Source organism: Streptomyces africanus, from assembly GCF_030816955.1.
GTDB classification, from domain to species: Bacteria; Actinomycetota; Actinomycetes; order Streptomycetales; family Streptomycetaceae; genus Streptomyces; species Streptomyces africanus.
The window spans coordinates 3,181,457-3,238,714 of sequence record NZ_JAUSYP010000001.1 but is presented as its reverse complement, the minus strand read 5'-3'; the positions used below and the strand labels follow the sequence as shown (position 1 = coordinate 3,238,714).

Annotated in this window: 45 protein-coding genes, 3 tRNA genes and 3 pseudogenes (2 of these 51 only partly in view); 22 read left to right on the top strand and 29 right to left on the bottom strand. The window is 70.3% G+C overall.

What is annotated here, in order from left to right:
- Both QF034_RS14885 and QF034_RS14880 read left to right on the top strand, forming a co-directional pair.
- A protein-coding gene (locus QF034_RS14885; RefSeq protein WP_307175422.1) for a DEAD/DEAH box helicase crosses the window boundary here: on the top strand, positions 1-1,193 show its 3' portion. The gene continues 613 nt to the left of window position 1, outside the view; only the last 1,193 of its 1,806 coding nucleotides appear in the window; its start codon lies off the left edge, out of view; the stop codon is at positions 1,191-1,193.
- A 385-nt stretch (positions 1,194-1,578) separates the two neighbouring features.
- Entirely contained in the window at positions 1,579-2,934 is a 1,356-nt protein-coding gene (locus QF034_RS14880; RefSeq protein WP_307175421.1) for a DNA cytosine methyltransferase, read from the top strand.
- Here the strand turns inward: QF034_RS14880 and QF034_RS14875 are convergent.
- The 6 genes from QF034_RS14875 to QF034_RS14850 form a co-directional block, all read right to left on the bottom strand.
- Positions 2,860-3,327, bottom strand: coding sequence for a very short patch repair endonuclease (locus tag QF034_RS14875; protein WP_307175419.1), 468 nt, complete (start codon positions 3,325-3,327; stop codon positions 2,860-2,862). The two genes, QF034_RS14880 and QF034_RS14875, sit on opposite strands and share 75 nt — an antisense overlap.
- 102 nt (positions 3,328-3,429) lie before the next feature.
- The gene (locus QF034_RS14870; protein WP_307175418.1) at positions 3,430-6,426 is read right to left on the bottom strand and encodes a Z1 domain-containing protein; all 2,997 of its coding nucleotides are present in this window, start codon (positions 6,424-6,426) and stop codon (positions 3,430-3,432) included.
- Positions 6,423-8,033 carry an ATP-binding protein gene (locus QF034_RS14865; protein WP_307175417.1) on the bottom strand — a complete coding sequence of 537 codons (1,611 nt, stop codon included), beginning with the start codon at positions 8,031-8,033 and terminating at the stop codon, positions 6,423-6,425. The genes QF034_RS14870 and QF034_RS14865 overlap by 4 nt, the downstream gene beginning before the upstream one ends.
- A gap of 1,088 nt (positions 8,034-9,121) precedes the next feature.
- Positions 9,122-9,337, bottom strand: coding sequence for a DUF5988 family protein (locus tag QF034_RS14860; RefSeq protein ID WP_307175416.1), 216 nt, complete (start codon positions 9,335-9,337; stop codon positions 9,122-9,124).
- Between the two features lie 27 nt (positions 9,338-9,364).
- Entirely contained in the window at positions 9,365-10,381 is a 1,017-nt protein-coding gene (locus QF034_RS14855; protein ID WP_307175415.1) for an SEC-C domain-containing protein, read from the bottom strand.
- Between the two features lie 111 nt (positions 10,382-10,492).
- A complete protein-coding gene (locus QF034_RS14850) occupies positions 10,493-11,968 on the bottom strand; it encodes a glycoside hydrolase (protein ID WP_307175414.1) in 1,476 nt (491 codons plus the stop codon).
- 240 nt (positions 11,969-12,208) lie between these two features.
- On the opposite strand from QF034_RS14850, the gene QF034_RS14845 reads away from it, so the two are divergent.
- The 3 genes from QF034_RS14845 to QF034_RS14835 all read left to right on the top strand — a co-directional run bounded on the left by QF034_RS14845 (position 12,209) and on the right by QF034_RS14835 (position 14,327).
- Positions 12,209-12,520 carry a DUF6412 domain-containing protein gene (locus tag QF034_RS14845; protein WP_307175413.1) on the top strand — a complete coding sequence of 104 codons (312 nt, stop codon included), beginning with the start codon at positions 12,209-12,211 and terminating at the stop codon, positions 12,518-12,520.
- Positions 12,521-12,617: 97 nt separating this feature from the next.
- Complete coding sequence (locus tag QF034_RS14840; RefSeq protein ID WP_307175412.1) at positions 12,618-13,325, top strand: YidC/Oxa1 family membrane protein insertase; 708 nt, start codon at positions 12,618-12,620, stop codon at positions 13,323-13,325.
- A 144-nt stretch (positions 13,326-13,469) separates the two neighbouring features.
- Positions 13,470-14,327, top strand: a complete 858-nt coding sequence (locus tag QF034_RS14835) for a fumarylacetoacetate hydrolase family protein (RefSeq protein ID WP_307175411.1) — start codon at positions 13,470-13,472, stop codon at positions 14,325-14,327.
- A gap of 98 nt (positions 14,328-14,425) precedes the next feature.
- Here the strand turns inward: QF034_RS14835 and QF034_RS14830 are convergent, their stop codons facing one another.
- The 3 genes and pseudogenes from QF034_RS14830 to QF034_RS14820 form a co-directional block, all read right to left on the bottom strand.
- Positions 14,426-15,292, bottom strand: coding sequence for an LLM class F420-dependent oxidoreductase (locus QF034_RS14830; RefSeq protein WP_307175410.1), 867 nt, complete (start codon positions 15,290-15,292; stop codon positions 14,426-14,428).
- Between the two features lie 134 nt (positions 15,293-15,426).
- A pseudogene (locus QF034_RS14825) lies at positions 15,427-15,867 on the bottom strand (heme-degrading domain-containing protein); the annotation flags it as partial.
- A gap of 77 nt (positions 15,868-15,944) precedes the next feature.
- Positions 15,945-17,043: pseudogene (locus QF034_RS14820) on the bottom strand (Gfo/Idh/MocA family protein).
- A gap of 169 nt (positions 17,044-17,212) precedes the next feature.
- Here QF034_RS14820 and QF034_RS14815 point away from each other — a divergent pair.
- The 6 genes from QF034_RS14815 to QF034_RS14790 all read left to right on the top strand — a co-directional run bounded on the left by QF034_RS14815 (position 17,213) and on the right by QF034_RS14790 (position 23,498).
- Entirely contained in the window at positions 17,213-18,673 is a 1,461-nt protein-coding gene (locus QF034_RS14815; protein ID WP_370880945.1) for an ROK family protein, read from the top strand.
- Positions 18,674-18,818: 145 nt separating this feature from the next.
- The gene (locus tag QF034_RS14810) at positions 18,819-19,598 is read left to right on the top strand and encodes an LPXTG cell wall anchor domain-containing protein (RefSeq protein WP_307175407.1); all 780 of its coding nucleotides are present in this window, start codon (positions 18,819-18,821) and stop codon (positions 19,596-19,598) included.
- A 142-nt stretch (positions 19,599-19,740) separates the two neighbouring features.
- Complete coding sequence (locus QF034_RS14805; RefSeq protein WP_020274149.1) at positions 19,741-20,520, top strand: HAD-IIA family hydrolase; 780 nt, start codon at positions 19,741-19,743, stop codon at positions 20,518-20,520.
- Between the two features lie 121 nt (positions 20,521-20,641).
- On the top strand, positions 20,642-21,439 hold the full coding sequence (locus QF034_RS14800) for a hypothetical protein (protein WP_307175406.1): 798 nt from the start codon (positions 20,642-20,644) through the stop codon (positions 21,437-21,439).
- 2 nt (positions 21,440-21,441) lie between these two features.
- Positions 21,442-22,131 carry a class F sortase gene (locus tag QF034_RS14795; protein WP_307175405.1) on the top strand — a complete coding sequence of 230 codons (690 nt, stop codon included), beginning with the start codon at positions 21,442-21,444 and terminating at the stop codon, positions 22,129-22,131.
- A gap of 332 nt (positions 22,132-22,463) precedes the next feature.
- Positions 22,464-23,498, top strand: a complete 1,035-nt coding sequence (locus QF034_RS14790) for a glycoside hydrolase family 6 protein (protein ID WP_307175404.1) — start codon at positions 22,464-22,466, stop codon at positions 23,496-23,498.
- On the opposite strand, the gene QF034_RS14785 is transcribed toward QF034_RS14790, so the two are convergent.
- The 5 genes from QF034_RS14785 to QF034_RS14765 all read right to left on the bottom strand — a co-directional run bounded on the left by QF034_RS14785 (position 23,499) and on the right by QF034_RS14765 (position 33,184).
- Positions 23,499-27,704 (bottom strand): nSTAND1 domain-containing NTPase, encoded by a 4,206-nt coding sequence (locus tag QF034_RS14785; RefSeq protein WP_307175403.1) that lies wholly within the window; start codon positions 27,702-27,704, stop codon positions 23,499-23,501. It abuts the gene before it with no gap.
- A gap of 152 nt (positions 27,705-27,856) precedes the next feature.
- A complete protein-coding gene (gene glxA / locus QF034_RS14780; protein ID WP_307175402.1) occupies positions 27,857-29,797 on the bottom strand; it encodes a radical copper oxidase GlxA in 1,941 nt (646 codons plus the stop codon).
- Positions 29,794-31,800 (bottom strand): glycosyltransferase family 2 protein, encoded by a 2,007-nt coding sequence (locus QF034_RS14775; RefSeq protein ID WP_307175401.1) that lies wholly within the window; start codon positions 31,798-31,800, stop codon positions 29,794-29,796. Before QF034_RS14775 ends, glxA begins: the two co-directional genes overlap by 4 nt.
- 325 nt (positions 31,801-32,125) lie before the next feature.
- Positions 32,126-32,839, bottom strand: a complete 714-nt coding sequence (locus QF034_RS14770; protein ID WP_307175400.1) for a FadR/GntR family transcriptional regulator — start codon at positions 32,837-32,839, stop codon at positions 32,126-32,128.
- A 271-nt stretch (positions 32,840-33,110) separates the two neighbouring features.
- Positions 33,111-33,184, bottom strand: a tRNA-Lys gene (locus QF034_RS14765).
- Between the two features lie 199 nt (positions 33,185-33,383).
- Here QF034_RS14765 and QF034_RS14760 point away from each other — a divergent pair.
- The 5 genes and pseudogenes from QF034_RS14760 to QF034_RS14740 all read left to right on the top strand — a co-directional run bounded on the left by QF034_RS14760 (position 33,384) and on the right by QF034_RS14740 (position 38,751).
- Positions 33,384-34,559 (top strand): peptidoglycan-binding protein, encoded by a 1,176-nt coding sequence (locus tag QF034_RS14760; RefSeq protein ID WP_307175399.1) that lies wholly within the window; start codon positions 33,384-33,386, stop codon positions 34,557-34,559.
- A 61-nt stretch (positions 34,560-34,620) separates the two neighbouring features.
- Complete coding sequence (locus QF034_RS14755; protein WP_307175398.1) at positions 34,621-35,745, top strand: SPFH domain-containing protein; 1,125 nt, start codon at positions 34,621-34,623, stop codon at positions 35,743-35,745.
- A gap of 101 nt (positions 35,746-35,846) precedes the next feature.
- Entirely contained in the window at positions 35,847-36,452 is a 606-nt protein-coding gene (locus tag QF034_RS14750) for a lytic polysaccharide monooxygenase auxiliary activity family 9 protein (RefSeq protein WP_307175397.1), read from the top strand.
- 100 nt (positions 36,453-36,552) lie between these two features.
- Positions 36,553-37,047, top strand: coding sequence for a hypothetical protein (locus QF034_RS14745; RefSeq protein WP_307175396.1), 495 nt, complete (start codon positions 36,553-36,555; stop codon positions 37,045-37,047).
- Positions 37,048-37,087: 40 nt separating this feature from the next.
- Positions 37,088-38,751 (top strand): annotated as a pseudogene (locus tag QF034_RS14740) (AMP-binding protein).
- On the opposite strand, the gene QF034_RS14735 reads toward QF034_RS14740, so the two are convergent.
- The 6 genes from QF034_RS14735 to ehuB form a co-directional block, all read right to left on the bottom strand.
- A tRNA-Lys gene (locus tag QF034_RS14735) sits at positions 38,717-38,790 on the bottom strand. The pseudogene QF034_RS14740 and the gene QF034_RS14735 overlap by 35 nt on opposite strands.
- 110 nt (positions 38,791-38,900) lie before the next feature.
- A complete protein-coding gene (locus QF034_RS14730; protein ID WP_307175395.1) occupies positions 38,901-39,662 on the bottom strand; it encodes an IclR family transcriptional regulator in 762 nt (253 codons plus the stop codon).
- Between the two features lie 199 nt (positions 39,663-39,861).
- Positions 39,862-40,647, bottom strand: coding sequence for an ectoine/hydroxyectoine ABC transporter ATP-binding protein EhuA (gene ehuA, locus QF034_RS14725; protein ID WP_307175394.1), 786 nt, complete (start codon positions 40,645-40,647; stop codon positions 39,862-39,864).
- The gene (gene ehuD / locus QF034_RS14720; RefSeq protein WP_307175393.1) at positions 40,637-41,287 is read right to left on the bottom strand and encodes an ectoine/hydroxyectoine ABC transporter permease subunit EhuD; all 651 of its coding nucleotides are present in this window, start codon (positions 41,285-41,287) and stop codon (positions 40,637-40,639) included. Before ehuD ends, ehuA begins: the two co-directional genes overlap by 11 nt.
- Entirely contained in the window at positions 41,284-42,000 is a 717-nt protein-coding gene (gene ehuC / locus QF034_RS14715) for an ectoine/hydroxyectoine ABC transporter permease subunit EhuC (RefSeq protein WP_307175392.1), read from the bottom strand. The genes ehuD and ehuC overlap by 4 nt, the downstream gene beginning before the upstream one ends.
- A complete protein-coding gene (gene ehuB / locus QF034_RS14710; protein WP_307175391.1) occupies positions 41,997-42,926 on the bottom strand; it encodes an ectoine/hydroxyectoine ABC transporter substrate-binding protein EhuB in 930 nt (309 codons plus the stop codon). The genes ehuC and ehuB overlap by 4 nt, the downstream gene beginning before the upstream one ends.
- 107 nt (positions 42,927-43,033) lie before the next feature.
- On the opposite strand from ehuB, the gene QF034_RS14705 reads away from it, so the two are divergent.
- The gene (locus QF034_RS14705) at positions 43,034-43,528 is read left to right on the top strand and encodes a DUF3830 family protein (RefSeq protein WP_307175390.1); all 495 of its coding nucleotides are present in this window, start codon (positions 43,034-43,036) and stop codon (positions 43,526-43,528) included.
- Here the strand turns inward: QF034_RS14705 and QF034_RS14700 are convergent.
- Together QF034_RS14700 and QF034_RS14695 are read right to left on the bottom strand one after the other, a co-directional pair.
- A complete protein-coding gene (locus QF034_RS14700; protein ID WP_307175389.1) occupies positions 43,509-44,918 on the bottom strand; it encodes an amidase in 1,410 nt (469 codons plus the stop codon). The two genes, QF034_RS14705 and QF034_RS14700, sit on opposite strands and share 20 nt — an antisense overlap.
- Positions 44,919-44,935: 17 nt before the next feature.
- Complete coding sequence (locus tag QF034_RS14695; RefSeq protein ID WP_307175388.1) at positions 44,936-45,883, bottom strand: D-2-hydroxyacid dehydrogenase; 948 nt, start codon at positions 45,881-45,883, stop codon at positions 44,936-44,938.
- A gap of 197 nt (positions 45,884-46,080) precedes the next feature.
- On the opposite strand from QF034_RS14695, the gene QF034_RS14690 reads away from it, so the two are divergent.
- From QF034_RS14690 to QF034_RS14675, 4 genes are all read left to right on the top strand, one after another.
- The gene (locus tag QF034_RS14690) at positions 46,081-46,896 is read left to right on the top strand and encodes a maleate cis-trans isomerase family protein (RefSeq protein WP_307175387.1); all 816 of its coding nucleotides are present in this window, start codon (positions 46,081-46,083) and stop codon (positions 46,894-46,896) included.
- Positions 46,893-47,624, top strand: coding sequence for a maleate cis-trans isomerase family protein (locus QF034_RS14685; protein WP_307175386.1), 732 nt, complete (start codon positions 46,893-46,895; stop codon positions 47,622-47,624). Before QF034_RS14690 ends, QF034_RS14685 begins: the two co-directional genes overlap by 4 nt.
- Positions 47,625-47,845: 221 nt before the next feature.
- Positions 47,846-48,115 (top strand): hypothetical protein, encoded by a 270-nt coding sequence (locus tag QF034_RS14680; RefSeq protein ID WP_307175385.1) that lies wholly within the window; start codon positions 47,846-47,848, stop codon positions 48,113-48,115.
- A 90-nt stretch (positions 48,116-48,205) separates the two neighbouring features.
- Entirely contained in the window at positions 48,206-49,297 is a 1,092-nt protein-coding gene (locus QF034_RS14675) for an LLM class flavin-dependent oxidoreductase (RefSeq protein ID WP_307175384.1), read from the top strand.
- Here QF034_RS14675 and QF034_RS14670 read toward each other — a convergent pair.
- Positions 49,273-51,135: a putative bifunctional diguanylate cyclase/phosphodiesterase gene (locus QF034_RS14670; RefSeq protein WP_307175383.1), complete on the bottom strand. Its 1,863-nt coding sequence runs from the start codon at positions 51,133-51,135 to the stop codon at positions 49,273-49,275. The genes QF034_RS14675 and QF034_RS14670 overlap by 25 nt on opposite strands.
- Before the next feature lie 277 nt (positions 51,136-51,412).
- Between QF034_RS14670 and QF034_RS14665 the strand changes: the two genes are divergently transcribed.
- The gene (locus QF034_RS14665; protein WP_307175382.1) at positions 51,413-52,708 is read left to right on the top strand and encodes a M6 family metalloprotease domain-containing protein; all 1,296 of its coding nucleotides are present in this window, start codon (positions 51,413-51,415) and stop codon (positions 52,706-52,708) included.
- A gap of 68 nt (positions 52,709-52,776) precedes the next feature.
- Here the strand turns inward: QF034_RS14665 and QF034_RS14660 are convergent.
- From QF034_RS14660 to QF034_RS14635, 6 genes are all read right to left on the bottom strand, one after another.
- Positions 52,777-52,850: transfer RNA gene (locus QF034_RS14660), tRNA-Lys, on the bottom strand.
- The gene (locus QF034_RS14655; protein WP_307175381.1) at positions 52,841-53,440 is read right to left on the bottom strand and encodes a bifunctional DNA primase/polymerase; all 600 of its coding nucleotides are present in this window, start codon (positions 53,438-53,440) and stop codon (positions 52,841-52,843) included. The genes QF034_RS14660 and QF034_RS14655 overlap by 10 nt, the downstream gene beginning before the upstream one ends.
- Before the next feature lie 134 nt (positions 53,441-53,574).
- Positions 53,575-53,943, bottom strand: coding sequence for a DUF8844 domain-containing protein (locus QF034_RS14650; protein WP_307175380.1), 369 nt, complete (start codon positions 53,941-53,943; stop codon positions 53,575-53,577).
- Between the two features lie 122 nt (positions 53,944-54,065).
- Entirely contained in the window at positions 54,066-54,215 is a 150-nt protein-coding gene (locus QF034_RS14645) for a hypothetical protein (RefSeq protein WP_307175379.1), read from the bottom strand.
- A gap of 196 nt (positions 54,216-54,411) precedes the next feature.
- Positions 54,412-55,746, bottom strand: a complete 1,335-nt coding sequence (locus QF034_RS14640) for an AAA family ATPase (protein ID WP_307175378.1) — start codon at positions 55,744-55,746, stop codon at positions 54,412-54,414.
- A protein-coding gene (locus tag QF034_RS14635) for an amino acid adenylation domain-containing protein (RefSeq protein ID WP_307175377.1) crosses the window boundary here: on the bottom strand, positions 55,743-57,258 show its 3' portion. 77 nt of this gene lie beyond the right edge of the window; the window shows 1,516 of its 1,593 coding nt (coding positions 78-1,593); its start codon lies beyond the right edge, outside the window; the stop codon is at positions 55,743-55,745. The genes QF034_RS14640 and QF034_RS14635 overlap by 4 nt, the downstream gene beginning before the upstream one ends.

Genomic DNA, 57,258 nt, shown 5'->3' with positions numbered 1-57,258 from the left:
AAGTTCTGATCGTCAACTACGAGCGGCTCGACCGATCGCTCCCACTGCTCGCGAACTGGCTGAAATCCGCCCCCTCGATGATCATCCTGGACGAGGCGCACCGCATGAAGCTCGGTGCCCGAGGTACGTACGGCGCCGCGTGTATGGCGTTGGGCCCGCTCGCGGAACGCCGGCTGATCCTGACCGGAACACCGGCCCCGAACGGCTCAAAGGACCTGGAAAACCTTCTGGGCTTCGTCTGGCCGGGCCACGGCCAGCGGGCGGTCACCCGGGCGGTGGCCGGCGGAGATCTCGCATACGCGAGCACGGTCCTGCGGCCACTGTTCGCCCGTACGACTAAACAGGAACTCGGCCTCCCACCGATGACCCTGCGGATGCGCTACGTCGATATGCCTGACCTGCACGCCGAGATCTACAGCTCTGTGCAGGGAGGCATGGCTGCCGGTAACGCTCGTGATGATCTCAGCGCGCTCGGCAAGACAGCGCTACGCCTCTTGATGGCGGCGACCAGCCCGGCCCTGCTGCTGGAAGGCGCAACCAAGTACGAGCCGTTGGCTTACCAGCTGCCTCCGTTGGAGATCCCGGCAGGCAGCTCACTGTATTCGCTTATGCAGAACCTTCCCGACTACGAGCTTTCACCGAAGTACAAGGAAGCACTTGCCATCGTCGCTGAGAACGCCGCGCAGGGCCGCAAGACGTTGGTCTGGACGACCTTCGTACGCAGCCTGACGACCTTGGCGCAGATGCTGGAGAAGTACTGTCCGGCAGTCGTGTACGGCGGCACGCCCGACCGGGATGAGCAACTGCGCCGGTTCCGTGAAGACCCCAGTTGCATGGTGCTGATCTCTAACCCGGCAACCCTGGGCGAGGGGATCAGTCTCCACCACGTGTGCCACGATGCCGTCTACGTGGACCGGGACTTCATGGCCGGCCGTTACCTCCAGAGCCTTGACCGGATCCACCGGCTAGGCCTCGCTCCGGACACGGAAACGAGAGTCACCGTGATAGCGGCGCGCAAGACGATCGACGAAGTGGTCGAGATCCGCATGGACCAGAAGCTCGAATTCATGGGCAAGATCCTTGATGACCCCACGGTCCAGCAGCTGGCTGACCTGGAGGAAGAGCCTTCCGTGGCAGCTGGGCTCGCGCCGGGTGACATTGAGGCGCTGTTGCGGCACATTGGCGGTGCGTAGCTCGGCATCCGCTTCGGCTGAGGCCGAGCTGGACGGTTCACCGGCTACTCGTCGACCGCTTCTGAGTTCGGACAGTCAGATCCCGCAGGTGGCTGCTGCCATGGCCGACCGGCCTGGTTCTGCGACGAGTCGACCGGGGCGGGCAGAGGGAGGACCCTGGACAGCAACCGGCTTGAGCGACGGCGGCGGGGAAGTACTTGGCGAGAAGTTTGGTGAGTGAGATCACAAGGATGAGAAGTGTTCCTTGACCTCAGCCCTGGCCCCCTCGGTGGCCAGGGCTGAGGCAGTGGGAGACTCGTGGGTGTCGAGTGCTCAAGAGCCAGCAAGTGATCATGGTCTCTGGGACACTTGGGATCAGTTTTGAGTCACTCCTGGAAGGAACGCTATGAGCGCCAGCGGTCGTGAGCGTCCGCAGTTCACCCGGCCACTGACCTCGCTGGAGATCTGTGCCGGTGCGGGCGGACAGGCTGTTGGGCTGCATTACGCGGGGTTCGATCATCTGGCTCTCGTGGAATGGGATCCTCATGCTGTGAGCACTCTCCGGGCAAACGTCGGTGGCTGGCCGGGATGGGATAAGGAGCACACCGACGCCCTTGAGCCCATGGATGTCAAAGAATTTCTCACGTCCAAGGTGCGCATGAATCTTGGGCTCGGCGAGGAGAGACTGGACCTGCTGGCTGGCGGCGTGCCATGCCCGCCTTTCTCGCTGGCGGGAAAGCGGCTGGGAAAGGATGACGAGCGTGACCTTTTCCCGGCTGCCCTGCAAATCATCGACGACCTAATGCCGAAAGCGGTCATGATTGAGAACGTCCGGGGCATCTTGGAGCCCCCGGAGGTTTTCATCGACTATCGCAGAGATATCCTGGGTGAACTCCGCGACCTAGGGTATGTGGTTCCGGAAATCAAGAAGAGTTGGTCAGCTGAAGAGCAAGACCGCGCTATGCGGAAGGTTTGGCGCCGAATTGATGCGAGTAATTTTGGTGTCCCTCAGCTCCGCCCGCGGGCTATCTTGGTGGTGCTTCACGAAGACGCAGTAGATCGTTCTGGATCTGAATTTATCTGGCCGTCCAAGATCAAGGGCAAGCAGGCGACAGTAGTCGAGAAACTTTCCGCCAGCATGGAAGCGCGCTGCCGGAAATACTGGTCGAAAAATGTGCACGGAGAGCAGGCGAAGCCAGGCGAGCGCACTGGCAAGGATGTCTTCCAGGATTGGCTTCGCAAAGCTTCTAGGGCGGCTGAGCTAGGCAGAGGAGTCGCTCCGACTCTGGTCGGTGGGTCGAGGAAGCACGGTGGGGCGGATCTGGGGCCAACCAGAGCCAAGCGGGCCTGGGAAGCTCTAGGTGTAGACGGGATGGGGCTTGCGAACAACCCCGATAAGTGCGACCCGGAGAGGGACCTTTTCCGTCCCGCTGGCCCCATGTTGACTGTGGAACAGGCTGCCCTTATCCAGGGTTTTCCGCCGGACTGGAAATTCCAGGGGAGGAAGACCGCTCAGTACCGCCAGGTTGGGAATGCTTTTCCGCCTCCGGTTGCCGAGGCGATAGGGCGTGCTATTGCGGCAGCGCTCCGTCCGGAGTGTCGGGATGAACTTCTACGCGAGTATGAACTGGAGGCCAGGAACTCCGTTCCGGCTGTGCCACCGGCGGAACAGATGGCTTTGCCGGTATCAGGTCAACCCCATGTCAGTAGCATGCCGTCGTCGGTTAACCGTCGCAGCGATCTTGTCCGCACAGGCGTCTGACGGCTCGTGCTCCCAAAAACGGAGCACGAGCCACCCTGCCTCTTCAAGAAGCCGGTCAGTGTCGCGGTCGCGCGCGATGTTACGCAACACCTTGTCCGACCAGTAACCGGAGTTTGTCCTGGGTGGCACGTAATGTTCCGGGCATCCGTGCCAGTAGCATCCGTCAATGAATACGGCGACCTTCACGGGACGGAAGACCATGTCAGCTGTCCGGCGAAGATCTGGCAGTGGACGCGCGGCTACGCGGTATCGCAGACCTCGTGCATGCACTAGGCGGCGAATGAGCTGTTCAGGCTTTGTGTCGCGGCTCCGGATCGCTTGCATGTTGCGACGGCGAGCCGCGGACGAGGCCCAGGAACCTGGCGGCGCTTCCCATGGTGGGTCTTCGGACACGCATCAGAGGGTAGACCCCAGTGAGCCGCCGCGGGGCACCTGGGCTTGCTTCCGACGGCCGCCCTGAAAACGGGGCGGCCGTGGCGCTGAAGCCATCGGAACTCAGGACGAACCGGATGCGATCGTTGCTTCGGAGGCGTAGCGCGAGCTCTTAGCGCGGAAACGCACGAGGCGCCGGTCGGCGCTAACCGCTGAGGTCGGCGGGATCAGGGTGAAGGCCATCACGATCTTCGACGGGTCGGCCGAGCCGTTCCGTACGACGGCCTGCACGTCACTGTGGCTGTCTCCCTCCACGACGGGGTACAGGAGCGCCACCCCTGTTTTAGCCCCGATGCCGGTGCTGCCACCAGGGTGCGCCTCAGCCGACGAGCGTGCCGCATCGATCAGGCGCTGTGCAGCAGTGCGGTGTTCGACACTGGCGATGCGGCCGAAGGAGGTCTTGCCGGCCTGCCGAGTTCGGCGGACGAGGGACAACGGCAGCGAACCAAGCACGCGGGCTTCTATGCGCTTGCTCGCGGCCAGACGGGGGGATATGAGCAGCCAGTCGTCCACCCTGGCAAGCGTGCCGTCGAGCTGGCTGAGATAGGTCAGATGAGGGTCGAAGTGCCCTGGACGTTCCCATTCGAGCTGAGACAGCACACTGACAAGGTCCCTGTGGGAGATGGTCCCGGTAAGCGCCTCGAAGGTTCGCGTGAGCGAGGTGGAATCGTCTGGTGGATTGGTGAACGTAGCCGGGCCTGCGCTGAGCGAGTCCAGCAAGGGGCGCCAGCGCTCGGTGTTCCGTTTGAGCGCCGCGTTGTTCTCTGGGTACGACGCGGGCTCAATGGGACGGCCAGGTGACCGGATCTCCACCAGCTCCGCGTTGAACATCTTGTTGCGGGCCGAAGGTCTGATCCAGGGCAGGTGCTGTGCCACAAGAGGAGGCACTTGCATGGGTGTTATTTGGGGCTGACCATCGACCACTACGGCGTATTGGCCCAACTGCTCCCGGAATGTCTCCTCGTCACGGCAGATCGCTTCGTAGGCCTCGTACAGATCGGCGTACCTGTTGCGGCCGAAAGGCTCCTCCCGTCCGATATAGAGCCGGACCAAGTCCCGGTAACCGGGCCGGAAGCCGAACCAGCGTCCCATCTGCATCAGGGTGTCCGCCTGCTGGGTGGTGCGCCGGTAATAGGTGATGGTCAAGCCTTCCACGGTGAAACCGCGAGAGAGCTTCGTTCCGCCCACCAAGATCTTCCAGACGTGTGGTGTCCGGTCGAAGTCGAGGTTCAGCTGGTCGAAGTAGCGGTCGGAGTCACCGTTGACGACGATGACTGGCTGACCGCCTGAGCCGATGCGCTGACGTGCGACATTGACGTAGGGGCGTAGTTCCTCATAGGAGGCAGGAGCGGGGAGATCTGACGCGCGAGCGTCACTGACAGCAGCGAAGTCGGAAGCCCACAGCGCAGCAAGGCGCTCATGGCCGGCCGCCGAGCTGTAACCCGCCTGATGCCACATGGAATTAACACGCAACGCGAGATCCGCGTGATCGTCCTTTCGCACCGACTGATGAGCGAGCATCGTGTGGTGCCGGAACGGGCCGTCATCCACACCGTGGTCGGCTCGGTACAGCTTCAGCGCACCAGACAGGACGAATGCGTCGATGGCCTCTTGAAGGCGGTCGCCCGTGGACTCGCAGATGTCCCGGATGTGCGCCTTCTCCTGGGAGTTGGCGTAAGTGCGCTCATGCCGAGGTATCGCCGAGTCCAAATCGTGGAAGTCCTGGGCGCCCATGTACCCAGAGGGTCGAGGCAGCGAGATCAGGAAGTCGCTGGGGAAGATGTCCTCGTCGTCACCGGGGTCAACGAAGACGTTGGCGAAGGGGGTAGCCGTGTAGCCAACGTACTGCGCGCGCGGAAGCAGCTTCAGGAGCTGGGAGAGCAGCCCGTTGATGGCCGTGCGTTCAGTGCTGCCTTGCTCCCACTTCTTGGGGTCCAAGGTGTTCACGGACGCCTGGTCGGACTCGTCATCGATGATCAGGGCAGGCAGCTCACCGAGCAGTCCGTGAATCTGTTTGAGGTCTTTGACAAGCTTGCTCAGAACGGACTTGTTCTTCTTGACCACCAGGATGCGAGCCGCCGCGTGGTGGAGGTTCGCTGGATCATGCAGAGGGCGGGTCGGTTCGCGCTTCTCGAACTCAAGAGCCCGGATGCCTTGCGCCAGGCTCTTGTAGTCGTTGTCGCGAGTCGTCAGACGCTCGATGTCGAACGCACCGAGCACAGACGGGCGTGCACCGTGTCGGACGAACTCGTCCCAGTCCGCGTCGTCGTCGCCTACGTAGTCCACGCCCACGAGGGAGTCGAGGTCCGTGATGTCCGCGCCTCGCAGGATGTTCTCCTGCCCGATCAGCTCCATGTCGAGGCGGCGCTGGGTCTGAGCGCGCAGCAGGTTGAGCGTGCCGCCCAGCACGATGACGAGGCGGTAGCCGGCGTCGATCGCCTTGGCGGTGACGCCAGTGAAGTTGGCCGTCTTTCCTGACTGCACGTATCCGACGACCAAGCCCTTCGCCTGCCGAGCAGTCAGCTGCTCTGGATCGGTGAGGCGTTCAACAACTGCCCGGCTTGCCTCATCGAGGCTGGCGATCGCGGCATCGGACCAGCCCTTGGCACGGAGCTTCTGCTCGTACGACGTCCAATAGAAGGAACGGGCGGCTGCTCGCTCGGGGGTGTACCAAGGGGTGAAATCACGCGTGATCACTGTGGGACCCGGGATCTTCGCCACGGGTACGGCGTCATCCAGCGCTTTCCGCAGGTCACTTCCAAACCGCAGCCGGTCATACACGGCTGTACGCCGTTCATCGGTGCGGGCTGGTATTGCTAGCGCCCACTGAGGATCTTCGGCGAAGTCCCAGGCGGTGAGGTGACGGCTCCACAGGGCTCTGAGTGCCTCGTCGCCGTCGACGAGGCAGGTCCGGAACAGTTCCTCGCTCAGGTCAGCGTCGGGATAGTCCTCGTCGGCTGCAACGGCGGCCCAACGCGCGAAGTGCCGGGGGACGTTCAGCATGCCGGCCAGTGCGTGGGTGTGGATCTCGACGAGCACGTTGGCTGGGGTGTCGCTCATGTGAAGAAGTCCTCGGTCGCATCAAGGGGAAACAGGAATGACTGCGCGCTGGTGTCAGGAGAGTTGTTGCGCACTCGCGTACGCTGTGCGTCCACTGAAGCCAGGAGGATGGTGTTCCAGTAGTCCAGACGGTCTTGGCGACTACGCTCCCAGCGGCCCAGCCCGAAGCAGTCCTCAAGAAGCAGGAACAGCAAGGTCTTCGTGACCGGGGCGTCGTTCGCGCCGCCGCGCCTCCCGTCGTTGAAGTCTTCCCGGTAGGCCTTGTTGAGGATGACCGCATTGTGCTCGCGGTCAAGGTCGAAGAACTGGTTGGGGGGAAGCACACCCCAGGTGAAGGTGATCGGTTCCTCGCCCGGTTTCTCAGGCAGTTCTTCCTTGATGACTCGCTTGACCTTGGGATCCAGGCCCTTGCCCGGGGGAGTTACAGGCTTGCGGACGATCTCGCTTCGCCTCGAACCGTCCCTGTAGGCGGTCTCGGCATCCAACACGTAGCTCCGGAACGTGTGCCCCTTGGAGTCCACCGCCTTATCGAGGCCGTCCGTGAAGCCTGGAGTGACGGTGACGCTCTCCTTCTTGACATCGAGGCTCAGGACGTTGTTCTCGCGAGACGGAAGGTCGACAGCGACCCGGGCGAGAACATGGTGCCCTTCAGGGTCCCGCCAGCCGTTCCATCCTCCCGCCTGCACGAGGCGGTCGTTCCGATAAAAGTAGAAGCCTTGTCTTTCCGTGAGTGAACCGATCTGGCGGAAGCCTGCCTGCTTGGACTTGGCAGGCCAGATGTGGGCGGTGAGGCGCAGGTCCCCCAGGCCTTCCACTGGGGCCATGAACTCCCGGGGGTAGCCCGGCTTGCCCGGCACCTTGTACCCGAAGGGGTCCAGGGCTTCTACGGCGATGTGATCCACTTCTTCGCCGAGGCCGCGCTCCCCACTGCTCACGTCCCATACTGCGATGTCGAGTTTCAGGCCGCTCTGCAGATAGCGGTGTAGATAGAGGCCAAGGTGGCTCTCAAGGCGGGAGATCGCTTTGGACAGGAACTGGTCGCTCTGGCCGCGCGCGACTGTTTCAAAGGCCCGCACGCCATCCCAGCGCACAATGTTTCCCTGCCACTCGATGACCCCGTCGTAACGGTCTACGAGATCTTGCGCGTACTGCGGGTCGACGGTGTCGCAGCGGAAGCTGTCTTCGATGCCCTCTGCCGTAAGACGCCGCCCTGCAGCTCGGCTTCGCCTGGTGCGGCTGACAACGGTGAGTGATGAAGCATGGGAGAGCGAAGCGGCCTTCAGGCCTGTGCCGTACATGCCCAGGGCACCCTCGCCGTAGTCACGGCGGCGCCCCACGGTCATCGCGGCGTCCAGGCCTGCCTCGTCCATGCCCTTGCCGTTGTCGATGATCAACAGTGTGAGGATCCGGTCGGCATCACGCAGGAAGTGCACGACGACCTTGTCGGCGCCGGCGTCGATGGAGTTGTCGATGAGGTCGGCGACGGCGACCTCGAAACCGTAGCCCTGGTTGGTCAGAGCCCTGCCGTAGCCCGCATCTGGTGGCAAGTGCGTGCTGCCGGTCGTGGGGACGTCGTACTGCCAGTCGGTGCCGGACGTGTAGGACATGCTTCCTCAAATGCACAGGTCAGGACCTGCTTCACGAAGTAGCAGCCCCTTACATACAACGGAGAGTGTGACGGTACTGCAAAGGTTGGACATAGGGGGAGGTGGATGCTGAACAGGGGCGATAAGTCCGTTATTTTTCAATAGTTTTGGCCATGGATGTTCCGTCGATATCCCGCTTTGTCCGCATCCACGATCTGCGACTGGCTGTGTGGAGTCCGAAAGGCCCGAGCTGGTTGCGGGAAGTCAGCAGCGGTGCCGGGTCCAAGTGCAGGTTGGAGCCGCCCGCTTCCTGGCCAGTGTCGTGCCTCCACGCCCCGCCTCAAGGGCGCTTCACTCCGCTGCGCTGCGTTCCGCGTCGGCTCGCGCCGATGGCCCTGCGGGCCACCCTTGACCCGGGCCGCTCCAGCACGGGAGAGAAGCGAGCGGGCGGCCCGGAGAGGCGGGGGGCCGCAGGTGGGGAGCGCAACTGGTTGGCTCCAGGCAACCGGCGTGGGTGAATGCGTCAGCAGCTCGGCGTACGCCGGGTCGGTTCGGCGGCGGGTCGCCGGTGGAGTGAGGCGTCCGGGGCGTCACCAGAACGCGCCCGCTCCCATCCCTAACCCGAGCAGCACGCAAGAGACCCCCCAAGCCAGATGCGCCCCCGCCGAGTACGACACGTTCGCCGGCCTTCCGTCCTTCTGGTGTACGACCACCACCCGGCGTGGATCCCTCGGGTCGTAGCGGAGGACGACCGGGACTCCGGCGTGGAGAGGGTGCTGCTCGTGGTTGAGAGGGGTGCGGCGGTACGTCTGGTCGGCCGGGGCGTTGGGGCGGTCGACTGGTGGGGCTTTGTAGCGGACCTGGGGCGGGTGGACGGTGGGGCCCTCTCGGCGGGGGCCTCGGGCCACCTCGCCCCTGGTGCGGATGCCCCGGACGCCGAGGCGGGAGAGGGCTCGGTGCTGGCGTTGGGCTATGCGTAGGTTCCAGATTCCGAAGGCCGTCATGGCGGCGGCCATGATGAGTGTGATCGTGAGCCAGGGCTGGTCCACGTGACGTTCCCCCCGGGAGCCGACGTCAGTCGTCTGTCGTCCGGGAAGACGGGGGTCGTGTCATGGCAGTTCCGTGGGGCCGGCCCGGGTCGGCACTGCCCCGGCTACTCGGCGATTCTCCGTCCGTTCCCACCAGCGGTACACCGTTGCCAGGCCCTCCGGTGTCTCCTCGTGGCGGGTCGTGACGTTGTAGTGCTCGTAGCCGCCGTGGTGGGGGATCTTCAGTTCCTGGCCGGGTGGGACGACCGGCGCGATCTTGCCTGCCAGGTCGTCCATGGTGGGCCGGAGGACCCGGTGCCCGTGTCAGGCCGTGCGTCCGTGGCAGGCGCCGTACGGTTGTCCGGAGCCGCACCAGCAGGCCGCGGTGCTCTGTGGGGGCCAGGCCACCGCCCGCCCCCTCGCCGCCAGGGTCGTGGCGTACTGGGGGAGCAGGGTCGCGTCGGTCGGGGAGGAGAGTTCCGAGGCTGCGAAGGCCTCGTAGGACGGGACCGTGCCGGTGACGATGCCCAGGTTCGGGGTGCCGGAGGAGGCGAGTTCTCGTAGGGCGGACTCTATGGTCGCGAGGTGGGTCTCGTGGGAGGGGTATTCCGCGGCCAGGGTCGGGTACGCCTCCAGGAGTTCTGCGAGTTCCCTCGCCGGCCAGTGGAGGATCGCTACCGGGAAGGGGCGGGAGAGGGCTTCCCGGTAGGCGCCCAGTTCCGCTCGGAGGCGGGTGATCTCCGCCTCCAGTTCCGCCGGGTTTTCCGAGCCCAGGGACCAGACCCGTTTCGGGTCGTGCAGCTCGTCCAGGGTGATCGGGAGGGAGTGGACCGTGTCCGCCAGCGCGTCCCACTCGTCGTGGGACGTGCCCAGCATGCGGCGGATCCTGTGGCGGCCGAAGAGGAGGGGGTGGGTCGGCTGCGGGGGTTCCGGTACGTCGGTCAGGAGGAGGCGGACGGCCTCCGTGAACGTGTCGTGCGCCGCTTCCAGCTCGTCGTGCGATTCCAGGGCCTCCGCGATGATCACCCAGGGGGCCGGGTCCCGCGGGGACGCCGCCCGGACTCCCTCGATGATCGCCCTGGCCTCGGCCTCGTGGCCGTACTCCCAGAGGTTCGACGCCTTGAGCGCCCGTACCAGGTGGGGGTTGTCCAAGCCGTCGGTGGAGGACAGCAGACGGTCGTAGAGGGCCGTGGCCGTGGGGCGGTCGCCGGCGAGTTCCAGGTGGGCCGCGGCGCGCAGCAGCAGGGCCTCGGAGTCCTCGGGATACAGGCCGGCGGTCCGCTCCAGGCGTGCCGCCTCGGCGGTGTGGTCGACGTTTTCGGCAGGCGAGTCGGGGCGCATGGGGGACACCGTACTGCCGGGAGGTGACGAGCGTGCGGGATGCGCAGGCCAGACGCCTGACCTGCGCGGGTTCCCCATGCTTGTCATCCCGGCTCTACAGTTCGCCCGGGACTAGAGGGTCACTCCGTCTATTTGGAGCGTTTGGACCGACTTTGCGGCGAAGGGGACGCTTACCGATTTTCCGTTGAGGCGGATGTCCGAGCGGGGGGTGTAGAGGTCGCCGCCGCCCGTCGTCACCGTGTTCCAGCGGGGCACCGCGCCGTTCGTGCCGCCCGTCACCGTCGAGAAGCGGGAGAGGTCGAAGGTGAGGGTCTGGGCTGACGTCGACGTGTTCACCGCTACCAGAACCAGGCGGCGGGTCGACGCCGAGTACGCCGCCACCGCGTAGCTCACGCCGGTGTCCAGGATCGTCATGCCGGGGCGGATGTGGCGGCTGAACTGGGCCAGCACGTAGTGCTTCGTCTGGACCGTGGTCGGCTGGAGGGTGTTCGCGTCGTAGGCGATCATCGCCCAGCCCGTCGACGGGTCCATGACCTGCCAGTAGCACCACGCCGTGGGGTGCAGCCAGCGGAAGTCGTAGCAGAGGTTCGACGCCATGGTCAGGCCCGTGCCGTCGCTGTCGCCCGTCTCGGAGTTCCACAGTTTCTTGCGGGACGTCGTCACCACGTCCGTGTAGAGCAGGTCGCGGCGGCCGCCCGAGCCCTGGTAGCCGTGCACGTTGACCTGGGAGACCAGGGATTTGGTGGACGAGTTGAAGGATGCCCAGGTGGAGCGGGCCGTGTCGTAGTTCGTTTCGTCCGATGCCGAGATGCGGAGGTTCGTCAGGCCGCGTTTGTCCAACTCGCTGCGCATGTACGGGAGCACGGCCGCCTGGACCGCGGGGTCCATGTGGCAGCCCTCCTGGGTGCCGGTCGCGGTCCACCAGGTGGAGGCCGGCTCGTTGAAGGGGTCGACCGTCGCGAAGTTCACGCCCCAGTGGTCGCGGGCGTACAGGGCCGTCGCCGCCAGGTGGGAGGCGTGCTGGCGGTAGTTCCAGGTCTGGAGGTTGTTGCCGCCGCCCGCCGCGCCCGAGGGGTTGTGGTTGCCGCACATCCACCACATGGGGGAGTTGGCGAAGAGCTCCGTGATCGCGCCGCGCTGCGTCGCCTTCACCAGCATCGCGCGCTGGTTGGCGTCCGCCGACCACTTCCAGGCCGAGGAGGCGGGGTCCTCGTTGTTCCAGTCCTGCCAGAAGCCCTCGATCTGCTTGAAGGCGGGGATGTTCGGTGATGCGACCATCGTCTCGCCGCCGACGCTGTTCCAACTGCACGCGCCCAGGTTGTAGCGGGCGATGTTGAGGCCCAGGCCGGGGAGCGATCTGCCGTTGTACGTCACCGACTTGGTGGTGAAGAAGAGGTCCGCGAAGTCGTCCCGGGCGCCGAAGACGTTGGCCCACCAGGCGAGGGAGGTGCCCCAGCCCTCCCAGGTGCCGTACGTCGTCGAGGGGTTGACGGCGATCGTGGCGTCCGCGTGCGCGGTGCCTGTCGCCAGGGCGCTGCCGAGGAAGGTACCGCCTGCTGCGGTCAGCAGGGTTCTGCGTCGGATCACGGCTCCTCCGTAGGGGAATCGGGGCAGGCGCCGGTCCCCGGAAGCCCGGCGTCGCGGGGTGGCCCGTTCATGGCAACGAGAAGCATCGGGTGTGGCGGGTGGGTTGTCGAGAGTTGCGACGAGCCTTTCTCAAACCCGTGTACGAAGTCTCGGACGCGACCGTCGGAGCGATCCTGTATAACGAACAGAGCGAAGAGAACGGGTAGTCGAGCGAGCGAGTGTTCGGGAGGAGGGGAGCCGATGGTCCGCGGTCGGGCGAGTCTGCGTCCCGCTCTCGTGCTGCTCTTCCTGGTGCTGGAAGTGGCGCTGCTGGACACCGGCAGCCTCTACGCCACCGTCGCGCTCGCCGCGACCGCCGCGGCCTCTGCCGCGCTCACGCTCTGTGCCGTCGTCGGCTCGCGCTGCGCGCCCGCCGTGCCGCGCACCCGGGTGCGTACGGCCATCCGCGACCGTGACCTCCGTACGGCCTTCCTGCCGCAACGCGATCCCGACGCCCGGGGGCGCACCCGGCCCCGGGCACCCGGACACGCCCTCCGGGCGACCGTCGCGTAGGGCCACAGCCAGCACGTTCACAGAGCCGGCCCCGCGCGGGTCGTCATGCCGCCATGTCCCACTCCCGGCACGACGAGACCCCCCGGAGGGCTCACCCATGTCCGTCTTCGCCCAGCTGGTCGAGCGACTCGCCGACCTCCTCCAGCCGCTGTTCGGCGCCTCCGCGGCCGCCGCCGCGATCGTCCTGTTCACCGCGCTCGTACGACTCCTCGTCCACCCCCTGTCCCGGGCCGCCGCGCGCGGCCAGAAGGCCCGCACCGCGCTCCAGCCGAAGATCGCCGAACTGCGGAAGAAGCACGGGAAGAACCCCGAGAAGCTCCAGCGGGCCGTACTGGAGCTGCACGCCGAGGAGAAGGTGTCACCGCTGGCCGGCTGCCTGCCCGGGCTGCTCCAGGTGCCCGCGTTCTTCCTGCTCTACCACCTGTTCTCCAGCGACACGATCGGCGGGCGGGCCAATGCGCTGCTCGACCACCAGTTGTTCGCCGCGCCGCTGGGGGAGCGGTGGGCGGATGCGCTCCAGGGTGGTCTCCTCGACGGGGCGGGGCTCGTCTACGCCGGGCTGTTCGCGGTCGTCGCCGGGGTCGCCGTGTTCAGCTACCGCCTCAGCAAGCGCACGATGGCCGCGAGTCCGGCCCTTCCGGCCGGTGAGCAGCAGGTGGCAGGGTTGGGGGCGGTGGCCAAGGTGATGCCCTTCATGTCCTTCTTCACCCTCGTCACCGTGGCCGTCGTACCGCTGGCCGCCGCGCTGTACGTCGTGACCAGTACGACGTGGAGTGTCGTCGAGCGGGCTGTTCTGTACCGGTGACGCGGCGGGCAGGGTCCAGTAGGTGAACGGGGTATTGCGGAGTGGACTCCCAGCTTGGAGGATCGACCAGTCCTCCGATGGCTGCCCCGCCGCAACCGGGTCGTATGCCTCCGGCGGGCGCCCGCGATCGAGGGAGACGTGATCATGAAGCTGCTGCGAGTCGGTACGGCCGGGGCCGAGCGGCCCGCACTGCTCGACGCCGACGGGACCCTGCGGGACCTGTCGGGCGTCGTGCCGGACATCGACGGGGCGCTGCTCGCGGACGACGCGGCGCTGGAACGCGTCCGTGCTGCCGCCGACGCCGGTGAGCTGCCCGTACTGGACGCCACCGGGCTGCGGATCGGGCCGCCGCTGGGGCGGATCGGCAAGATCGTCTGCATCGGGCTGAACTACCACGACCATGCACGCGAGACGGGTGCCGAGCCGCCCTCCGAGCCGGTCCTCTTCATGAAGGCGCCGGACACGGTGGTCGGGCCGCACGACACGGTGCTCGTGCCGCGCGCGTCCCGCAAGACCGACTGGGAGGTCGAGCTGGCCGTCGTCATCGGGCGTACGGCCAGGTACCTGGGGTCCGCCGAGGAGGGGCTCGCGCATGTCGCCGGGTACGCGGTGGCGCACGACGTGTCCGAGCGGGAGTTCCAGATCGAGCGAGGCGGGACCTGGGACAAGGGCAAGAACTGCGAGACGTTCAATCCGCTGGGGCCGTGGCTGGTGACGGCGGACGAGGTGCCGGATCCGCAGCGGCTGTCGCTGCGGCTGTGGGTCAACGGGGAGTTGAAGCAGGACGGCACGACGGCTGAGCAGATCTTCCCGGTGGGCGAGGTCGTGCGGTATCTCAGTCAGTTCATGACGCTGTATCCCGGGGATGTGATCAACACGGGGACGCCGGCGGGGGTGGCGCTGGGGGCGCCCGAGCCCAAGCCGTTCCTGCGGGCCGGGGATGTCGTGGAGCTGGAGATCGAGGGGCTCGGGCGGCAGCGGCAGGAGTTCAAGGACGCGTAGGCGCTCCGCTGGGTGAGCCGGGGAACTGCGGTCGGTTCTCGGCTGCGGGCAGTCCGTGGCCGGTCGCGCAGTTCCCCGCGCCCCTTAGGGCGCTCCCCTCACGCCAGTGCGGAAGCCAGGTCGCGCCATGCCTTCCTCGGAAGGGCGTCGCGCGGCTCGCCGTCCAGGACCTGGAGGGCGAGGTGGTCCGCTCCCGCCTCGAAGAAGGCGTCGATCTTGGCGCGGATGGCCGTCTCGTCGCCCCAGGCGAACAGGGCGTCGACCAGGCGGTCGCTGCCGCCGTCCTTCAGGTCGTCCTCGGTGAAGCCGTGCCGGAGGAAGTTGTTGGTGTAGTTCGGCAGCGGGAGGTAGATCCCGAGGAACTCGCGGGCCAGGGCGCGGGCGCGGGCCGGGTCCGTCTCCAGGACGACGCCCAGCTCCGGGGCCAGCAGCGGGGCCTCACCCAGGATCTCGCGGGCGTGCGCGGTGTGCTCCGGGGTGACCAGGTACGGGATCGAGCCCGCCGCCCGGTCGCGGGCCAGCCGGAGCGACTTCGGGCCCAGGGCGGCCAGGAGGCGGCGGTCCGCCGGCACTCCCGCGGCGTCCAGGCCGTCGAGGTGCTCGACGAGGGCCGAGTAGGGACGCGAGTACTGCTCCTCGCGCTTGGCGTGGCTCACACCGAGGCCCAGCAGGAAGCGCCCGGGGTGGGCCGCCTCCAGTTCCCCGAAGGCCGTTGCGGTGGCGTCCGGCTCGTGCTGCCAGATGCTCTGGATGCTGGTACCGAAGGTGAGCTTCGAGGTCGCCTCGATCAGCGGGGCGGCGTTGGCGGCGGAGCTGTTGCCGCCCAGCCAGACGGCGCCGTAGCCGAGTTCCTCCAGTTCGGCGGCGGCCTCGGCGAGTTCGCCGCGCCGGTCGGGGTCCTCCGAGCGCAGGCCTACGCTCCAGATGCCGTACCGGCCGACGGTTTCCTTCAGAGCGGTGGTCATCGGTTGGGATCCCTCCGGTTGGGCGCCATGTTTGATCACGCGTACTGCAGGTGCCAACCGGAGGGAGCCGCTGATGATTCCAAGGCCCTGAGTTCAACAGGCCTTGAATCCAACAGGCCCTGTTCCAACAGGCCCTAGCGGTCCAGGAACCGCTCCAGGGCCTCGACCACGAACCGGTGGTCCTGGAGCTGCGGCAGCCCGGACACCGTCACCGTGCCGATCACGCCGGCGCCCTCGACGGTGATCGGGAAGGAACCGCCGTGCGCCGCGTACGTGTCGGGGTCGAGGCGCGAGGACTCCTCGAACGTCGTGCCCTTGGCGCGGAAGCGGGCGCCCACCAGGTAGGAGGCGGAGCCGTAGCGCTCCACCACCCGGCGCTTGCGGGCGATCCAGGCGTCGTTGTCGGGCGTGGAGCCGGGCAGCGCCGCGTGGAAGAGCTGCTGGCCGGCGCGGTGGATGTCGATCGCGACCGGGGCCTGCCGCTCCCGGGCCATGCCGACGAGGAGCGAGCCTAGCTCCCAGGCGTCGTCGTGGGTGAACTGGCGGAACACCAGGCGGCGTTCCTCCTTCTCCAGCTCCTCCAGGCTCGGGGTGAGCTCCGGGTGGAACTTCGGGGTGAGCTCCTGGCTGTGCGAAGGGTTGCTCTTGTGGGTCACAGGGTCACCGTCACCTTCTCGCGGGCCGAACGACGGGCGGCTTCCAGTACGTCCAGGGCGGCGGCCGCCTCCAGGGCGGTCACCGGGTTCGGGGCCCCCTCCAGCAGGGCCTTCGCCACGGCCGCATAGTAGGCGGGGTAGTCGCCCGGGAGGGTCGGTTCGGGCCGGCCGCCTCCCGTGACCGGGGACTCTCCGGAGCCCACGCGGCCCCACAGCGACTCGGGCTCCGCGCCCCAGCCGGGCCCGGGGCGGTGGGCCGTCGCGCCGGGCGGCCTCCTGGGGGTCGAGGCCGTACTTGACGTAGCCGGCGGCGGAGCCCAGGACGCGGAAGCGGGGGCCGAGCTGGGCGGTCGTCGCGGAGACGTAGAGGTGGGAGCGGACGCCGCTGGTGTGCGTGATCGCGATGAACGTGTCGTCGTCCGTCTCGGCGCCCGGGCGGCGGATGTCCGACTCCGCGTACACGGCGGCCGCCGGGCCGAAGAGGACCAGCGCCTGGTCGACGACATGGCTGCCGAGGTCGTACAGCAGACCTCCGATCTCTGCGGGGTCGCCGGACTCCCGCCAGCCGCCCTTCGGCTTAGGACGCCAGCGCTCGAAGCGTGATTCAAAACGCCAGACGTCGCCCAACTCGCCCTCGGACAGCAGCTTGCGCAGGGTGAGGAAGTCGTTGTCCCAGCGGCGGTTCTGGAAGACGGAGAGGAGCAGGCCGCGCTCCTCGGCCAGGGCGGCCAGCTCACGGGCCTCGGCCGCCGTGCCCGCGACGGGCTTGTCGACCACGACCGGCAGTCCGGCCCGGAGCGCGGCGGTCGCGAGCGGCACGTGCGTCTTGTTCGGCGACGCGACGACGATCAGGTCGAGCTCGGCGGCCCGGTCGAACAGCTCGTCCGGGCCGGCGGCGAGGCGCACGTCCGGGAACTCGGCGCGGGCCTGCTGCTGCCGCTCGGGGTTCGAGGTGACCACCGTGTCGAGGGCGAGGCCCTCGGTGGCGGCGATCAGCGGGGCGTGGAAGACGGAGCCGGCGAGGCCGTAGCCGACGAGGCCGACGCGGAGGGGCGAGCCGGGTGTGCCGGGTGTGCCGAGGGGTGTGCCAGTCATACCACCACTTTCGCAACGCTGTTGCCAAAGTGCAAGCGCCAGGGACAATGGGGGCGTGAACAGGGCGGACGACCGTACGGGCGGAGTGGGCGGCATGCACGGCGCCGCAGGGACATGGACCGGGGGAACAGGGAGCGGGGGGACAGGGAGCGGGGCGAATCTGCTCGCCCTGCGCAGCCACAACGCCTCACTGGTGCTCGACCTGCTGCGCACGGCCGGGCCCGACGGCATCAGCCGGCTCGAACTCGCCGAGCGGACCGGCCTCACCCCCCAGGCGGTCAGCAAGATCACGGCCCGGCTGCGGGAGGACGGACTCGTGGCGGAGGCGGGGCGCCGCGCGTCGACCGGAGGCAAGCCGCGCACGGTGCTGCGGCTGGTGCCCGAGGCGGGGCACGCGGTGGGGGTCCACCTGGACCGGGACGAGGTCCGGGCCGTGCTCGTGGATCTGCGCGGGACGGTGGTGGGGGAGCGGCGGGCCGCGCTGGATCTGGGGGCCGGGGCACGGGCGGTGCTGACGGCGGTGACGGAGACCGTGCGGGTGGTGGTGGCGGAAGGCTTGCGGGGGGTGGTGACGGAGGCCCTCCGGGAGGCGGGGACGGAAGTCTTGCGGGGGACGGGGCCGGAGTCCGTCCGGGAGGCGGCGGCGGACGTTTTGCGGGACGCGGCGGCGGAGACGGCCCGGGAGGCGGGGACGGAAGCCTTGCGGGGGGCGGGGCCGGAGTCCGTCCGGGAGGCGGCGGCGGACGTCTTGCGGGACGCGGCGGGGGAGACGGCCCGGGAGGCGAGGACGGAAGTCTTGCGGGGGGCGGGGCCGGAGTCCGTCCGGGAGACGGCGACGGAAGCCTTGCGGGGGAGGGGGCCGGAGTCCGCCCGGGAGACGGCGACGGAAGGCTTGCCGGCGACGGGTCCGGAGACCGCCCGGGAGGCGGCGGCCGAGGCGCTGCCCGCCGGGCCGCTCCTCGCCCCGGCCGGTTCCCTGCTCGGGGTGGGGGTCGCGCTGCCCGGGCCGCTCGACCATGTCCGGGGTGTGCTGCACCGGGTGACCGGTTTCCCCGAGTGGGACGGGTTCCCGCTGCGGGAGGCGCTCGCGGAGCGGCTCGGGGTGCCGGTCGTGGTCGACAAGGACACCAACGCGGCGGCGCTCGGCCTGGCGGCCGCAGGCGAGAGCGGCTCCTTCGCGTACCTGCACCTCGGTACGGGGCTGGGGGCCGGTCTGGTCATCGGCGGGAGCGTGCACCGGGGAGCCCGGACCGGGGCCGGGGAGTTCGGCCACCAGGTGATCCAGCTGGACGGCCCGCCCTGCACCTGCGGCGACCGGGGCTGCGTGGAGGCGCTGTGCCTCGACGCGGTCGCGCGCGGAGATGTGGAGCAGGCGGCTCGGGTGCTGGGCACGGGCGCGGCGAACCTGGTGGGGCTGCTCGACATCGACGTCGTCCTGCTGGGCGGCCGGACGGTGGCCGCGGCGCCGGAGGCGTTCGTGCGGGGGGTCGGGGCGGTACTGGCGGCGCGGGCGCGGCGGACGGGGGAGGACGCCGTGCCGGTGCGGGTCGCACCGGGTGGGGGGCGGGTCGTGGCGGCGGGCGCGGCTCAGCTGGTGCTGGGGCCGGTGTTCGGGCGGGGGGTCGGGTGAGGGGTGTGCCGGCGCTGGGGCGTCGCTGAGGATCCTGTTCGGTCGCCTCAGGTGTCCGCCGACCGGGCGGATTCGCGCCGCCGTTCGGGGGCGTTCCCGGCGACGTCGGCTAGCCAACGGCTCCGTCCGGCAATGTCACATCTCCATGCGACTCTGCACGACCGCTCACCTCTGCCTCGCGGCGGCAGCCGCCGTTCTGCTCACCGGGGCCCATCCGGCGTACGCGGACGAGCCGGCGCCCGCCTGTGCCGCGCCCGACGACCACACCTTCCCGCTCACCACCCGCATCCACGGCGGGCCCGGCGCCTACGAGGCCGGGGGCGGGTTCGGGACCTGGTACGTCGATCTGACCAACACGACCGACCGGCCGTGCACCGGAATCCATCCGGTCGTCGTGCTCGTCGACGACAAGCGGGCGCTGGCGCCCTCGCAGCCCCGGCTGGAGTTCTTCGAGGGGGCGCGGGCGCACCCCGTGCGGTTCGAGAAGAGTGATGAGGACGAGCTCATCGGGGCGTTCGCCGACGACCAGGACCACTTCGCCGGGTTCACCGTGGGGCCCGGGAAGACCGTCTCCGTGAAGGTGCGGCTCGCGGTCACCTCGGACGCCGTACCGAACAAGGTCACCGTCAACGCCGCCGTGGTGCAGCGCCACGACGACGACGGCGACTGGGTCGGGCAGTCGAACGACTACCGCTTCGGCATCGAGGACGGCGGGCCGATCGACGGGGGTGAGTCGGAGACCGACGGCGGTACCGACTCCCATCCCGACCCCGACCCCGACGCCTCCGTCCCGCCCCGCGAGGACCGCTTCCCGTTCGCAGAGGAACTCGCCCGTACGGGAACCGGCGGCCAGGTCGCCGCGGCCGCCGCGGTGATGCTGCTCGCCGGGGGCGGGGCACTGCTCCTCGCGCGCCGGCGCCGCTGAGCCGCCGAGCCGCTGGGCAGAACCGTCCCGTCTGTCGGGATGCCGTATGCGGGCCATTCCCCAAGATCCCGCCACTGTTTAGGCTGGGAGCTGCCTGGCCCCAAGGCGCACGCTGGCACGCGTACGGCAGGAGATCCCGCACATGGCAGACCGCAAGCCCATCGAGTCGTGGCTCACCGACATGGACGGTGTGCTCATCCACGAGGGCGTACCGATCCCCGGCGCCGACGCCTTCCTCAAGAAGCTGCGCGAGTCCGGGAAGCCCTTCCTGGTCCTCACCAACAACTCGATGTACACCCCGCGCGACCTGCACGCCCGGCTGCGCCGCATGGGCCTGGACGTGCCGATCGAGTCCATCTGGACCTCGGCCCTGGCCACCGCCCAGTTCCTGGACGACCAGCGGCCGGGCGGGTCGGCGTACGTCATCGGCGAGGCCGGCCTGACCACCGCGCTGCACGACATCGGCTACATCCTCACCGACCACGAGCCGGACTACGTCGTCCTCGGCGAGACCCGCACGTACTCCTTCGAGGCCATGACGAAGGCGGTACGGCTCATCCTCGGCGGTGCCCGTTTCATCTGCACCAACCCCGACGAGACGGGCCCGTCCACCGAGGGCCCGCTGCCCGCGACCGGCGCGGTGGCCGCGCTGATCACCCAGGCGACCGGCAAGAAGCCGTACTTCGCGGGCAAGCCGAACCCGCTGATGATGCGGACCGGGCTGAACGCCATCGGGGCGCACTCGGAGAGCAGCGCGATGATCGGCGACCGCATGGACACGGACGTGCTGGCCGGCATGGAGGCCGGGATGCAGACGTTCCTGGTGCTCACCGGCCTGACCCGGCCCGACCAGGTCGAGGGCTTCCCGTACCGGCCGTCGCAGGTCGTCGACTCCATCGCGGACCTCGTCGACCGGGTCTGAGCCCCGGGAGGCAGCGGGCCGGAGCTCAAACCCGTCGCCACCCGTACGGAGCAGTCGCCGCGTCCCTGAGGATGCGGTGGCCCACCGTGCGGGGGAGGCTCCAGGCGTCTGGAGGTTCACGATGGGTTCACTGAGAGTCACTGTCTGTACGAGCGTCCTGGTCGCGGCCGCCCTCACCCCGGCGGCGTACGCGGCGGACGCAGGGGGCGTCTCGGTGACCCCGGCGACCCCCGCGCCCGGCAGTGACGTCACGCTCCGCGTGGCCGACTGTGCGGAGAGAACGGCCGTCGCCCGCTCGGCGGCGTTCGTCGCGGACGCGCGGCTCACCGTCACCGACGGTGAACTCGTCGGCGAGAGCCGCGTCCGCTCCACGCTCGACGCGGGGACGTACGCCGTGAAGGTCACCTGCGGGGACGCCGAACGGGCCGGCACGTTCACCGTCCGGGAGGGTGAGGGACGGCGGCGCTCGGCGTCCGGGACCGACGAGCCTTCGCCCGTCTCCGGGACCGGCGGCCGGCCGCCCGCACCCGGGACGATCGCGCAACGGCCCGCCCCCGGGGCGATCGGGCAGCAACCCGCACCCGGGACAGCCGGTCAGCCACCCGCACCCGGCACCGTAGGCCGGCCCCCCGTCCCCGAGGGCGGTGGGCAGTCGTCCGCGCCCGGCGAAGACGGGCACGGGCAGAGGTCCACGCCCGTGGGCGACGAGCAGCAGTCCGTCCCCCGGCGGCCGGGCCCGCACGCCTCGCCCGTCGCCCCGGTTCAGGCGGGCGGTGGCGGCGCGGCGGACCTGGTCGCCGCCGAGGACCGCGGGGCCGGTCCCGGTACGGCGCAGGGGGTGACCGGCCTGGTGCTCGCGGGCGTCGCCGCGGTGGTCGTCGCGCTGGGCGGTGTCCGCCGGAGCCGTGGAACGGACTGACCATGTCCGAACAGGATCGGGAACAGGAACGAATCAAGGGCCGCTCCTCGGGCACCGGCCGCCTGCTGGGCGGTGTGACCTGGGCGGTGCTGCTGCTGGGGCTGTGGCTGTGGGGCCGCGAGGTGACCGACGTACGGCACGGCATCTCCGCCCCCACCACGGGCGACATGGCGGCGGCCGGCCGGCCCCCGGACGTGAAACTGCCCCCCGCCCACCGCCCTCTCGCCGACGCGCTGCCCCAGCGCGTCGACATCCCCGGGCTCGGGGTGCAGGCGCCCGTGGTGGCGCGGGGTCTGGACGCGCGAGGGGCGCTCGATCCGCCGCCGTACGACCAGCCGGGCGTGGTCGGCTGGTACGCGGGCGGCGTGGCACCCGGGGCGCCGGGCACCGCGCTGATGGTCGGTCACGTCGACACCGAGACCCGGCCCGCCGTCTTCTACAAGGTCAGTGCCATGCGGCCGGGCCAGACGATCCGGGTGGTCCGGGCCGACGCCAAGGTCGCAGAGTTCACCGTCGAGTCCGTCCAGGTCCTCACCCGCGACCACTTCGACGCCCACCAGGCCTACGGGCCCCGCGAGTCGGGCCGGGCCGAACTGCGGCTGGTCACCTGCGGCGGCAGCTTCGACCGTACGACCCACAGCTACACGGCGAACGTGGTGGTGTCGGCGTACCTGACGGGAACCGGCCTCTAGCAGCTCGGGCGCCCCCCAGCCCGGTCGACGACCCGCTCCCCCTGAAGTCGCCGACCGGGCTGGTCCTCGACCGCGCGCGCACGGGCTGCGGGAGTAACCCGGCGAGCCGCGCGGGAGGCCGCGGGAGCCACGGTGGGTGAAACTCTGGCCGGAGGCCGGGCCCTGCTGAAAAGACTCTAGAACCAACGGCCCGCCCGGGCCTAGAGGTTGAATAACGCCAAGTCCCGATACGGTGGCTCTGCGTCACCCGCACACGTGGGTTCGACCTCATGGGCGTCGCGGGACGTATGTCAGGATTGAGACTTGGAACGCTGCACCCAAGGGGGAGTTGGATGTACGGCAGCAGGGGGGCAGGGCCGTCCGCCGGGAGGCGGATGTCCGCGGTGGTGCTCGGGGCGGCACTGCTGATCACGGGGTGTTCGTCCGATGGGGGAGACGGATCGGACAAGGGCGCCGACGCGGGCGCCGGAATCACACAACAGCCCAAGGAGACCGCCCCGTTCTGGGTCAATCCGGACGGCACCGCGGCCCGGCAGGTCGCCGCCCTGGAGAAGGCCGGCAAGAAGCAGGACGCCGAGCACATCCGCAAGATCGCCGAGCAGCCGGTCGCCGAGTGGATCGGCCCGGACAACCCCGAGGAGCAGACCCGGGGCTTCACCGAGGCCGCCGACAAGGCCGGCCGTACGGCACTGCTCGTCCTCTACAACATCCCGCACCGCGACTGCGGCCAGTACTCGCAGGGCGGTGCCGCCGACGGCAACGCCTACCGCGAGTGGCTCGACGGCGTGGCGACGGGCATCGGCGGCCGCTCCGCCACGGTCATCCTCGAACCGGACGCGCTGCTGCACCTGGTCGACGGCTGCACCCCGGAGCAGTTCCACGAGGAGCGCTACGACCTGCTCAAGGGCGCCGTCGCCAAGCTGAAGTTCCTGAAGAACACGAAGGTGTACCTGGACGCGGGCAACGCCGGCTGGCAGCACCCCGACCAGATCTTCGAGCCGCTGAAGTGGGCCGGCATCGACCAGGCCGACGGCTTCTCCGTCAACGTCTCCAACTTCTACTCCACCGACGACTCCATCGCCTACGGCAAGCAGCTCTCCGCCAAGGTCGCGGGCAAGCACTTCGTCATCGACACCAGCCGCAACGGCAAGGGCCCCTACACCCAGGGCAGCCCGGACGAACGCTGGTGCAACCCGCCGGGCCGCGCCCTGGGCGAGACACCGACGACCAAGACGGCGGACCCGCTGGTCGACGCGTACCTGTGGGTCAAACGGCCGGGGGAGTCGGACGGCGAGTGCAAGGGCGGGCCGAAGGCGGGCCAGTGGTGGGCGGACTACGCGCTGAAGCTGGCCAGGGCGAGTTCCTGACTAGAAGGCCGGGCACACATCGCCGACCAGGTCGGGATCGACGGCCAGTTCCTTCTCGTACTCGGTCAGCTCCCGCCCCGCCAGGGCGCACAGCCGGTCCATCCAGTGTTCGGGTTCGAGCGGGATCACGGAGGTGCGGGAGCCGTCGACGACCGTGAGCGACGTGCCGTCGGTGCTCGGTGAGAGGACCGAGCCGTAGCCCACGTAGTAGCGGTAGGTGTCCTGGCGCTTGTCGATGTCCCAGACGACTTGTTCACCGGCGGCGGTGGTCGTGTGCAGCAGACGGTCGCCGAGGAAGCGGCCGAGGTAGTAGACGCCGTTGTTGGTGAGGTTCTGCAGCCAGGTCTTCTTCTGCAGGTCCCGCAGGCGTACCCGGCCGCCGGCGTACTGCACGGCGAGGATCCTGCCGTCGGGGGAGAGGGCGAACGACCGGACCGACCGGTCGTCGTCGTCCTTCTTGATCCACCTCTTGAACTCACCGGTGGTGAAGTCCCAGACGCCGATCTCGGCCACCGTCCGCACCACCGCCTGCGGTTTTCCGGGTACGGCGGTGGCGAAGGTGCCGGCCGCCTCATTGGCGAGCTGCGCGCGCTCCTGGACCGGGGGCTGGTAGATCTCGCCGACCGGCTTGCCCGTGTCGAGATTCCAGCGGGAGACGTACGACAGCCCCGAGATCACGGCGTGGTCGTCGTCGGAGAAGCTCAGGTTGATCCAGGACGGGACGAGTCCCGTCTGCGGGTCCGCTCCGGAAGCCGTGATGCCGGGAGGGGCGGGCAGTTCGAGGACGTGCTCCTCCTTGAGGGAAGAGCCGTCGATCCGCCAGACGAGGACTGTCCGCTCGTCCTGGGCGATGGTCAGCATCCGTCGCCCGTCCGGGCTGAAGGCGGCGTACAGCCGGGCCAGCGGCCGGGACGGGCGCGCGGTCGCCAGGAGCCGGTGGTCGGCCAGGTTCCACAGTTGCAGTCCGCTGCCGCTGGTGTCGACGACCGCCATTTTGCCGCTCGGTCCGTCCGGTGTGCGGATGCGGTTGATCAGGGAGTTGGAGTCGAAGGACGTGGGCGGTTTGACGCGTACGGTGACGATGCTTCCGCCGACGGCGACGGCGGCGCGCAGGTGGTCCGGAGGGCCGGCGAGCGCGACCGCCGGAGCGAACGAGCGGCCGGTGATGTTCTGGTCCTCGGCGGCCGCGGCGGGGGTGTCGAAGGTGGCCGGCCAGCCCTTCTCCAGGTCGATGACGAGGAACCGCATCCGGCCCAGGTCGCTGCCGATGCGCCCGGTGGGATTGACCAGGTAGCGGCCGGTGGCGTCGAGCCGGGGCGTGTAGAGCGGGCACAGGCCCGGGAAGCTGTTGCTCCAGTTCTGGAAGCGCCGGGGCGTGGTGCCCAGCCGCCACGCTTCGAGTGCGCCCTGCTCGGTGCAGGTGACCAGGACACGGCCGTTGCCGCTGACCGTCGCGGAGGCGGTGGCGCGCTCGTCCCAGGGGCGACGCAGCGAACCCCGGTCGAGGTCCCAGGAGACCAGCCTGCCCCGTACGTCGTCCGCTTTCGCCCCGGAGGGCACGATCCGCGCCACGACCGTGTCGTCCGCGGCGAACCAGGCCTGTGCCGCGTCCCAGCCGCGCGGCGGGGCCAGGGTACGGCCCGTGCGGCGGCCGTCGTCCGCGTTCCACACGAGCACGCCCTCACGGGGGATCGCGGCGAGGACCCGCTTCCCGTCCCCGTCGAAGCGCAGGTCGTTGGGGGCGCGCGGGTTCTTCTTCACGGCCTCGCCCTCGCGCAGGGCCATGACCCGGAACTTGTCCGGGTCGGAGGAGAGCGGTATGCCGAGGGAGATCACACCCCAGTCCCTCGCCCGGGCCACCCTCCGCCCGTCGGCCGACACGGCGATCCGGTCGGTGTCGCGCCGTTTCGAGAAGAGGACGGGTCTGGGCATCTTCTTCCCCCGCAGGTCCAGCCGCACGAAGTCCCCGCTGGCCAGCACGGTGTAGGCGAACGAGCCGTCGTCCGTGAGGGCGATGTCCTCGACGTCGTTCCGCCCCTCCATCACCACCCGCTCCACGTCCTGCGACCGCAGGTACTGCGCGAGCAGCGCGGAACGCGCGTCCGGCCGGGCCTCGGCCCGATACGCCCCGACCGCATACAGCGAGGAGGCCGTCAACGACGTGCTGTCGAAGCTCGCGGCCTGCTGCGCCAACCGGTCCGAAGCCAGCCGCCGCTGTTCCGTCAGCAGGTTCAGATACAGCACGGACACCACCGCCGCCGCCACGACGGCCAGGACCGTGACCACCGCCCACAGCACCCGCAGATACCGCTTCCGGCGCTCGGACCTCGCGCTCTCCTGCTCCTTACGTGCCCGCAGCCCGGCACTCGCCTCGATGAACTCCCGGTCCTCCGCCGTCAGTTCGGCACGCCGCCGCGCGAGCCACCCCTCCGCCACGGACAGGGCCGGATCCTCCAGCAGCAGACCGTCCGGCCGTCCCGCCCGCCACCAGCGGGCGCGGTCGTAGCGCAGTTCGCCGCGCCAGGTGAGGAACGTACGGTCTTTTTCCAGCTGCGTCGCGAGCGGCTGCCAGTGTTCGATGAGGGCCTCGTGGGCCAGCTCGACCGTCTCGCCCCGCTCGGGGTCCGCGCCCAGCACCAGGACCCGGGCCTCGGCGAGCGCGCGGGCGATGGCCCACTGCTCCTCGCCCACGTCGCGGCGGGCGAGCCGGGCGCGCAGGGCCGTGCCGCTGCCGGGCGGGATCTGGACCAGCGCGCGGAGCAGCCCGGTCGCGGCATCCTCCGACGCGCCCCGCAGCGCCCGCTGCCACGCGGAGTCCGCCCTGCTGCTCAGCACCCCGCCGAGGCCGCCGAGTTCGCGGTAGGTGTCGAGGCGGAGCCGGCCGCCGACCTGCCGTTCCCACAGGGTGGTGAGGACGAACCCGAGCAGGGGCAGGGCTCCGGGCCGGCCCGCCGCGTCCTCGATGAGCCGGTCGGCCAGTCCGCTGTCGTACTCCACGCCGGGGAAGGCCCGCAGCGGCAGCCGGACCACCTCGGTGAGCTGCTCGCGGGTCATCAGCCCCAGCTGGTGGGCGGGCGCCCCGCCGACCAGCCGGCTCAGCTCCGGGTGGCGCAGGGCCGCGTCCTGGAAGTCGGTGCGCAGCGCCACCAGGACCGCCACTCCGGGGTGCCGGCAGGCGTCGAGGAGGGCGTCGACCAGGGTGCGCAGCTCCTCCTCGGGGCGCAGCAGCAGCGCCTCCGCCTGGTCGAGGGCCAGCACGAGTCCGCGTGCCGAGCGGTGGGTCCGCAGCACCTCTCGTATCGCCTCGGCGTCCGGCTGCCGGCCCTCCGCGCGCAGCGTGACGACCTCGACGTCCTGTTCCTTCAGGCGGGGCAGCACGCCCGCCATGAGGAGGGAGGACTTGCCGGAGCCGGAGGGCCCGGTCAGTGTCACGCAGCCCTCGGGCGAGCCGTGCGGACAGAGCAGGTCGACGACCGCGGTGACGTCCTCGTCCCGGCCGTAGAAGTGCGCGCTGTGCTCCTCGGTGTACGGGCGCAGGCCCGGGAACGGGGAGTCGGGCGCGAGCAGTTCGGCCAGATCGGGGAGTTCGTCGAGAACCGTGCGGGTCGGGATGCAGAAGGCCTGCCCGCGGTGTGCCGGTGAGATCGAGGCGACGATGCCGACCACGGCACCGAGGTCGTCGTCCCACACGGCGGAGCCGCTGAAGCCGGGCTGGATCGGGTCCGACTGCCCGTCGAGCGGCGACATCTGAAGCCGGCCGGTGCCGGTCCGGGCGCGCAGCCGGGCGGTGTGCCAGCCGCCGCCCGTGTCGTCCCTCGGCAGTCCGAAAACGATGGCCTTGTGGTCCCAGACGTCCCGGGGCGCCACCATCATGACCGGCCGGGCCTGCGGAAGCGGGTGGGACAGGGACAGTACGGCGATGTCCCCGGTGCCGTTCGCACGGACGGGCACCCAGTCCTGGACGACGGCGTCCACCGGCTCGCCGTCGCGCAGGACCAGACGGACACCGAGGGGTCCCTCGGGGAGCTCCTCCTCGTGGGACGGCCGCCCAGAGGCCTCCAGGACGACATGGGCGCAGGTCAGCACCAGTGTGGGCGCGATCAGCACCCCCAGGCCGCCGATGTGCCCGTCCCTGCCCGTGACCTGCACGGTCGCGGCGGCCAGGACCTCCTCGGCCACCGGGTCCGACGTGGTCGACTCGGTCATCTCCCGCTTCCCCCGCCACCGCCCGCCACACGTGTCGATCTCGTATCGAGGGAACCCAGATGCCGGGCGCGCGTCAAGCCGGTTTCCCGTCAACACCCGGACATGCGAAAGGGGCGCCCTCCGCGCGGGAGAGCGCCCCGATCAGCCGGTTCCTACGGCACCTTGACCCACTGCGCCTTGCTCGGCGTGCCCCGGTCGTCCGTCACGAACAGCATGTACCAGCCCGCCTGGACCAGGTTGCGGTTCTCCGGCACGGTCACCGTCAGCTTGTCGCCGGACGCCTTGAAGTCCAGCGCGATCGACCGCTGGTCGACGTCCGTGACGTGCGTGGAGGCGCTCGGGCGGATCAGCCGGACCTTCTTGATCCTGGACGCGTCCGACGAGGTGAACGTGCCCGTCCCGCCGCGCTCGATGGTCTGCGGCCCGCCCGACAGCGAGGGCTGGTCCCCGTCGCCGTAGAGGTACGGCGGCGTGTAGATCTCGATGCGCTGCTCGAACTCGCCCGGCTTGGTGTTGGCCTTGTCGGCGTACAGAGAGTCCGAGCCGAAGAACATCACGCGACCGTCGGGCAGCAGGATCGACCCGGAGTGGTAGTTGCGGCCCACCAGCGGGTCGGCGACCCGCCGGAGCTCGTTCTTCTTCGTGTCGTAGAGCCGTGCCTGAAGGATGTTGGAGTCGCCGCGCCCGCGGTAGTCCTCCGAACCGCCGGAGATCAGCACGCTGTCGTCGGGCAGGACCGAGGCCTGCGGGTAGCGCGTGCCCTTGTCCAGGGACGGGCCGTCCACGAAGCGCGGGTTGTCGGCCTTGAGGTCGACGATCCGGGTCTTCTCGCTGGACTCCTTGGACTCGCCGACGCCACCGCCGCCGATCACCATGTACTTCTCGTCCTGCGCGGGCGGCAGCAGCACCGTGCCCGACGTCTCCATCAGCGTGGGGTCGCTCAGGCCCGGGATCTTCGTGAACTTGTTGGTGTCCACGTCCCACACGCCCGGTTCACGGCCCACGTTGTCCGGCCCGTAGCCCGCGTTGGAACCCGAGTAGAAGACCTTGCCGTTCTGCATGAGGAACAGCGCCGGGTAGGTCGGGAACTGCCGGATCTTGCCCGTGTAGCTCCACTTCTTGGTCTTGGGGTCGAAGACCTCGTTCTTGCCGGGGACGAGCTGGCCGATGTCGTCGAGGCCGGAGACGCTGAGGATCTTCCCGTTGCTCAGGGTGGTGAGCGTCGGGTACCAGCGGGCCTCCTTCATCGGATCGACCTTGATGTACTTCTCGGCTACGGGATCGAACTCGAAGGCGTCCCGGATCCCCTGGAAGTCCTTCTTGTCGAGGGCGAGTTTCTGCGCGATGCCGTAGGTGTTCTTGGCGTCGGCGCCCTTCAGGCCCTGCACGCGGTAGTTGTCCTGCGTGCCTGTCTCGTACTTCCGGCCCCGCTTCTGGGCCTCGACGTAGATCCGGCCGAGGCCGGGGTCGTTGCGCAGGAACTTGCCGGTCGCCTTGTCGAAGACCTTCTTCGCGCGCGGCACGAGCACCGGGTCCTTCGAGACGAAGGTCTTGCCGTTCTGCTTGCCGGTGAACTTCGTGCCGGCGGGCAGCGTGATCGGCTTGTCCGGGTTCTCGTTGTGGACGATCATCAGGCCGCCGGCCTTGGTGACGTCACCCTTGAGCTTCTCGTACCGCTTGGTGCCGCCCGCGATGAGCAGGTTGCCGTTGGCGAGCTGGGTGTGGCCCGTGCAGAACAGGTCGCTGGGCGTGGGGACCTTCTTGATGGTGCCCTTGACCGGGTCCCAGATCCGGGTGTCGAACTTCTTCGCGTCGAAGTTGTCCTGGTTGTTGCCCGACCCCGCGACGAGCAGCACCTTGCCGGTGCGCAGCAGCGCCGCGTGGATCGTGTTCTGCCGGTACTCCTCGGGAAACTCGATGATCTCCCACTTGCCGTTCGCGGCTTTGTACTCCGGCTTGTTGATTGTGTACTGGTGGTATTTCTCGGTGCTGAAGCGGTAGAGCCACGGCCCGTTCATCCCGGCCAGCGCGAGTACCACCGCCGTGCCGATCGCGAATCGACGGGCCCGGCGGCGGCCTGCACGGTCGTTCATTCCTTACGTCCCCCAAGTCCACCAAGGGCGATCTGCATGGTCTGGTCGGTCCCCCCGACCTCCCCGTTTGCGCCAGGGGTGGCGGCCCAACCGGGCTTGTGCTGCGGGGGATGCGCCGCCGACGGCTGCTGCGGGATGGGCAGCGGCCGCGTCCGGTGCGGCCCCGCAGGGTCCTGGGGCTGCTCCACGGCGGGAGCGGCGGGCTTCTTGGCGTCCTGCCGCAGCTGCCAGCGCCAGGCGAAGACCGGCGAGGCGGTGATCAGCAGCGCGAACGTCGCCCAGATGATCATCGCGGGGTGCGAGTGGCCGAAGACGAAGCCGGCCGTGATCGACGCGCCGAAGATCGCGACGAAGTACCAGTGGTAGCGGAACGTCCCGAACCAGCGGTCCGGGCTCGCCGAGTCGCCCTTGGGCGTGACCACGAACTTGCTCTTGCGCCGCAGCACGGAGTCGATCAGCGCCTTCGCGTACAGCGGCGCCGACAGCGCGGACATCACCATGCCGGCCACACCGCCGGAGCCCTCCGGCTCGTGCGGCGAGACGTTGTGCCGGCGGTTCCAGACGTACAGACCGATCTGGAGCGCGGAGGCGTTGCCGTAGAGCATCAGCCAGACCGCCGGGTCGATGTTCACACCCGAGGCGCCCAGGCCCAGGAACAGGGCGCAACTCAGCGCCGCCAGGATCCAGTTCAGGGCCGACATCGGGTAGAAGATGATCATCATCGTGTAGTTGAAGAGCTTGCTCGGCGGCAGCGAGTACCAGCCCTTCCAGTACTGCTTGAGGATCGTCTCGTAGGTCCCTCGCGACCAGCGCATCTGCTGGGTGAAGAAGTCCGTCCAGGCGCTCGGGCCCTCACCGACCGCCAGCACGTCCGGCGTGTACACCGAGCGCCACTTGTTGCCCGTCGCCGGGTTCTTGTGGCGGTGCATCTCGAAGCCGGTCGCCATGTCCTCGGTGATCGAGTCGTACAGACCGCCGATCTGCTTCAGCGCCTTGATGCGCACGGCGTTGGAGGTGCCGACGAACATCGGGGAGCCGTAGCGGTTGCCCGCGCGCTGGATCAGCGCGTGGAACAGGAACTGCTGCGACTCGGCGGCCTTGGTGATGGGGTTGTCGTAGTTGCCGTACACCTGCGGGCCGATGACGAAGCCGACGTCCGGGTCGCGGAAGAAGCCGAGCATCCGCTCCAGGTAGTTGGGCAGCGGCACGTGGTCGGTGTCGACCGAGGCGAAGAAGTCGTAGTCGTCGCCGTGCGCCTCCAGCCAGGCGTTGTAGTTGCCGTGCTTGGTCTTGGCGCGGTGCGGGCCCTTGGCCTGGTTCCACTTGGCGACGCCCTTGCGGGAGAAGTGGTGCACGCCGAGGCGCTCGCAGACCGCCTTCACCGCGGGGTCGTCGCCCTCGTCGAGCAGCCACACGTGCATCAGGCCCCGGTGGCGGATCCTGACGGCCGCCTCCAGGGTCTTCGTCACCATCTCCAGCGGTTCCTTGCCGGGCACGAAGGAGGTGAGGAAGGCCACTCTGGTGCCGGTCTCGGGTACCACCGGGATCGGGTCGCGGGCGACCAGGGTGGCGTGCGCGTTCGACACCACGTTCATGCAGCGGAAGAACTCGATCAGACCGATCGAGACCAGCATCACGATGTCGAGCGCGGGCAGCCAGTCGAAGGCCGGGTAGTCGCGCTCGGTCCAGTGCTCGGGCTGGAGCAGCCACACCAGCAGTACCACGGACAGCACCGGGGCCGCGGCCAGCATCAGCGCGACTCTCATCCGGTGCGGTTCCTGCGAGATCAGCGACCGGTACTGCACCTTGTACGGCTTGGTCGGATCAGGCTGGGTGAGGGGACCCGCGAGCCGGCTGTAGTGCTCGTAGTCGTATCTCGGCAGCGTCTTCTTGATCCGCCGGAACGTCCCCGTGGTGCTCATCCGATGTGCCGGAACCCTGAGCTGGGTGGTCTGGGACGGGTCGTGGTCCTGCTGTCGGGCGCCCGTCGGCCTCGACGTCATGAGTCATTCCCCCCACACGCGGACACCGCGTGTTTCGTCGCTTCCTTCCGTCTGCGGCAGGTCCCCCTCGACCTTCACAGACGTATCAGTGGTGGGTCGCTGTCACCACGTCATCCACACCTTATAGACACGGCAACGCGACCTTCCGGTTGCATGATGCCCCCCTCGGCATCGCTTCCTGAACGGGGCCCCTACCCCCGCTCGGCCCGCAACCGGCTCTCAATCCCCCCAACTGCCGCGAATCCGCAGCATCTTGAAAAACCAGAAAACCAGGGTTCTACGGCGTTCATCATGATCGCAAGATGCGAAACGCGGTGTTTACCGGTCATACGCGTTCAATGTGGTGGGTGTGGGGACCCTGTGGAGCGGTTGTGGACAAGCGGGCGCGGATGTTCCCGAAGTGCTCTCTTATGGCCTCCTCCGCCCGCATCGAGTCGCCGGACCGGACCGCGTCGAGGATGTCCCGGTGCTGCCGGCAGGTCACCTTCGGGTCCTGCGGCTCGCCCCCGAGGTCGGTGCGGACCCGGTGGAAGGCGTCCCAGAACGCCTCCAGGACCTCGCTCAGCAGCACGTTGTCCAGCCCCCGGTAGAGGGTGGCGTGGAAGGCCCGGTCGGTCTCGGCGAGCCCGGCTCCCCGTGCGGCCTGCTCTTCCATACGGCCGACGAGCCCGTCCAGTTCAACGAGGTCCGCTTCCGGTATCCGCCCCGCGAGCCGGGAGACCAGCCCGGTCTCCACCGCCTCCCGCAGCTCCAGCAACTGGAGCAGCGAGTCCTCGCCCCGGTAGTGCCCGGCGACCGTGCGGAAGGCGAGGCCCTCGATCATCGGGGCCAGGGACATCGGGCCGACGTAGGTGCCGAAGCCGTGCCGGATCTCCACGATGCCCATGGCCTGGAGCGCCTTCAGCGCCTCCCGCACCGAGTTCCGGCTCGCGCCGAGGTACTCCATCAGCTCGGGCTCGGTCGGCAGCGGGGCCCCGGAGGCCAGCCGGCGGTCGATGATGAGCTTCTTGATCCGCTCCTGGAGATCACGCGCTGCCATGGCGAGAGGGTATCCGGCCAATCGCGCGGGGGGCCGGGTTCCGGCCAGAGTGCACCAGGGCTGCAGACAGGCGAAAAGCCCCTCGCTTCCGCGATGGGCCTTCGGTCGGTGTGACTGGGCTGCGCCGGGCTTCTGTCTTCCGGCTCGCTGCAAGGCCGAGAGACGGGGGTGTGGGTGGCGGAGCCCCCACGGCGCGCGGCGAAGCCGCGCAGAAAAGACGATGGCGGCTTGTGTTCGCGCTGTCCGCGAACACAAGCCGCCACCGGCATCGTGCGCCGCCAGGGACTCGAACCCCGGACCCGCTGATTAAGAGTCAGCTGCTCTAACCAACTGAGCTAGCGGCGCGCGCTGACGACGTAACTCTACAGGACGCCGGGAGGTGCTCCGGACCACCGGGCACGGCCCCGGGAAGGCTCCCGGACGGCCCCGCGTACATCATTCGGACCGTCAGCATGCGCGTGCGGATGACAGTTGAGAAACTGGCGACGCGCGCCCGGACGGATACCGGCGCGGCCTTTTCCGTCGGAAGTGTGAGGGGTGTCGCATGAGGTCTCCGGTATTCGAGGAATTCGATCCCGCGAGCGACTGCGACTGCCCCGGATGCATCCACTGGCGCCGCGTCCTGCCGCATTCCCGGGCCGGCCGCACCACGGCCCACCCGGCCGCACGCCGTGCCCTCGCGCTGGCCGCCATGGCCTCGGCGGCGCTCGGCGCGGGCCACGCCGTACCGGCCGCAGCCGCCCCGCACGCCCCCCACCGGCCCGACGTTTCCGCAGGTGACGAGCATGACACCCCCCAGGGCGGCAAGGCTCCGCTGTACGGCCCCGGCGGCCTTCCCGCGGAGCCCTCCGCCACCCTCAAGCCCACCGCCATCACCCGTACGGAGATCATCAACCGGGCCAAGACCTGGGTCGCCGCGAAGGTCCCGTACAGCATGAACACGTACTGGTCCGACGGTTACCGACAGGACTGCTCGGGTTATGTATCGATGGCCTGGAGGCTGCCCGGAAACGAATGGACGGGCAGCCTCGCCCAATACGGTGAGCGGATTTCCAAGGAGGAACTCCAACCGGGCGACATCCTGCTGTTCCACAATACGGCCGACCCGGAAAGCGGCTCGCACGTCGTCATTTTCGGCGGCTGGACGGACCACGCGCACACCCATTACACCGCCTATGAGCAGACCCGCCCGCACACCCGCCGGCGGTCCACCCCGTACGCCTACTGGAACGACTCCGACAGGTACGTCCCCTACCGGTACAAGGGCGTCACCTCGGCGGAGGAGACGGAGCCGGGGACCGTACCGGGCAAGGAACCGGTCAGCGGGACATCGGGCGCAGCGGCCCTCACGCCCCTCCCAGGAGCGGCGTATTTCGGCCCCGGCGCGCACTACGCACACCTCACGCCGCACGGCCGGATGCTCGTCGGGGACCTGGGCGTGACGGCCGGGGAGGCCGGGCCCTCGCCCTCCTCCCACGGCGTGCCCGGCTACCCGGGTCGGGCGATGTTCCGGCCCGGCGCCGCCAACCCCTACGTCACCCAACTGGGGAGGCAACTGGTGCGGAAGGGGTTCGGCGGGTTCTACCCGGCCGGGCCGGGGCCGCTCTGGGGTGAGGCGGACCGGCGCGCCGTCGAGGCCTTCCAGCGCACCCAGCGCTGGCGGGGCGGCGCGGCGGACGGCTACCCCGGCCCGGAGACCTGGCGGCGGCTCTTCTCGTAGGCCCCGGCGCACACCGGGGATCACCGTTGTGACGCATCTGGCGCGGAGGCTGGAGGCACCCATGAGTACGACCACGTCCCACACGTCCGAGCCCGACGGGCCGGCAGGCGGTCCGGCCAGACCCGCCCGGCTCATCCAGAACGAGGCCACCACCGAGATCCCTGTCCACCTGCTGTTCCGCGACGACCCGGCGGACCCGGCGCCGGTGCCGCTGAAGCCGGCGGTCGTCGCCCGTAGGCAGGGCACGGGGGAGCAGCCACGCCTCACGCGCCCGGCGGCCGTGGCGTCGCGCCCGGTGCCGCAGGCCGATCCCGACCTGGTGGAGCGGCCCGCGCGGGTGCTGCCCGGGGCGGCGGGTGTGCTGGCCGGGGTGTGCGGGGCGGCCGGGTGTGCGGCCACCTCCTGGTGGGCCGGGCTGCTCCCGCCGCTCGCGCTGGAGGCGCTGCGACTGCCCGCGTACGCCGGGGCCGGGCTCGGTCCGGCGCAGTGGGCGGCGTACGCGGGAGCCGGGGCGCTCGGGCTGTTCGGGTTCGGCGGGCTGGCCCGGGGCCGGACCGGACGGGCCTGGGTGCTGGATCTGTTCGGCCGCTACCGGGGGACCGTCCGGCGCTCGGGTCTGCTGTGGGTCAACCCGCTGCTGCTGCGCCGCCGGGTGGACGTACGGCTGCGGCACTGGCGCAGTGAGCCGGTGCCGGCCGCCGACGCGAGCGGGGTCGCGCTGCGGGTCGTCGTCCAGGTGGTGTGGCGGGTGCGGGACACCGCGCGGGCCACGCTGGGCGTCGAGGACCACGAGGCCTATCTGCGCGAGTGCGTCGAGGCGGCCCTGGCCCGGGTGCCGGTGGAGATGCCCGGCGGGGCCAAGGGCGCCACGGACGCGGCGGCCGAGGCGCTGACCCGGCTGGCGGCGGCCGACGCGGTGCCGGTCGGCCTGGAGGTGTTCTCGGTGCAGCCGCTCCGGGTGGAGTACGCCCCCGAGGTCGCCGCGGCGATGCACCGCCGCCATATCGCCGCGCTCGACGCCCGGCGCCGGGCGAGCGTGCTCACCTCGGTCGTGGACTCGGTGGAGGACACGGTGACCCGGCTGACCATGCGGGGGCTGGTCGAACTGAACGACTACGAGCGGAAGGTGCTGGTGCGGGACCTGACGGTGGCGTTCTGCGCGGGCCGGGGAGAAACCGCCCCCTGATTGGTATGGACATGTTCAACTAGCGTCCTTATTCTCGGACTTGGTCTAGACCTACCTGCACAGCTCACTGAACCTCCCCCACGTTCTCCAGGAGCGGCAGCATGCGCAGAAGGACCAAGTTGTCCGCCGTCGCGGTGGGACTGGCCACGACCGGAGCCCTCGTACTCTCCTCCGGCGGCGCCAGCGGCCACGGCTACACCGACCTCCCCGTCAGCCGGCAGAAGCTCTGCCAGAACGGCACCGTGACCAACTGCGGTCCGATCCAATGGGAACCGCAGAGCGTCGAGGGCCCGAAGGGCTTCCCGGCCTCCGGTCCGGCCGACGGGCAGATATGCAACGCCGGACTCGGCCAGTTCAGCCAGCTCAGCGCACCGCGCACGCCGTCCGGCGGGGCCTGGCCCACTACCAGGGTGACGGGCGGCCAGACCTACACGTTCCGCTGGCAGTTCACGGCCATGCACGCCACGACCGACTTCAAGTACTACATCACCAAGCCGGGCTGGAACCAGAACCACAACCTGGCCCGGTCCGACCTCAACCTCACGCCGTTCTTCACGGTGCCGTACAACGGCCAGCGGCCGCCGTCGACGCTCTCCCACAGCGGCAGGCTGCCGTCCGGGCTGAGCGGCCATCACGTCATCCTGGCGGTGTGGACGATCGCCGACACGGGCAACGCGTTCTACGCGTGCTCGGACGTCACCTTCTGAACCTTCTGAGGTTCTCTTGAGTCACCGGTGCGGCCGGCGTGGGTAGGTTCCTCCCACGCCGGCCGATCGGGGCCGGCGCATCGACCTCGGGGGATGCGCGATGGACGTGATCTTCTACATCGTGCCGGGCCTGATCACGGCCGGGGCGGTCTTCATGGCCTACCGGATCGTGCGGCGCTGGCTCCAGGTCCGGGGCGCCTGGAACAGCGGGCTGACGGCCGAGGGCCGGTGCCTGCGCGCCTACGCGACGGTCAGCGGCGGGCACGGCGACACATCCGTGCATACCGCGCTCCACCACGTGTACGAGTTCATCACGCGCGACGGCCGGGTCATCCGGTTCGAGGAGGAGGGCGGCCGGGGGACGATCGTCGAGGGCGACTACGTCACGGTCTACTACAGCGAGGGCCGGCAGGTCGTGGCCACGGCGCAGCCGCCGAGCCGGGTGCGGCACGCGGTGGCCACCTTCGGCATCCTGGCGTTCCTCGGCGTGATCGTCCTGTTCTGCGCCGGCTTCGTCGTCACGTACGTCCAGATCTTCGGCCCGTACAGCGACTTCCTCTTCAGTGGCGGCAGCGGGACGTCCGTGCTGCCGTGAGCCTCCACATCTGACGGTACGTCAACTACCGTGCGCGGCCATGGACTCAAGGGCGAGCACGGTGGCGGAACTCGTCGCCGCCCGGTGGGGCGACCACCGGCCGGGACTGCGGTGCGAGGATCGGGCGCTGACCCACCACGAGGTGGCCGCCGCAGCCGCGGCCCGGGCGGCCCTGCTGGCCGACCTGCTGCCGCCGGACGCCGAGCCCCACATCGGGGTGCTCCTCGACAACACCCCCGAGTTCCTTCTGTGGCTGGGCGCGGCGGCCCTGGCCGGGGCGGCGGTCGCCGGTGTCAATCCCACGCGGCGGGGCGCCGAACTCGCCCGTGACATCCTGCACACCGAGTGCCGGATCCTGGTCACCGAGCGGACCCACCTGCCGTTGCTCAGGGGCCTGGACCTGCCCGGTGTCCGTGTGCTGGTGACGGACGCGCAGGAGTACGCCGACCTCCTGGCCCCCTACGCCGACGCACACCCGGACGCCTCCCGCGCCACCCCGCGCGACCGCCTCCTCCTCTACTTCACCTCCGGCTCGACCGGAGCACCCAAGGCCGCCCTCTGCTCCCAGGGCCGCCTGGCAGCCGCCGGACGCTCCCTGGCCGGACAGTTCGCCCTGGGCCCGCAGGACGTGCACTACCTCTGCATGCCGCTCTTCCACGGCAACGCGGTGATCGCCGGCTGGGCCCCCGCCCTGGTGACGGGGGCGGGCGTGGCACTGCGCCGGCGCTTCTCGGCGTCCCGCTTCCTGCCGGACGTCCGCCGGTACGGCGCGACGTACTTCACCCACGTCGGCCGGGCGATCCAGTACGTCCTGGCCACCGAGCCCGGCCCCGACGACCGGGACAACCCGCTGCGTCTGGGCTTCGGCACGGAGGCCGGTGCGATGGACGCGGCGGCCTTCGAGCGGCGGTTCGGGGTGCGGCTGGTGGAGGGATACGGCTCCTCGGAGGGCGGGGCGGCGGTGCAGTGGTCGCCGGGGACACCGCCGGGCGCGGTCGGCCGGGCGGCACCCGGGCTCGTCGTCCTCGACCCGGAGAGCCGCGAGGAGTGCCCGCCGGCCCGCTTCGACGCGGCCGGGCGGCTGCTCAACGGGGACGAGGCGATCGGCGAACTGGTCAACCGGGGACCCAGCCCCTTCGAGGGCTACTGGCGCAACCCGGCGGCGGAGGCGGAGCGGCGCAGGGCAGGCTGGTTCTGGACGGGCGACCTCTTCTACCGGGACGCCGACGGCTACCTCTACTTCGCCGGCCGCACCGACGACCGTCTGCGTGTCGACGGCGAGAACCTGGCCGCCGCGATGATCGAGAACATCCTCGCCCGGTACGAGGGGGCCGCCGCCGTCGCCGTGTACGCGGTGCCGGACCCGGTGACCGGGGACCAGGTGATGGCGACGATCGCCGGGACGTTCGACCCGGAGGGGTTCGCGCGGTTCCTGCTCGCGCAGCCCGACCTGGGGACGAAGACGGCGCCCCGGTTCGTGCGGGTGGTGGGGCGGATGCCGGTGACGGCCACGAACAAGATCCGTCGGGCGGCGTTACGGAAGGAAGGCCTGCGGTGCGCGGACCCGGTGTGGTGGCGGCCGCCGGGGGAGCGCGCGTACCGCCTGCTGACCAGGGAGGATCTCGACACGCCGAAGGGCCTCCCGCTCCCACGAGAGGCCCTTCACCGGTGCGCCGCCAGGGACTCGAACCCCGGACCCGCTGATTAAGAGTCAGCTGCTCTAACCAACTGAGCTAGCGGCGCATGACTCCCGCCGACCGCGTTCGCATCGCGTTCTCGCGGCTGGCGACAGAAAAAATAATACCTGGTCCCGTGGGGTGCTTCGGACCACCCCGAGCGGGACCCGGGGCCCCCTAGATCGCCATGGACAGCAGGACCGGTGCCGCGTTGCGGTTGAGGGCGTCCGCGGCCTGGCGGAGCCGGTGCGCGTGCTCGACCGGGAGGGACAGGGCCAGGCAGCCGACGGAGGAGCCGGCCGTGACGGGGACGGCCGCGCAGACCGTGCCGACCGCGTACTCCTGGAGGTCCAGGACCGGCACGGTGGGCGGCTGGGACTCCAGCCGGGAGAGCAGCAGGCGGTCGCTGGTGATGGTGCGCGAGGTGAGGCGGGCCATCTTGTGCCGGGCGAGGTGGTCGCGGCGGCCGGCGTGGTCGAGCTGGGTGAGCAGGCTCTTGCCGATGGCGGTGGCGTGGGCCGAGGAGCGGAAGTCGACCCACTCGTTGACCTTGGGCGTGGCCGGGCTGTCGGCGTACTGGGTGACGCTGATCTCGCCGTCGACGTACCGGCTCATGTAGACGGCGGCGCCGACCGAGTCGCGCAGCCGGTCGAGGGTGTGCTGGAGCTTGTCGCGCAGGGCCTGCTCGCGGTGCTGGGCGGAGCCGAGGCGGGCCAGCGTCTCGCCCGTGACGTACGCGCCGTCGGCGATCTGCTCGACGTAGCCCTCACGGCGCAGCATGCGCAGCAGCGCGGTCAGCCGCCCCGGTCCGATGCCGGTGTGCCGGGCGAGCTCGGTGTCGGTGACTCCGGTGGAACTCCGCGCCACGGTCTCCAGGACGCGCAGGGCTTCCTGGGCCGCGTGGTACGGGGTGGTCGGCGGCTCGTGCTTCAGCGCCACGGTGGTCTCCCCCTGCGCTTGCTGTTAGGGCCGTAATCCGGTCAGTGAACCTCTATCAGGTTAACCGGCAAACACCCTGCGGAGAGCGGGGGTTGACAAGATTCCCGAGCCCCCGGACCGGGGCATCGACCCTCTGGCATATGCCAGAAGCATGCCCCAGCCCTCGGGCCCGGACGTCCTGCCTGGTCACGCGGTGTAGTCAGAGTACTGCGCTGAGGAACTCCCGCGTGCGGTCGTGCTCCGGCTCGCTGAAGATCTTCTCCGGCGGGCCCGACTCGATGACCCGACCCGAGTCGAACATCAGTACCTGGTCGGAGATGTCCCGGGCGAAGTTCATCTCGTGCGTCACACAGAGCATCGTGATGTCCGTGGAACGGGCGATGTCCCGCAGCACGTCGAGGACGCCCGCGACCAGCTCCGGGTCGAGCGCGGAGGTCACCTCGTCCAGGAGCAGCACCTGCGGCCGCATCGCCAGCGCCCGGGCGATCGCCACCCGCTGCTGCTGCCCGCCGGACAGCTGCGCCGGGTGCTTGTCGAGGTGGTCGGTCAGCCCGACCAGCTCCAGCAGCTCGCGCGCCCGCTCCTCGGCGGCGTCCTTCGACATGCCGAGGACCGTGACCGGGGCCTCGGTGATGTTGCGCAGGACCGTCATGTTCGGGAACAGGTTGAACTGCTGGAACACCATCCCGATCTTCTTGCGGACCTCGCGCACCTGCTTCTCGGGCGCCGGGAACAGCTGCTCCCCGTCCACGGTGATCGTGCCCTCGTCGGGCTTGAGCAGCGTCATCAGCAGGCGGAGGATCGTGGTCTTGCCGGATCCGGAGGGGCCGATCAGGGTCACGTGCTTGCCGGCGTCCACGGAGAAGTCCAGGTGGTCCAGGACCGTGTGGTCGCCGAACCGCTTGGTGACCTGCTCCAGCCGGATCAGCTCGCCGGTGCTCCTGGCGGGGTTCTTCTCGGGGTTGGGGAGAGTGTCAGTGGGCAAGGCGTCGCTCCAGTGCTCGCATGAGAAGGGAGGCCAGGTAGGAAATGAGGATGAAGGCCACGCCGATCACGGTGAGCGGCTCGGTGAACTGGAAGTGCTCCTGCGAGTACAGGCGCGCCTGGCCGAGCAGCTCCAGCACGGTGATCGCCATCACCATCGGTGTGTCCTTGAGCATCGAGATGACGTAGTTGCCGAGCGCGGGGACGACCCGGCGCACCGCCTGCGGCAGGATCACCGCGGTCCACGTCCGGCGCAGCGGCAGGTTCAGTGCCGTCGCCGCCTCCCACTGGCCGACCGGCACGGCCTCGATACCGGCGCGGTAGACCTGCATGGTGTACGTCGAGTAGTGCAGCCCGATGGCGAAGACACCGGTGGCCAGCGCCGAGAAGGTCAGGCCCCACTCGGGCAGCACGTAGAAGAGGAAGAACAGCTGCACCAGCAGCGGGGTATTGCGGACGAACTCCGTGACCACTCCGAGCGGCCAGGTCACCCACCGCGAGGGCACCCGCATGAGCAGCGCCCACACCAGGCCCAGCGCGAACGAGATCAGCGAACCGAGGGCCAGGATCTGCAGGGTGACCAGCAGACCTTCCCAGAACTGCGGCATGAAGCCGCTGACTGCGCTCCAGTCCCACTTCACGCGACAGCACCTCCCACACCGGTCGTCTCCGGCCGGCTCAGTTCCTGGTCGGCCGAGGACCCGACCGGCTTACCCGTGCCGGCCTTGAGCTTGCGCTCCAGGCCGCGCATGCCGCGGGTCAGCAGGAAGGCGATGGCGAAGTAGATCAGCAGCACGACCGTGTAGATCTCCGCGCTCTCCTGGAGCGCCAGACGCACCAGGTTGCCGCTGAACGCCAGGTCACCCATGCCCATGATCGACACCAGGGCGGTGCCCTTGAGCAGTTCGATGAGCAGGTTGGAGAACGGCGGGATCATCTCCGGCACGGCCTGCGGCAGCAGGATCAGCCGCATCCGCTGCCAGGGCGTGAAGCTGAGCGCGATCCCGCCCTCTTTCTGCGCCGGGTCGACGGCGTTCAGCGCGCCGCGCACGATCTCGGAGCCGTACGCCCCGTAGGTCAGGCCGAGCGCGAGGGAGCCGGCCCACAGGGGCACCAGCTGCCAGCCGAAGGAGATCGGCAGCACGAAGTACACCCAGAAGATCATCACCAGGGCCGAGGTCCCGCGGAACACCTCGGTGTAGAGGCCGGCGAGGAAGCGGACGATCCACAGCCGGTGGGTGCGCAGGACACCGACGACGAAGGAGACCGCGGTGGCCAGCAGCGCGCTGCACACGAGCAGCTGGATCGTGACCCATACGCCCTTGAGTACGAGTTCCCAGAGTCCCGAGGTCATCCGCCGCAGAGCTCCTTCGCGGTCAGATCCGTCATCTCCGCCTTGGTGAATCCGAAGGGCTTGAGGATGCGGAACAGTTCGCCGCTCTTCTTGAGCTTGTGCAGCTCGACGTTGAAGGCGTCCCGCAGCTTGGTCTCGGTCGGCCGGAACGCGAAGGCGCCGCCGTCGACGTGCGGCTTGCCGTCCACGAGCGGGGCGAACGGCTCGGTCGACTCCGCCTTGCTGGACTTCTTCACGACCTCGCGGGTGGTGAGCGCCGTACCGGCGAACACGTCCACGCGGCCCGCCTCGACGGCGTTCAGCCCCGCCACCTGGTCCGGGACGATGAGGATGTCGCTCTCCTTGTACCCCGCGTCGACGGCGTACTGGATCTCGGCGTACCCGGTCCCGGTGGCGAACTTCGCCTTCTTCTCGACGACGTCCTTGTAGCTGCGCAACCCCTTCGGGTTCCCCTTGCGGACGATGAACGCGTCGAGCATCTGGTAGTCGGGGTCGGAGAAGATGACCTGCTCGCAGCGCTCGGGGTTGACGTACATCCCGGCGGCCACGACGTCGAACTGCTGGGAGTTCAGGCCGGGGATGAGCGAGCCGAACTCGGTCGGCACGGGCTGGACCCGGTCGATGCCGAGACGCTTGAAGATCACCTTGGCCAGTTCCGGTGCCTCACCGGTCAGCTCGCCGTTCGTGTCGATGAAGCCGAACGGGATCTCACCGGCGATGCCGAGGCGGACGACGCCCGCCGCGCGGAGCCGGCCGAGCAGGTCACCGCCCTCGGTGCTCGACGCCGTGGCCACCCGGCTGCATCCGGCGGCGCCCAGCGCGCCGAGCGCCGCGACCCCCGCGAGCAGCGACCGGCGTGTGGGCGTGGATGCGGCCTGGGATATGGGTTCCGGACTTCTCAGTGGGCTTCTCTGTGGTGGAGCCATGGGCGCGCGGCTACCCGACCCGATCCGAGTTATGCCGATCTTTTCAAGCCCCGCACGTCTCCCGGTGCGCCCTTGACCGCGGGGGCGGCGGGCACTCCCATGGAGGCATGGCTGATCGCTATATCGAAGTCTCGCTGGTCAAGCGCGACGTGACCTGCAGGGCCAGGCTCCTGGACGACCGCGCACCGATCACCTGCGCGGCCGTCTGGGATGCCCTTCCGCTCGCCAACGACGTCTACCACGCGAAGTACGCACGCAACGAGATCTACGCCCTTTTCCCGCCCTTCGCCGAAACCGAGCCACCTCTGGAAAACCCGACTATCACTCCGATTCCCGGCGATCTGTGTTATTTCACCTTCGCCGGGGCGGAGTTGGGGACCAAGGCCTACGGCTACGACCGCGAGGTCCGCGCCGGGACCACGCTCGTCGACCTGGCCCTGTTCTACGAACGCAACAACCTGCTGCTGAACGGCGATGTCGGCTGGGTCCCCGGCATCGTCTGGGGCCAGATCGTCGAGGGCCTGGACGCCATGGCCGAGGCGTGCAACGACCTGTGGAGGTCGGGAGCGGCGGGGGAGACGCTCAGCTTCCGGAGGGCCTGAGCCGGCCGGCGGACGCCACGCCGGCCTCGTACAGCGCGTGGGCCGCCCGCAGCACCAGATCGTCCCGGTGCCGGGCGGCCACGAGCTGGAGCCCGATCGGCAGGCCGTCCCCGTCGGAGCCGACCGGCACGCTCGCCGCGGGCTGCTGCGTCATGTTGAACGGGTACGTGAACGGCGTCCAGCCCGTCCAGCGCCGGTGGCCGGATCCTTTCGGTACCTCGACGCCCGCCTCGAACGCCGTGATCGGCAGGGTCGGCGTGACGAGCAGGTCGTGGGTGTCGTGGAAGCTGCCCATCCGGCGCCCCAGGTCCATCCGGACGTCCACCGCGGCCAGATAGTCCAGCGCCGAGTAGCGGGCGCCCTGTGTGCAGATCTCGCGCAGACCCGGGTCCAGCAGTTCCCGCTGGTGCGGGCCCAGGTGCTCGGTCACCCGGGCCGCCCCGCTGAACCACAGGGTGTGGAAGGCCTCCACCGGTTCGGTGAGGTCCGGGTCGGTCTCCGTGACGTAGGCACCGAGCTCCGCCAGCCGCTCCACGGCCCGCCGCACCGCCCTCGCGACCTCCGGGCGCACCGCCACCTGGCCGCCCAGAGTCGGCGAGTAGGCCACGCGCAGCCCGCGCACCCCGCCCGCCAGGCCGTCCGTGTACGCACCGGGCGGCGGGGCGAGCGCCGACCAGTCCCGCGAGTCGGGGTGGCCGATGACGTCCATCAGCAGCGCCGCGTCCGCCGCGTCCCGGGTCATCGGCCCGACGTGCGCCAGCGTGCCGAACGCGCTCGCCGGGTAGAGCGGCACCCGCCCGTACGTCGGCTTCAGCGCGAAGATCCCGCAGAACGACGCCGGGATCCGGACACTGCCGCCGCCGTCCGTGCCCAGCGACAGCGGCCCCGCGCCGAGCGCCACGGCCGCGGCGCTGCCCCCGCTCGATCCGCCGGCGGTGCGCGAGGGGTCGTACGGGTTGCGCGTCACCCCGCTCAGCGGGGAGTCCGTCACGCCCTTCCAGCCGTACTCGGGGGTCGTCGTCTTGCCGATGAAGACCGCCCCGTGCTCCCGCAGCCGGGCCACGGACGGGGCGTCCTCGTCCCAGCGTCCCGCCGGATCCACGGCCTTCGAACCGCGCAGGGTCGGCGCGCCGCGCAGCAGCAGGATGTCCTTGACCGTGACCGGTACCCCGTCCAGCAGGCCCTGCGGCTCACCGCGCCGCCATCGCTCCTCCGACTCCCGGGCCCGGGCCAGCGCGTCCTCGGCGGTCAGCCGGACGAAGGCGTTCACCTCCGGCTGGATCGCCTCGGCCCGCTCCAGCGCCGCGCGGGTCGCCTCCACAGGGCTCCACTCGCCCTTGCGGTAGCCGTCGAGGAGCCGTACGGCGGTCAGCTCGGTGAGCTCGGTCATGCACCCTCCAAGGAACGTCAGTGTCCGGGTACATACCCGCGCTGTTTGTCGACCACGTTCTCCAGCGGCTTTCCCGCCGCCCACAGCTCGTACAGTTCCACGAACTGGGCGCCGAGCTCGTCCCGCCAGCCGACGATGTCGCCGCTCATGTGCGGGGACACGATCAGGCCCGGGACCTGCCACAACGGGCTGTCGGGGGTCAGCGGCTCGGACTCGAAGACGTCCAGGGCGGCGCCCGCGATCCACTGCTTGGCCAGGGCCTCGGCGAGCGCGTCCTCGACGACCAACTGGCCGCGGCCGATGTTGACGAACCGGGCGGACGGCTGCATCACGCCGAAGCGGCGGGCGTCGAACATGCCGTGCGTCTGCTCCGTGAGCGGCGCCGCCGCGATCACCCAGTCGGCGCGCGCCAGCAGCCGGTCCAGATCCTCCGGGCCGTGCACGCCGGCGCGCGGGGCGCGGCCCACGAGCGCCGTCGTGATGTCCAGCGCCTCCAGCGTGCGGGCGATCGCCCGGCCGATCGGCCCGGTGCCGACCACGACGGCCCGGCTCCCGGCGACCTTCTGCGACTCGCGGTGCCGCCAGGTCCGCTCCCGTTGCAGCTGAAGCGTGCGCGGCAGGTCCTTGGCCATCGCCAGCACGAGCGCGGCGACGTACTCGGCGATCGGCTGGTCGAAGATGCCGCGCGCGTTCGTCACCACCGTGTCGGAGGCGGCGAGTTCCGGACACATCAGATGGTCCACACCGGCGCTGGCCGTATGCACCCAGCGGGGCCGCGGGCCCTCGCCGGGCCAGGCGTCCCGCACGGCGCGCGAGGTGAAATCCCACACCAGGAGTACATCCGCACGCGGGAGGCGTGCGGCGAGACCCTCAGCGTCGGTGTGTTCGATACTGGCGTGGCCGGTGAGGCGGCCGAGGCGAGGGAGGGGTTCGGCGTCCAGGACGAGCAGGGTGGGGGTGGGCATGAGCAGCCGTTTCTCCAGCCGTGCGGCGGGGGCGGCCGGCCTTCGGGAGGCGGCCGGTGACGACGAGTTAACACGGTGTTGACCAAGGAATGATCCGGACGGATTGACCACGCTCGCACCCGAACCTACCGTCGTCAACACGGGCGTTCCCACGATCCGTTGCACACTCGTTGCCCAGTGTGAGGCCGGTGCCCTGCATGGACGTCTCATTTCTCGGCGGGCCCAGCCCGCAGCGCGGGGTCGGCGTAGTCGCCCCCTTCGACTTCGCACTCGACCGCGAGCTGTGGCGCTGGGTGCCGGACGAGGTCTCCCTGCACATGACACGAACACCGTTCGTGCCGGTCGAGGTCAGCCTCGATCTCGCCCGCATGGTCAGCGAACACGAGACGCTGAGCGAGGCGGTCCGCACGCTCAACGCGATCGCCCCCGAGGTCATCGCCTACGCCTGTACGTCGGGCAGTTTCGTCGGCGGCGTCATGGGCGAGCGCGCGATGTGCGAGGCGATGAGCCGGGCGGGCGCCGTCCCGGCGATCACCACCTCCGGCGGGTTGCTGGAGGCCCTGGTGGAGCTGGACGTACGGCGCGTGGCGCTGGTGACGCCGTACACGGTCTCGGTGACGCAGTCGCTGGAGGCGTACGTCGCCCAGGCCGGCGTGACGATCTCCGGCTGTGCCTTCATGGGCCTGACCCGGCACATCTGGAAGGTCCCCTACCGGGAGGTGGTGGACATGGCGCGGCAGGCCGTACGCGACGACGCCGACGCCCTGTTCATCAGCTGTACCAACCTGCCCACCTACGACGTCATCCCCCAACTGGAGGCAGAACTGCGCATCCCGGTGATCTCGGCCAACCAAGTGACGATGTGGGCGGCGCTGCGCCGACTGGGTACCCGTGCGGTGGGACCGTATCAAGCGCTGATCAATCCGGAGGCGCGCGCCGGTCTCGGATCGCCGGGGGCGGACCCCGGTCCCGTCGTGCCGGAAAAAGAGCAGCAGCAGGAAGGCTGGACATGACAGCACTGGGATTTCTCTACCCGGGCCACTCCGCCGAGGACGACTATCCGCGCATCGAGCAGTTGCTCGGCAGTGACATCCGGGTGGACCTGGTGCACACCGACATCGGTGAGGACGCGCACCGGGTGGACGCGCTGCTGGAGATGGGCTCCGCCGGGCGACTCGCGGCGGGCGTCCAGGAGCTGCGGCACGCCGGTGCGGACGCCGTGGTGTGGGCCTGCACCAGCGGCAGCTTCGTCTACGGCTGGGACGGCGCGCAGGACCAGGTGCGCACCCTGGCGCAGACGGCCGGCATGCCGGCCTCCTCGACGTCCTTCGCGTTCGTGCACGCGGTACGGGAGCTGGGGGTGCGCCGGGTCGCGATCGGCGCGACGTACCCGGACGACGTGGCGCAGTTGTTCGCCGAGTTCCTGCGGGCGGACGGCGTCGAGGTCGTCTCGGTGAAGAGCTCCGGCATCATCACGGCCGCCGAGGTCGGCACCTGGGGCGAGGCGGAACTCCTCGCCATGGCCCGGCACTCCGACCACCCCGAGGCCGAGGCCCTCCTCCTGCCCGACACGGCCCTGCACACGGCGGCTCACATCCCTGCCCTGGAGAAAGAGCTCGGCAAGCCGGTCCTCACCGCCAACCAGGTCACGGTCTGGGAGGGCCTGCGCCTGGCGGACCGCCGCGTGAACGCGCCGGAACTGGGCGCCCTGTTCACCAGGGAGCCGCTCGTCCAGGCCTGAACACGGGTGCCGTTCTCGCCGCCTACGCCCGGAATCGGTCCCACCTCTTCGGCGGGGCAGATCCGGGCATAGGGGGTGAACGGTCCCCTCAGAGCTGAGGAACCCTCAACTCCGCTGTCTCACAAGGCGCTTGACTTGACCGAAAGCGCGTTCCCCTTCCGTTGTCCATCCCGTGCACACTGGCCACGTCCGCAGCCAGTCGTGCCGTGAAGGACTTCCCGATGGCCGAAACGGGCCCGTTCAGATCCCCTGTAAGCGCTGTCCAGCTGTCCGGGCGCCTGCTGTGCTGGAGCCTGGCCGCCGCGATGATCACCGCCGCCGTGGACGCCGTCCTCGAACCGCGGGCGAACTGGTGGGGTGCCGTGTGGTCCCTGCCCTGGTGGCTCGCCGGTGGAGCCGCCCTCGCGTGGATCGTGCTCCGCGTCCGCGAGAAGGCCGCCCGGCGGCCCCCGTACGGCGGAACGCAGAGCGACTGGGAGCGCGCAGCCTGACTCCGCGGCAGCTCGCGGGAATAACCGGAGACAGTCCCCTGTTAAGGCCGGGAACGACAGCACACGGCCCACAGCAGGAGGCACCCCACCGTGGCGGCAGACGAGATACGCGGCGCAGCGCAGGGCAGCGCCCCCGTCCCCCTCTCCGTACTGGACCTGGTCACCGTCGGGGCCGGCCGCACCGCCTCCGACGCGCTGCGCACCAGCGTCGACCTGGCCCGCCTCGCCGAGTCGCGCGGCTTCCACCGCTACTGGGTCGCCGAGCACCACTCCATGCCCGGTGTGGCCTCGTCGTCCCCGGCCGTGATCCTCGCCCACCTCGCCGCCCACACCGGCCGCATCCGCCTCGGCTCGGGCGGCGTCATGCTGCCCAACCACGCCCCGCTCGTCATCGCCGAGCAGTTCGGGACGCTGGAGGCCATGGCCCCGGGCCGTGTCGACCTCGGGCTCGGACGCGCGCCGGGAACCGACGGTGCCACGGCCGCCGCCCTGCGCCGCACCGAACGCCTGAACGAGGGCGCCGACGACTTCCCCGAGCAGCTCGCCGAGCTGACCCGGTTCCTCGACGACGACTTCCCCGACGGGCATCCCTACCGCCGCATCCACGCCGTACCCGGGCCGATCCAGGCGACCAGCCCCGGCGGCGTCCAGTCCCCGCACCGCCCGCCGATCTGGCTGCTGGGCTCCTCCGGCTTCAGCGCCCGCCTCGCCGGTGTCCACGGGCTGCCCTTCGCCTTCGCGCACCACTTCTCGGCGCAGAACACCGTCCCGGCCCTGGACCTGTACCGGGAGTCCTTCCAGCCGTCCGCCGTGCTCGACGAGCCGTACGCTCTCATCGGCGTCTCCGCGCTCGCCGCCGACGAGGAGAAGGAGGCCCGCCGCCAGGTGCTGGCCGCCGCCCTCAGCATGGTCAGGCTGCGCACCGGACGCCCCGGCCTCGTGCCCAGCCCCGAGGAGGCGGAGGCCTACGCGTTCAGCCCGATGGAACGGGACTTCGTCGACTCCTGGAACGCCAACGTCATCCACGGCACCCCGGACGAGGTCCGCTCCGGCCTGGACGATCTGCACAAGCGCACCGGCGCCGACGAGCTGATGATCACGGCCAACGCGCACGGCGGCGACGTACGCGTGCGCTCCTACGAACTCATCGCCGACGCCTACGGGTTGCCGACACCCGCCTGAACGCCCGGCGTGCCCAGCAGCTCGGAGATGCGGTCCGGCGGCACCGGACGGGAGTAGAGCCAGCCCTGTCCGGTGTCGCAGCCGATGCGCCGCAGCCGGGTCGCCTGGTCCGAGGTCTCCACGCATTCGGCCGTGACGGTCAGACCCAGCCGGTGCGCGAGCTGGATCATCGCCTCGACCACGACCTCGTCGGCCGGGTTCGGGCGGGCGGCCGTGCTGTCCCGGTCGTCGTACTGGAAGCCGCGGACGAAGGTGCCGTCCAGCTTCAGTACGGACACCGGCAGGCGGCTGAGGTAGGCCAGGTTCGAGTAGCCGGTGCCGAAGTCGTCGATGGCGATGCGTACGCCCATGTCGCTGAGGGCCTTCAGGGCCTGGAGCGGCCGGCCGGCCGAGCCCATCACCGCCGACTCGGTGAGCTCCAGCTGGAGCAGGTGCGGCGCGAGGCCCGTCTCGGCCAGGGTCTCCGCGACGTCCGCCACCAGGTCCGAGTCCCAGACCTGACGTACCGCCACGTTCACGCTGACGAAGATCGGCGGCTCGTCGGGGTGGTCCAGCTGCCAGCGGCGGGCCTGCCCACACGCTGTCCGCAGCACCCAGCGGCCCAGCGGAACGATCGAACCGTCCTCCTCCGCAAGTCCGATGAACCGATTCGGCGTCAGTACGCCGAACTGGGGATGGTTCCAGCGGATCAGCGCCTCGACCCCGTGCAGCCGGTCGTCCTCCATGCCGACCAGCGGCTGGTACTCCAGTTGGAACTCGCCCCGGTCGATGGCCGGACGCAGCGTGGAGGCGAGGGCCTGGCGGGTCATGCGGTGGGCGTTGCGCTCCGGGTCGAACAGCGTCCAGCGGGACTTGCCGTCGGCCTTCGCCCAGTACAGCGTGGTGTCCGCGGCCTGCATCAGGGCGGTGGGGGTCGTCCCGGCCGCGTGCCGCTCCACCACGCCGATCGACGCCGAGACCGACAGCCGCTGCCCCAGGATGTCGAACGGGTCCTGGATCGCCTCCAGCACCGACTCGGCGAGCTCGGCCAGTTGCTCGGTGCCCGTGGAGTCCTCGACGAGCAGCGCGAACTCGTCCCCGCCGAGCCGGGCCACCAGCGGGACGCTGGGCCGGGACCGCCCGGCCTCGTCCGCACAGTGCGTGAGGCGCTCGGCGACGGCGGTCAGCAGCCGGTCGCCCACGCGGTGGCCCAGGGTGTCGTTGATGGCCTTGAAGCCGTCCAGGTCCAGGTAGCACAGCCCGATCCGGCCCGTGCCGCTCTGCTCGTACGACTCCGCCTCCAGCGCGGCCGACAGGCGTTCGAAGAACAGCGTGCGGTTGGGCAGCCGGGTCACCGGATCGTGCATCTGCAAGTGCCGCAGCCGGGCCTGGAGTTCGCGGCGTGAGCTGATGTCGGCGACGGACAGCAGGACGGCCCGGTCCTCGGCGGGCAGCGGGGCGACCGTCACCCGCACCCACAGCGAATGCCCGTCCGGGTGCTTGAGCCGGCGTGTGCAGCGCAGCCGGGACTGCCGGCCGCGCAGCACCTCGCGGTACGCGTGCCAGGTGCGGGCGTCATCGGTGAGGTCGACCAGGTCGGCGGCGACGGCCCCGGCCAGATCGTCAGGCGGGGTACCGAGCAGCGCGGCCAGCGAGTCGTTGGCGCTGACGACCGTCCCCTCGCGGTCGACGACGGCCATGGCGAGCGGGGCGGCCGTGAAGACGGAGCGGTAGGGCGCGGGCGCCGGAGGTCCGGTACGTGCAGGCGTATCGATCTCACTCTCTGTGACGACCGGCCGGTCCAGGTCTGCCGCGGGCGCCGGCCCTTCGGAGGTTCCGCTCACCGCTCGCTCCCGCATGTATTCGATCTCTGTCCGTGCAGGAAAGGTCAGGAAAGTGTGCCGATCATAGAGGCTGGCCCCAGGGCCTTCCAGCCGGTGTCCAGTGTTCCGGACCAGCCCGCCCTTCTGCCAGATCGTTTCTGCTCACGCCTGGACGGCTTCTTCAGGCCCCCGACCAGTTGTGACGTTCTGTGAGTGGTTCGCGGGTGTCGACGTCCGCGATGTTTCGGCTTCTTCACCCGACTGGTGCAAGCAAACAGGACGCAGTACGACAAATCATCACAGGCTGGGTGCGGTGTCCCGCGAACCGTACCCGGAGGTACCCGTGCCGCGTCAGTTCTCGCGCGCCCGACTGCGCAGCACCGCGGCCGTGTTCACCACCATGTCGGCGCTCGCCGCGACCTCCCTCGGCACCGGCCCGTCGGCCGCCGAGCCCGACTCGGCCGCGCCCTGCGCCCTGACCCGCACCGACGCCCACCACTCCGAGGGCCTGGACACCTGGAACGCCGCCTACCCGCGCCCGGCCCGGGCCCTGGACGCGGTCATGGTCTTCCTGTCCTTCCCGGACGCCCATCCGCTGACCACACCGCAGGAGCTGACCGCCGACCACTTCCCCGCCACCACCCGCTTCTTCGAACGCGCCTCCTACGGCCGCTTCACCCTGCGCCCGCACCCGCTCGGGCACTGGATCCAGATGCCGCAGCCGTCCACGGCGTACGACATACAGCGCGACTGGAGCGCCGCGCACCGGGCGGCGTACCTCCGGGACGCGCTCTCCGTGGCCGACCCGCAGGTCGACTTCTCCCGCTACGACGTCGTGTACTTCGTCGCCGACCCGGACGCGCCCGGTGTGGACTCCGACGCGACCAAGGTGGTCAACCTCACGAGTCCGATGCGGGCCGACGGCACCGATCTGCGCCGGGTCGTCACGGTGTTCGAGCAGCATCCGCCGGACCGGCTCGTCCTCGCCCATGAGACCGGGCACGTGTTCGACCTGCCCGACCTCTACCACCGGCCCGTGGACGGCAAGGGTGACTGGGACACGCACGTCGGCGACTGGGATCTGATGGGCAGCCAGTTCGGACTGGCCCCCGACCTGTTCGGCTGGCACAAGTGGAAGCTGGGCTGGCTCGGGCAGCGGCAGGTGCGGTGCGTGCAGGACGCGGGGCCCGCCCGGCTGACCCTGGAGCCGCTGGCGGCCGGGCCCGGGGTGGCGGTGGCGGGCGCCGCGGGGGCGCCGGCCTTCGGTCTCGGGCGGGGCACCAAGCTCGCCGTGTTGCGCACCGGCCGCGACAGTGTGCTCGCGTTCGAGGCGCGCGGGCCGGTGGGCAACGACGTGGCCGCGTGCCGGCAGGGGGTGCTCGTGTACCGGGTGCGGGGCGGGGCGCAGTCCGGGGGCGGGCCGATCGAGGTGATCGACGCCCACCCGGGCACGGAGGCCTGCTGGGAGGACTCGGTCTACCCGCCCCTCGCGGACGCGCCGATCGGCCCCGGGGAGAGCTTCACGGTGCCGGGGGAGGGCGTCCGGGTGGAGGTGGAGGGACGTACGGCTTCGGGGGCCTGGACGGTGCGGATCATGGTCGGGCGCTGAAGGCGCGCGGCTCGGACGCCGGGGCATGCAGAAGGCCCCTCGCTCTCGCGAGGGGCCTTTGCCGTCTGTGCGCCGCCAGGGACTCGAACCCCGGACCCGCTGATTAAGAGTCAGCTGCTCTAACCAACTGAGCTAGCGGCGCCTGCTGACGTCGTAGACCTTAGCACCCGGGTCGGCGGGAGGAAAAATCGATATCCGCACGGCCGAACGGGCCGCCCGGACGGCCGCCCACAGCAGTACCTCGGGGCCGGGTAACCAGGGCTGACGGGTGTCGGGGGCGACGAGCCAGCGGGCACCGGAGCGGTCGGCGGAGGCGTCGTCCGCCGGCGCCGGGACGGTCACGGCGTCGCCCGTGCCGTGGCACAGCAGGGGCGGGACACCGCCCGTGCGGCCGCGCTCCCGGGGGTCCCCGCCGTGCTTGCCCCACTCCTCCCACTCCAGCAGCGCCGGCAGCCGCTGGGCCGTCCCGGGCGCGGCGAACAGCAGCATCCGGCCGCGGAACTCCGCGACCGGTCCCGAGCCGGGCCCGTCGTCCCACAGCCGGTCGAGCATCCGCCGCCCGAACATCGCGGGCGCGCTGACGACGTCGAAGACCGACCCGCAGGGCAGCACGACCGGTGCGTCCGGGCGCTCCTCCCAGAGGGCGAGCGTGCTTCGCGGATACGTTCCTGCCGAGGCGAGCCATGCGGCCCCGTCCGGGGTGACATGGGAGGCGTTCCATGCGCTGCTCATGGCGTCAATGTCTACCGGGCGTGCCCGCGCGGTTCCCGAGGGTTGCGGGAAATCGGGACAGGAGGGGTGGGGAGGGAGTATCTTGCCCGCCTGGCATATGCCAGGTAGATCGAGAAGGTGCGGATCTCCCGGTCTCACACCGGGTCGACGGGCCCCCGGCCCTCGCCGCCGCCCCGCATCAGGTCCCGTCCGAACTCGACCATCTTCTTGGCGTAGTCCTCGGTCCACTCGGCCCGCTCGGCGATGTCCGCGGTCGTCAGCCGGTCGAACCGCCGCGGATCCGCCAGCTGCGCCGCCGCGATCGCCTGGAACTCCAGCGCCCGGTCCGCCGCGGCCCGGAACGCCAGCGTCAGCTCCGTCGCGCGGGACAGCAGCGCGCGGGGGTCGTCGATCGACTCGAGATCGAAGAAGTGCTCAGGGTCGGAGGCCGCCTCCGCGGGCTCGAAGAGCAGGGGCGCGGGGCGTAGCCGCGGTTCGTTCCGACGCGGCGTGTGCTCCGCCATGTCTACTCCTCCTCGTACGTCGCGCTGACCCTCCCGGTGGAGTGGGCCACCGTCCATTGTCTCGCGGGCGCGCAAGTGGGCATCGCGGTGGTGGATACGGCTGCGACACCCCCCGGCGTTCGTCACGGCCTCCACGACACGCGATGTTCGGCCAGATGCGCCAGCACCGCATGATTCGCCTCCCACCCATCCGGGCTGTGTTCATCGGCCGCCTCCGGCGGCGTGCCGGCCTCCGGCCGGCGGAGGGTGGGGTGTCCGCTGGTGGGGATCATGGCCGCCGTACTCCCGGCGTTCGTCATGGGTGCCAGGACACGCGATGTTCGGCCAAGTGCGCCAGCACCGCGTGATTCGCCTCCCACCCATCCGGGCTGTGTTCATCGGCCGCCTCCGGCGGCGTGCCGGCCTCCGGCCGGGGGAGGGTGGGGTGTCCGCTGGTGGGGATCATGGCCGCCGTACTCCCGGCGTTCGTCATGGGTGCCAGGACACGCGATGTTCGGCCAAGTGCGCCAGCACCGCGTGATTCGCCTCCCACCCATCCGGAAACTTCACCACTGTCCCCAGCTGGACCGGCTCCGTCGACGGGTAGTCGTCCAGCAGGTCGCTTACTCCCGCCCGGCAGACCACGACGCACGCGTGCCGGTGGCGGGAGGCAAGGACGCACAGGCGGCCCGTCTCCAGGTGGAAGGCCGTGGCGTCGGGGCGGCCGGAGAGGGGGTGCAGGACTACCGTGACGTCGTACTCGCGGCCCTGGAGCCGGTTCGCCGTGTCCACGACCACGTCGGTGACGCCGAGGTCGGCCAGGGCCGCGCGGACCGCAGCCGCCTGGTCCCGGTGGGCCGTGCCGACGGCGATCCGGTCGGCGGTCAGGGGCGTCGGGTCCGGTGAGCGTTCGGAGGTCGCCGCACCGCCCCGGTCCAGCAGGCGCCGTACGACCGTCGCCACCGCCCGCACCGCCTCGGGGTCCGTGCGCGGGGTGTGCCGGGCGGGCAGCTCCAGCAGGCCCCAGCCCGACTCGGCCGCCTCGTCGATCACCCGGTCGGGGCCCGAGCCGTCCGACGGCACGGCGAAGGAGAGACGGCGGTCGCCGTGGCCGGTGCCGCTGCGGAACGGCGTGTACGGGTAGAAGGCGTTCGAGACCAGGGGCGCCGCCGAGGCCGGGAGCCGCCAGGACACCGGCAGACGGTGCTGGGGGAGGTCCGGGTTGTGCGCGAGCAGCGTCGTCACCGCCGAGGCCGACGGGTCGTAGGCGAGGCCCGCCCACTGCTCGCTGCCCACGATCGAGAACGGATCGAGCTGCCCCGGGTCGCCCACGAACAGCGCCCGCTCGAACAGCCCGGCCACGGCGAGCAGCGCGTCGGAGCGCATCTGGTACGCCTCGTCGACGATCGCGTACCGCCACGGCTCGTCGGCCTTCACATGCGCCCACTTCGCCGCCGTCGAGATCACCACGGCCAGCCCGGCGAGATCGGCCGCCTTCGCCGATTTGCGGACGTTCTCCAGGCCGTCGAGCGCCTTGTCGTACGGGTCGGCGTCACTGCTGTGCAGCCGGCCCACCGGCAGCTCGGGGTTCTTCTCGGCGAGCCGCAGGACCAGGTCGTCGACCTGGGCGTTGGTCTGCGCCACCACCATCAGCGGATGGCCGGCCTCGGCCAGCTCCAGGGCCGCGCGGACCACGAGCGTGGACTTGCCGGCGCCGGGCGGGGAGTCGACGACGACACCGCGCGCGGTGCCGTGCAGCGTGTCGTGGAGGATCGCGTCGGTGGCCTGGGCCGCGGCGGCGGAGGGATCGAAGAGCGTCGTCACAGCAGGTCCTCCGCGGTCACCGGGTCGGCGGCCTCCAGGGTCGCCTCGCCGGGCGGCCCGCCGTGCGTCCAGGGTGTCTCCTCCGGGTCGGGCAGCTTCGCGCCGCCCCGCTGCTCGTGCTCGAAGAGCGTGAAGCAGACACGGTCGCCCTTCTCCGGAACCGATCCCGGCTCGGGCTCCTTGCCGCGGCCCATCTTGTCGAGGATCCGCAGCACGACGGACGCGCCGTCCTCCTCGGCCCCGACGAACTCCGCCGACTGCGGCTTCCCGCCCAGCGACCGGTACACCTTCGTCCGCTCCCCGAGATGCGGCCGGTCGTCCGTGCGGACCGTGACCAGCGGGCGGGGGCTGGGGCGCTTGCCCTCGCTGTACGCCATCACGACGTCCGTGACCTCACCCGCGAACGCCTCCCCGGACAGCCGCCGTCCCGCCATGACCAGCGGGTCGTCGAGGGCCTCCTGCGCCTCCAGCCTGGCCTGTTCGCGCTCGCGTGTGGCGAGCTTGTTGGCCGCGGTGACCGCGTCGTCGCGGCGCGGCTGCGGGGGCTCGCCGGCCAGGACCCGGTCGCGGTGGCCCGTGAAGGACCAGCGGTCGCGGGTCCAGCGCTCCTCGACATGCGCCCCCTCGGGCAGCTCCCGCAGCAGGTCGAGGCCCTGCCAGACCTTCTCCCAGGTGGGCAGGGTGCGGCTGAGCACCAGGTCCCGGATCTCCCGCTCGGCGGCGGTCAGCGCACCGAGCCGGTCGTCGGCCTCCAGGCCGTCCTCGGCGGCGGCCAGGGCCGTGCGGGCACGGTCGTAGCGCTCGATGGCGGGGGCGAGCAGCTTGTTGTCGAACGCCGGGTCGGTGGCGGGACCGGCCGGGGGGCACGTCAGCTGACCCTGCGCGTCCCGCTCCAGTTCGGCGCGCAGCGCGGCCTCGGCGCCGGTCAGGCCCTCCGGCGGGTCGATCCAGGCGAGCAGCGCCCCCAGATGCTGGTCCTCCAGCGTGGACTGCCCGGTCGCCCAGTGCCTGCCCAGTACGTCGGTCATGGCCAGCAGCAGCGAGGAGCCGGGCACCCGGGCCCGCTCCCCGAAGTGCGTCAGCCACCGCCCGAGCAGCGGCACCCGGGGCGGCGCCGGATACGGGGCCTGCGGGTCCTGCTCGGCCGTCCGCCGGAAGCGCATGGAGCGCCCGAGCAGGCGCACCAGGTCGATGCCCGCGCGGCTCGGCACGATCAGCTGCGGCGCGTCCGCGCACAGGTCGACCTCGACCTTGACCCGCTTGCCGGTCTCCGGGTCGGTCTCGGTGCGCTCGGCGGCCTCCATGACCTCGGCGTAGGCGTCGACGTACGGCAGCACCACGTCGGCCAGTTCGGCCAGGAGCGCGAACCTGAGGTCGCGGTCGCGGGGCTGCGGGACGACCAGCAGACGCGGCGCGTCCCGGTCGGTGCCGACCAGCGCGCCGAGCGGGGCGCCGGCCTCACCGGCGGTGATGAGCGGCACGAACACCAGCGGGCGGTCGGACAGGTGCCGG

What these genes read in the sequence shown, in the direction of transcription:
- QF034_RS14880 (WP_307175421.1), top strand. Translation starts at nt 1,579, where the DNA reads ATGAGCGCCAGCGGTCGTGAGCGTCCGCAGTTCACCCGGCCACTGACC.
- QF034_RS14870 (WP_307175418.1), bottom strand. Translation starts at nt 6,426, where the DNA reads ATGAGCGACACCCCAGCCAACGTGCTCGTCGAGATCCACACCCACGCA.
- QF034_RS14865 (WP_307175417.1), bottom strand. Translation starts at nt 8,033, where the DNA reads ATGTCCTACACGTCCGGCACCGACTGGCAGTACGACGTCCCCACGACC.
- QF034_RS14860 (WP_307175416.1), bottom strand. Translation starts at nt 9,337, where the DNA reads ATGGACGACCTGGCAGGCAAGATCGCGCCGGTCGTCCCACCCGGCCAG.
- QF034_RS14855 (WP_307175415.1), bottom strand. Translation starts at nt 10,381, where the DNA reads ATGCGCCCCGACTCGCCTGCCGAAAACGTCGACCACACCGCCGAGGCG.
- QF034_RS14845 (WP_307175413.1), top strand. Translation starts at nt 12,209, where the DNA reads ATGGTCCGCGGTCGGGCGAGTCTGCGTCCCGCTCTCGTGCTGCTCTTC.
- QF034_RS14840 (WP_307175412.1), top strand. Translation starts at nt 12,618, where the DNA reads ATGTCCGTCTTCGCCCAGCTGGTCGAGCGACTCGCCGACCTCCTCCAG.
- QF034_RS14835 (WP_307175411.1), top strand. Translation starts at nt 13,470, where the DNA reads ATGAAGCTGCTGCGAGTCGGTACGGCCGGGGCCGAGCGGCCCGCACTG.
- QF034_RS14830 (WP_307175410.1), bottom strand. Translation starts at nt 15,292, where the DNA reads ATGACCACCGCTCTGAAGGAAACCGTCGGCCGGTACGGCATCTGGAGC.
- QF034_RS14810 (WP_307175407.1), top strand. Translation starts at nt 18,819, where the DNA reads ATGCGACTCTGCACGACCGCTCACCTCTGCCTCGCGGCGGCAGCCGCC.
- QF034_RS14805 (WP_020274149.1), top strand. Translation starts at nt 19,741, where the DNA reads ATGGCAGACCGCAAGCCCATCGAGTCGTGGCTCACCGACATGGACGGT.
- QF034_RS14800 (WP_307175406.1), top strand. Translation starts at nt 20,642, where the DNA reads ATGGGTTCACTGAGAGTCACTGTCTGTACGAGCGTCCTGGTCGCGGCC.
- QF034_RS14795 (WP_307175405.1), top strand. Translation starts at nt 21,442, where the DNA reads ATGTCCGAACAGGATCGGGAACAGGAACGAATCAAGGGCCGCTCCTCG.
- QF034_RS14790 (WP_307175404.1), top strand. Translation starts at nt 22,464, where the DNA reads ATGTACGGCAGCAGGGGGGCAGGGCCGTCCGCCGGGAGGCGGATGTCC.
- QF034_RS14785 (WP_307175403.1), bottom strand. Translation starts at nt 27,704, where the DNA reads ATGACCGAGTCGACCACGTCGGACCCGGTGGCCGAGGAGGTCCTGGCC.
- glxA (WP_307175402.1), bottom strand. Translation starts at nt 29,797, where the DNA reads ATGAACGACCGTGCAGGCCGCCGCCGGGCCCGTCGATTCGCGATCGGC.
- QF034_RS14775 (WP_307175401.1), bottom strand. Translation starts at nt 31,800, where the DNA reads ATGACGTCGAGGCCGACGGGCGCCCGACAGCAGGACCACGACCCGTCC.
- QF034_RS14770 (WP_307175400.1), bottom strand. Translation starts at nt 32,839, where the DNA reads ATGGCAGCGCGTGATCTCCAGGAGCGGATCAAGAAGCTCATCATCGAC.
- QF034_RS14760 (WP_307175399.1), top strand. Translation starts at nt 33,384, where the DNA reads ATGAGGTCTCCGGTATTCGAGGAATTCGATCCCGCGAGCGACTGCGAC.
- QF034_RS14755 (WP_307175398.1), top strand. Translation starts at nt 34,621, where the DNA reads ATGAGTACGACCACGTCCCACACGTCCGAGCCCGACGGGCCGGCAGGC.
- QF034_RS14750 (WP_307175397.1), top strand. Translation starts at nt 35,847, where the DNA reads ATGCGCAGAAGGACCAAGTTGTCCGCCGTCGCGGTGGGACTGGCCACG.
- QF034_RS14745 (WP_307175396.1), top strand. Translation starts at nt 36,553, where the DNA reads ATGGACGTGATCTTCTACATCGTGCCGGGCCTGATCACGGCCGGGGCG.
- ehuC (WP_307175392.1), bottom strand. Translation starts at nt 42,000, where the DNA reads ATGACCTCGGGACTCTGGGAACTCGTACTCAAGGGCGTATGGGTCACG.
- ehuB (WP_307175391.1), bottom strand. Translation starts at nt 42,926, where the DNA reads ATGGCTCCACCACAGAGAAGCCCACTGAGAAGTCCGGAACCCATATCC.
- QF034_RS14705 (WP_307175390.1), top strand. Translation starts at nt 43,034, where the DNA reads ATGGCTGATCGCTATATCGAAGTCTCGCTGGTCAAGCGCGACGTGACC.
- QF034_RS14700 (WP_307175389.1), bottom strand. Translation starts at nt 44,918, where the DNA reads ATGACCGAGCTCACCGAGCTGACCGCCGTACGGCTCCTCGACGGCTAC.
- QF034_RS14695 (WP_307175388.1), bottom strand. Translation starts at nt 45,883, where the DNA reads ATGCCCACCCCCACCCTGCTCGTCCTGGACGCCGAACCCCTCCCTCGC.
- QF034_RS14690 (WP_307175387.1), top strand. Translation starts at nt 46,081, where the DNA reads ATGGACGTCTCATTTCTCGGCGGGCCCAGCCCGCAGCGCGGGGTCGGC.
- QF034_RS14685 (WP_307175386.1), top strand. Translation starts at nt 46,893, where the DNA reads ATGACAGCACTGGGATTTCTCTACCCGGGCCACTCCGCCGAGGACGAC.
- QF034_RS14680 (WP_307175385.1), top strand. Translation starts at nt 47,846, where the DNA reads ATGGCCGAAACGGGCCCGTTCAGATCCCCTGTAAGCGCTGTCCAGCTG.
- QF034_RS14670 (WP_307175383.1), bottom strand. Translation starts at nt 51,135, where the DNA reads ATGCGGGAGCGAGCGGTGAGCGGAACCTCCGAAGGGCCGGCGCCCGCG.
- QF034_RS14655 (WP_307175381.1), bottom strand. Translation starts at nt 53,440, where the DNA reads ATGAGCAGCGCATGGAACGCCTCCCATGTCACCCCGGACGGGGCCGCA.
- QF034_RS14650 (WP_307175380.1), bottom strand. Translation starts at nt 53,943, where the DNA reads ATGGCGGAGCACACGCCGCGTCGGAACGAACCGCGGCTACGCCCCGCG.
- QF034_RS14645 (WP_307175379.1), bottom strand. Translation starts at nt 54,215, where the DNA reads ATGATCCCCACCAGCGGACACCCCACCCTCCGCCGGCCGGAGGCCGGC.